We start from the raw sequence: 57671 nt of genomic DNA on the forward strand, positions 1-57671 counted from the left end.
GGCTTCTCCGACACCCGCCAAGCCGCACGCCGCTACTTCAAAAACGACACCCACTCCATCGTCGCCAAAACCCTCCAGTTGCTGGCGGCGAGGGGTGAAGTCGAGGAGGGCGCGCCGTCGTACGCCATTGACCGCTACAAACTGCTCGACGTCAACGCCGGTACCACCGGCGGAGCAGGCGGCGACGCCTGACAACCCGCACTAACGACAGTTGGCGGCAGTGTTCGTGAAGAACACTGCCGCCAACTGTCGTTGTGCTGGTTTCGCCGGACCGGGCTCAGGTGCCCAGGTTCCGCCGGTCGACCACAAAGCCCGTTGCCGCGTTCTCGCGGACTGCGTTGATACCGGCCACCACGGCCTTCAAATTGGGAAACTGCGGCGACACTGCCACAACTGTGCCGTCCTCGGCTGTGAGCCTGAAACGGAATGAATTGGTACCTGCTTTGAGAATCTCGAAACTGCCCGCCATTTTCCCCTGTCCTCACGCGTCGTTGCGTAACCGAGCTGACTTCATAACTCCGTCATCGACCCTAATAGCCAATTCACGGGGCCAACAGCCCTACTCAGCAGTAGTTTGAAACCGATATCGGTAGATCAAATGGAAAGCCACCCAGGAGCTAGAGACCGCATGAACCCCCGCGCGTATGGTGAGGATATGACTCCATCCGGCAGGACACCCACCACCGGTGTCCTGCTCGCCGCCGGCGCCGGCACCCGCCTGGGGCGTGGCCCCAAGGCGCTGCTGCCTTTCCGCGCCCGCACGCTGGTGGAAGTCCTGGCCGACACACTGTTCGACGGCGGCTGCAGCGAGGTAGTGGTGGTCCTCGGCGCCGAGGCCGACCGCGTCCGCGGCGCCACGGAGCTGGGCCCGCATACGGTGGTGGATAACCCCGACTGGGCCAAGGGAATGGCCGGATCCTTCCGCGCCGGCATCGACGCCGCCACCTCCGGCAACAACATCATGGTGGCTCTGGTCGACCAGCCCGGGTTGACCCCGACGGCGGTGAGCAGGTTGCTGGGCAGCCATCGTCCCGGCCGGGTCACCGCAGCCGCCTACCCGGATGCGTCAGGCCACCTGAAACGCAGGCACCCGGTGATTTTCGACGTCGGCCTCCGCTCCGAGGCGGCCGCAGCCGCCCATGGTGACACGGGCGCGCGTTCCTTCCTCAAAGCCCATCCGGGGTTGGTGGACCTGGTGGACTGCAGCGATCTCTGCTCGGGCGAGGACCTGGATACGAAGGACCAGCTGCATCTTCTGGACGGGTAAATTGGTTCCATGATCCGCATCGAACCTGACGATCCCGCACGCCCTGACGTCCATGCCCTCTTGAGCGAGCACCTGGCCGACATGTTCGCCACGTCTCCGGCCGAGAGCGTCCACGCGCTGGATCACTCCGCGTTGTCCCACGAATCGATCACGTTCTGGACGGCCCGCGAGGACGGCGTGCTGTTGGGATGCGGCGCGTTGAAGGCGTTGTCCGCCGGGCACGCCGAGATCAAGTCCATGCGGACAACGGCCCAGGCCCGGGGACGGGGTGTGGCAACCCGGTTGCTTGCACACATCGTGGCCGAGGCCGGGCGCCGGGGCTTTGAACTGCTCAGCCTCGAGACCGGCACGGAGGATTACTTCGCCCCGGCCCGCCGCCTGTATGCACGGCATGGCTTCACCGAATGCCCGCCGTTCGGCGACTACGCCCTGGACCCCCACAGCGTGTTCATGGAACTCCCCGTTTCACCCAAGTAGGGGACAACAATCGTCGTCATGAAGGCTCATACCGACGTTTGCTGTCCCCTGCTTGGGTTGGCGGGTTGCCTGGGTTGGCGAGCTGCCTCGTTAGACGGGCTGCCTCGTTAGACGGGCTGCCTGGTTAGACGGGCGCAGTGGTCCGGTCGCGGAGGGCCAGGTAGATCTTGTCCCGCGCGATGGGCAGCTCACCGAAGCGGACGCCCGTTGCATTGCGGATGGCGTTGGCCAGTGCGGGTGCCACCGGGTTGAACGGGCTCTCACTCATGGACTTGGCACCCAGCGGACCGGTGGAGTCGTTGGTGGCGGCGAAGTACACCTCGCTCCGGGGCACGTCCGCGAACGACGGGATGTGGTACTGCCGCAAAATGTCCGTGGTGACCCGTCCGGCGTCGTCCACTTTCACTTCCTCGTACAGCACCGCGCCGAGCGCCTGCGCGATCCCGCCCTCGATCTGTCCCCGGCATTGCCGCGGATTCACCACCACTCCGGCGTCGGCTGCCTGCACGCTTTGCAGGATCCGCAGCTCCCCCGTTCCCCTGTTCACCGCGACGCGGAAACCATGGACGTTGAACGCCACCGAACGCGGCGTCCCTCCCCAGTTCCCATCCGTGGCGAGCCGAACGCCTTGCAGCCGGGCGGCGTCGACGATGTCCTTCAGCGGCACCGAGCGGTCGCCGCACTCCACGGCTCCGTCCACCAGACGGCAATCGCCCAGGGGCGCACCGGTCAGCGAGGACGCAACTGTTTGGATGCGGGTGGCGAGTTCGAGCGCAGCGCCCAGCGTCGCTTTCCCGGCCACCACCGTTCCGGCTGAACCGAACGCGCCGGTGTCGTGCTCCACCAAGTCGGTATCCGACTGTCGCACCGTCACCTTTGACGCCGAGGTTGCCAGCGCGGTGGCAGCCAGCTGCGCATGGACAGTTGTGGTGCCGTTCCCGAATTCCGCAGTTCCGACGTCGACGGCGAACCTTCCGTCCGCTTCCAGGCTCACCCGGGTGTGGGCGAAGTGGCCACGCGGCGGCACGGTGTCGATCATGGACAACGCCGAGCCTTCCCCGACCATCCATTCCGGCCCGAGGTTGTCCAGCCCTGCCGCACGGTAGCGTTCCTTCCCCCGGTCCAGGGCGTCGCGCACCAACGCCACGCACTGGTCAAGGCCGTAGCTCCCGTAGTGGACGTCTTCTTCCGGCTCGGGCGTAGTGGACAGCATGTGATCGCCGGGCCGGACCATGTTCTTGAGCCGGAACTCCAGGGGATCCATGCCGATGCCCACTGCGAGTTCATCAATGGCCGACTCGATCGCGAAGATCATCTGGCTCAGCCCGTAACCACGGAAAGCCCCGGCAGGAACGGTGTTGGTGTAGACGGCGTGGGCATCCACTTTCTTGTTCACGCACTTGTACACGGCCAACGATTCGCCGCAACCGTGGAACATCACGCCGGGAGCGTGGTTTCCATAGGCGCCGGTGTTCGTGAGGACGTTCAGTTGCAGCGCGGTGAGGTATCCGTCCCTGTTGGCGCCGGCCTTCAGGTGAATCGTGAAGGGGTGGCGCGTAGTGGTTGCGGTGAACTGTTCGGTACGGGTGAACTCCAGCTGGACGGGCCGCTTCAACGTGAGGGCTGCAAGGGCAACGAGGTCCTCGGTGAGCACCTCCTGCTTGCCGCCGAACCCGCCACCAACACGACCGGCCACCACGCGGATGGTCTCCGGCGGCAGGTTGAACAGACGGCTCAGCGTCCGCTTCACCAGGAACGGAACCTGCGTGGAGGAACGGACCATCAGCCGGCCATCGTCATCCAGCCAGGCAATGGAGGCGTGCGTTTCCATGGCCACGTGCTGGACGCGTTGGGTCTGGTAAGTGTGTTCGTGGATGAAATCGGCGGCAGCGAAACCATCAGCCACGCTGCCAAGTTCAGCATGGACCTCGGCCACCACGTTCTGCAGCGGCCGGGAGATGCGTGACGCTTCGCCGTCCTTCTCACCGTGGATGGCCGGCGCGCCGGGGAGGATGGCTTCCTGGGGAGTGAAAACCGGCTCCAGGAGTTCGTACTGCACCTCCAGCGCACGGGCCCCGGCCTCAGCCGCGCCCACGGATTCGGCGACCACAGCGGCCACCCGCTGCCCGATGAACCGCACCACGTCGTCCAGGACTCGGGTGTCGTCGGGATCGTCCGTGAAGTTCTCGTGCTGCGCCGTGGAAAAGAGCTGCTGCGGGGCATCCTCGTGGGTGAAGACAGCCACCACGCCCGGAACCGCCAGCGCGGGGGCCTTGTTGATGGACACGATCCGCGCGTGGGGGTGCGGGGACCTCAGCAGTTTCATGTGCAGCAGGCCCGGCAATTGTTCAGCCGGGACATCCAGGGCGTAGCGGGCAGTGCCTGTCACCACGGCCTGGCCGGCGGGTGCGGGGACGTTGTCCCCGAGCTGGCCGGGCGTGGCGGGAACGGGAGCTGCGGTGGCGGGAACGCCGCCGTGGCCGCAGACCGCGTCCGCGATGGCGCGGTAGCCGGTGCAGCGGCACAGGTTGCCCTTGAGGTTGCGGGGCAGGTTGGCGCGTTGCTCGTCGTCGAACGTGGCTGCCGTCATCATCATCCCGGCGGTGCAGAAACCGCATTGGAAACCCTGCGCCTCCAGGAACTGTTCCTGCACAGGGTGCAGGCCATCGGCCGTGGCCAGGCCCTCGATGGTGGTGACTGCTTTGCCCTCGGCACGGACCGCCGGGTAGATGCAGCTGTGTACGGGCGTGCCGTCGACGTGCACTGTGCAGGCACCGCAGTCACCGCCGTCGCAGCCCTTCTTGACGCCGAAGTTGCCTTGCTCCCGGAGGAACGTGCGAAGGCACTGGCCGGGGCGGGGGGCGTCCTGCGCGGCGGTGCCGTTGATCTCAATTGCCATGGGAGGCCTCCTTGTGGGTGCCTGACGTTTCGGGTTGCGTGGACGGCTGGGGCGAAGTGGCATGCGGCGGCCAGAAATCGCCGGACACCGTCATCGACTCATCCAGCAGCTCGGCCCGGATCTCTTCGGCCAGCTTGAGGGTCATGTCGCGGCGCCATGCCGGGAGCCCGTGGATGTCGTCGTGGTACAGCGGCCAGGGAATGGAACGCCCGACGGCGTGGGCCAGCGCTGCTGCGTCGGGAACCTGGCCGACGGGGAACCTGAGTTGTACGGGCCTTTTGGTGGCTGCGGTGACGGTGATGACCAGGCCAAAAACGGGGTCGAGCCTGCCGATAAGCAGCACTCCGGAGCGCCCCAGGTTGCTCAGGGACAAACGCCGGAAAGCCACCCGGGCGGAGAGCGCTTCGGCGGGGAGGTGGATGCTGCGGAGCAACTCCCCCGGCTCCAGCACTGTCTGCATATCGCCCACCACAACGTCTGCCACCGGAACGGTCCGACTGCTTCCGTCAGGGCTGAGGATGGTTGCCGTACCATCCAGTCCTGCGCAGAGGGACGTCATGGGCCCGGCAGGCAGCCCGGTGCAGATGTTCCCGCCAACCGTGGACATGTTCCAGATCTTGAACGACGCCACGAACGAGTCGCAGCACGGCCGGATCAGTGCCAGTCCCGGCCACTCACGGTCCGCGGTACCGGAGGAAAGCGGCAGGGCATAGAGCTCCGCAACGGTGCAGGTAGCGGCCAGTTCAATCCCGTCATCGGTGACGGTGATGGCCGGCCAGCCGGCTTGGCCAAGGTCCAGCAGCCGCGTGAGTACGGTGCTCCCGTAGGAGAAGAGGACAGTGCCTCCGGCGAGCCAGGCATCGCCTTCACGCCATTGCGCGGGGTCCGTGGTGGGGACCACGGCCTCGATGGTGTTCATGTCCATGGGTCCTCCTGAGTGAGGTGTCGAGGGGCCGGGTGGATCGGACCGGTGCTGTCTTTGAGGGAAGGGAAGCTATCCCTGTGGTGGCTGGTCCCGCGCCCGGCGATGATTTCGGCTGCGATGGAGACGGCTACTTCGGCCGGAGTCACGGCGCCGAGGTCCAGCCCGATGGGCGAATGCAAGCGGTCCAGGTCTTCGGAAGGTGTTCCGGCCTGCAGGAGTGCGTCCACCCGTTGGCGGTGGCTGCGGCGCGAACCCATGGCACCGACGTAGGACAGGTTCAGCCGGAGCGCGGCCTGGATCAAGGGGATGTCGAACTTGGGATCGTGGGTCAGGACGCACACCACGGTGCGGGAATCGAGTCGCCCACCGGCTGCCTCGGACTCGAGGTAACGGTGCGGCCAGTCGGTGACCACCTGGTCTGCACCGGAAAAACGCTGCTGGGAGGCGAAGGCAGGCCGGGCATCACAGAGGGTGACGTTGTAGCCAAGGAGCTGCCCGGCCGGCAACAGGGCTGCGCCGAAGTCGTTGGCTCCGAAGACAATCATCCGTGCCGCCGGCAAGCGGCTTTCCACGAACAACGTGATGGGCTGTGGCTCTCCTTCTTCCCGGGGCGGGGCGGCCAGCCTTTCGGTGGTGACCCATCCGTCGATGCATCCTTCCGGCGGGGCCAGCCGGACCAGACCCGCCCGGCCGCCCTGGAGCAGTGGCTCCACCTGGGCAGCTGCGGCAAAAAGCGTGGAGGGGTGGTCGCCCAGCAGTACGGCAAGTTCCTGCGACTCCATGGCCCGGAACCGCACAGGGTCATCCACCACCATGACTCCGCCCTTGGCATCGAGCCGGCGAATCAAGGCTGCCGGGCGTTGGGGTCCGGCGAACAATGACAGTTCCGGCGCGCCGGCCCCGAAAGGCTGGATGTGGACTTCCAGCTCGCCGCCGCAGGTAAGTCCGACGGCGAACGCGTCCTCGGCACTGAAGCCGTAGGACTCAAGGCGCGGACCGCCGTCGCGCATGGCTTCCAGCGCCGCCTCCACGACGGCGCCTTCAACGCAACCACCGGACAAGCTGCCCAGGATTTCGCCGTTTTCGGAGACCATCATGGAGGTCCCCAAGGGCCGCGGCACGGAACCGCCGCTCCCTACGATCGTGGCCACGGCCAGTCGTTGGCCGGAGACCGCAGGCCGCCAGCTGCCCAGTGAAGGCATCAGATCCAGCATGGCAACACGTCCTTTTTCCAGGTGTCCCGGCCGGGATGGCCCAGCCGGAGCAGTGCGCGATCTTGCCCCATATTCTCATTTTCGGAGGATGTTGAGGGGTAGTCGCGGTTTTTCAGTAAGAGTTCAATCGGTCAGTGTTCATAGGAACGGGGGCAAGGGCTTCATCTCCCTGCCCCCGTTCCCTGACGGAGCGTCGGCGTCCGGCCGCCGCCCGTCGTCGTGCCTGGTGAGAGGGACCACGACGACGGACGCCTATTCATGCGGTGGGTACCGACGGACCGTCGATCGGAGTGCCGGAAGGGACCCGCCGGCGCGGGGTGCGGTCCCGGTCAGACGCCCATCAGGGCGTTGATGGGTCCGCGGGCAAAGTAGATGATGAAGCCAACCGTGACCACCCACATGAGCGGATGGACCTTCTTGGCTTTGCCCGAGGCTGCGCTGATCACCGCGAAGGAGATGAACCCGACCCCGATGCCGTTGGCGATGGAGTACGTCAGCGGCATGGTCACGATGGTGAGGAACGCAGGGAGCGCGATGGAGAACTTGGTGAACTTGATCTCGCGGATCTGCGCCATCATCATCGCGCCCACCACCACCAGTGCCGCAGCAGCCACTTCCAGCGGGACAACCGAGGTAAGCGGTGTGAAGAACATCGAGCCCAGGAACAGCAGGCCGGTGACCACGGAGGCCAGGCCGGTGCGTGCGCCTTCGCCGATGCCGGCTGCGGAGTCGATGTACACGGTGTTGGATGAACCCGAGGTTGCCCCGCCCACCACTGCACCCATGCCTTCAACGATGAAGGCCGACTTCAGCTTGGGGAACGTGCCGTCCTTGTGTGCCACGCCGGCGCTCTTGGCCAGGCCGGTCATGGTGCCCATGGCGTCGAAGAAGTTGGTGAACACCAGGGTGAAGACCAGCATGGTGGCGGCGAGACCGCCAATCCGGGCAAACGAACCGAAGAGGTCGAACTGGCCCACCAGGCTGAGGTCCGGAACGGACACCAGCTGACTGGACAGGATGGGCACGTTGAGGTGCCAACCGCCGGGGTTGTCCGCGGTGCCGGGTCCGATGTGGAAGATGGCCTCGACAACTGCGGCAAGGACCGTGGTGGCGACGATGCCGATCAGCAGGCCGCCCTGGATTTTGCGTGCCACGAGGATGCCCATGGCCAGCAATCCAACAATAAAGACGAGGGTGGGGATGGAGGTGATGGATCCATCATTGCCCAGCTGGACCGGCGGGCCGCCCGCGGTGGGACGGACAAAACCGGAGTCGACAAAGCCGATGAAGGCGATGAACAGGCCGATGCCAACGGTGATGGCGGCCTTGAGTTCCTTGGGGACCGCCTTGAAGATCGCCGTCCGGGCACCTGTGGCACCGAAGAGGACGATCAGGATGCCGTTGATGACCACCAGGCCCATGGCTTCCGGCCACGTGACTTCCTGGATGACTGCTACCGCCAGGAAGGAGTTGATGCCCAGGCCTGCTGCCAGGCCGAACGGCAGGTTGGCGATCAGACCGAAAACAATGGTCATGACCCCTGCGGTCAAGCCGGTGACGGCACCGACCTGGGCGGCCGAAAGCCAACCGCCGGCCACGTCCGTCGGGGCGTTTTCCGCGGAGAAACCGCCCAGGATCAGCGGGTTCAGGATGACGATGTACGCCATGGTGAAGAAGGTGACCAGGCCGCCCCGGAATTCACGGGCCAGCGTGGATCCACGCTTGGAGATCTGGAAAAACTTGTCCAGGAAGGAGTTCGACACCGGGGGCTTGCTGTTGCCGCTGGCCTGTCCGGTTGCCGTGTGCTTTGCGGCTGTGGGCTCTGCGCCTTTGCTTCCCTCGGGGAAGAGCGCAGCCTGCTTTTCAGCTGCTGTCTGCATTTCTGCGTTGTCCAGGATGTTCATGTCAGCCACCGGGCCCTAGTAATCAATCCTGGAATCAAGCGTGTTCCATGTGTTGAACGGCTGGAGGGCCTCCGGAGCCTGGGGGTCGCCCAGTTCCAGCTTGGCTACCGGCATCAGCGCGTCCCGGTTGTCGTTCTCGAAGTACTCGTAGAAGACGGCGTCATCGAAGCCGACGGATGCGGCGTCGTGACGGTCTGCGGCAAAGAACACGCGGTCAACGCGTGCCCAGAGCGCGGAAGCCAGGCACATGGGGCATGGCTCGCAGCTGGTGTAGAGGGTTGCTCCGCTCAGATCGAAGGTTCCCAGTTCGCGGCAGGCATTGCGGATGGCCGTGACTTCTGCGTGTGCGGTGGGATCGTTCGAGGCGGTAACGCGGTTGACGCCTTCAAAGGCTCGTCCGTCCGCGGTGACAATGACGGCCCCGAACGGGCCCCCACTGTTGAGGACATTGGCTGTAGCCAGCTCAATGGATGTGGCCAGGAATTGCTCGGCCGTGACGGTTGTACTCATGTTGCGACTTCCTTAGTGCTGTGGAAGCCGGGTGACCGTTTGGGGGCGCTGCAAAAAGAGCTCCAGTCAGCTCGGTTACCAGGCTTCAGCATGTGCGATGAAGGTTAAGTTGCGCCTGGTAGATAGCTTCCCGAAGTCCGGGTGCCCGCCTTTGGCAGTTAGAGCGTAGCACCACGTTTGTGAGCCGCGCCATAGTTTTTTGAAAACTTAATTTCGTCATACGAAATTACTTAATCCGGGTGGGTGCAGGCCAAATGTGACTGCCCGCGGGCGTTGACTGCCGCCGTCGGGGCTTCTACGCTTTTCTGAACGACGCCCTTGGTGGCGCGTAACCTGGATCAGCAGACAGGGCCTAACTGAGCTGGAACGCGAACACGCCGACCAGACAAGGAACCCCTTATGTCGCAATCCCCCTCCCGGCTGTGGATCAGGAATCCGCTGGGCATCTTCACCGCAAACGACCTCGACGCCGGCGGCGGCCTGGTGGTTTCCGACGGGAAAATCGTGGAGTTGGTGCCCTCGGGCGGCCAACCTTCTTCCCCTACCACCGTCTTTGACGCGTCCGGACACGTGGTCCTTCCAGGCCTCATCAACACTCATCACCACTTCTACCAAACCCTCACGCGCGCCTGGGGTCCCGTGGCCAATGCGCCCTTGTTCCCATGGCTGCAAAATCTCTATCCGGTGTGGGCGCGGCTGACGCCCCGCAGCCTGGAACTCGCGGTGCAGGTCGCGTTGGCGGAGTTGCTGCTCTCCGGCTGCACCACGGCCGCCGACCACCACTACCTCTTCCCTGACGGTATGGAAGACGCCATCGATATCGAGGTCGCGGCCGTCCGTTCCATGGGCATGCGGGCGACACTCACCCGCGGGTCCATGACCCTGGGAGAGGACGACGGCGGGCTTCCGCCCAGAACCACGGTCCAGTCACCTGCGGCGATCCTTGCGGACAGCGAACGACTGATCCGCCAGTACCACGAGACCGGCGATGGAGCCGTGGTGCAGATCGCGCTGGCACCGTGCTCTCCCTTCTCCGTGACCAAGGAAATCATGGCCGAAAGCGCCGCCATGGCCGAACGCTTCGACGTCCGGCTCCATACACACCTCGCGGAAACCATCGATGAGGAGGACTTCTGCCGGTCAATGTTCGGCCTGCGGACCGTGGATTACTTGGAATCAGTGGGCTGGTTGGGATCCCGAACCTGGCTGGGACACGGCATCCACTTCAATGACGAGGAGATCGCCAGGCTGGGAGCCGCCGGAACCGCCGTCGCGCATTGCCCCACCTCCAACATGAGGCTGGCATCCGGGACCGCACGCGTGCTGGAACTCGAGGCGGCGGGTGTGCCGGTGGGGCTGGGCGTGGATGGATCGGCGTCGAACGATGCCTCCAACATGATCCTCGAAGCGCGGCAAGCACTGTACTTGCAGCGTCTGCGCTACGGCGCCTCCGTGCCCGTGGAGCGCGCCCTGGGCTGGGCGACACGGGGATCCGCAGCTGTTCTGGGTCGCTCCGACACCGGGCAGCTGGCTCCCGGGCTCCAGGCCGACCTGGCCTTGTTCAAGCCTGATGAGCTGCGCTTCTCCGGCAGCCACGATCCCGTTGCCGCCTTGCTGCTCTGCGGCGCGGACCGGGCAGACCGCGTGATGGTTGGCGGTCAGTGGCGCGTAGTGGACGGGGCGATACCCGACCTTGACGTGGCCGGGCTGATCGCCGAACACTCGGCTGCGGCGCGGAAGCTCGTAGCCGGATAGCTTTACGGCCTCTCCGGTGGCCCGATTCGTGGCTTCGCTGCGCACTGTGCCGTGCGTGCGGCACAGTGCGCAGTGAGCCAACGAAACGGGTTCACCCGATGTTCCCGCGCGTCATTCTCCAGCGATGACGCGAAGGGCCTTGGCTAGACCGTGATCTTGTAGACGTGGTGCGTGTACTCATTGGCGAAGGAATCCGTGAACTTCCCGCCCTGCACCGCGATGCTCCGGTTCTCGCCCACAACCTCCACCTGCGTGCCGGTGATCCCTGAGGGAAGCGCAAAGGTCCTGGAACCTGTAGTGCCGTCCTCGCCCATGGCAAAGATGTACGCGGATCCATCCTTGACCTTCAGCATCGAATCAATGCCGTCACCGAAGTCCCATACATAGGACTGGGTATTGATCACGGGCGCCAGGGCCTTGATCTGGTTGTTCACCGCACCGGCTGCAGCTACCTGGTCCTTGAGGCATGCGGTGCCCCTGAGCCGTGCGTCCGCGAAGGCGTCACCACTGATGCAGTCATTGATGTTTTGCTGGTCCGGCGACTGGCTGAACCAGACAATGCCCCGGGCCTCATGAATGATCGACGCCCACACCTGGGCCTTGGTCTGCTCCGGAGTGAGCTGCCTGTAACCCCCGGTGGAGCCGCCCGTGGACACCACGGTTGGCAGGGCCCAAATGGGAGCCTGCACATTGCGGGCCGCGTTCACCTCGTTCTGCAGGGAAATAATCTTCCCGTAGCTCGACGCCGTACGGCAGTTCGATGTCACGATCGGGGTCTGTCCCACCGGCGTACGCCAACGGAGCTGGTTGTCGCCCCAGTCGCATTGCGGTACTGCGTAGAAGTACTGGTCCACTGAGTTCACATTGGCCGTGTTGTAATAGTCCGCGCTGAACGCCATGGACCGGTCATAGGTAACGATCCCCGAAGTCCAGTTCGAGTAGGTAAACCGGCCTGTCTTGGCGGGGTCGAACTGGGCGGCCAATGAACGCATGTGCGCCAGGCCCGAGGCGGTGTCGAACCGGCCATCCACTTCATCGTCCAGGAGCGTTCCCACCTGACTGGCCCAATCCGCGGGGGCGTCGTTGGGCGAGAACAACGTGAACATGCCGTTGGCCGTGATGCCCGCGGACGGAGTCGCCGGGTTGCCCTGGGCGTAGGTGTTGATCCCGAGCGCTTTGTCGTACTTCAGCTGCGCGTCGCTTCCGGGCGAGCCGTACCAGACGACGATGGGCAGGAACGCCGGATCATCCCAGCCGGCCGCATCGGCCTTCGGGAACTGCTTCCAGTAATCCGGGCCGCCGTCCCACGGGATCCTGGGCAGGTTGGCGAGGCTGCCGGTGCCCGGGGGCGTGGTGGGGGTTGGGGTTGGGGTTGGGGTTGGCGTTGGGGTTGGCGTCGGCGTGGGCGTGGCCGTCACTGTTGGGGTCGGCGTCGACGTCGGCGTGGGCGTGGCCGTCACTGTTGGGGTCGGCGTTGGGGTTGGTGTTGGGGTTGGGGTGGGTGTTGGCGTCGGCGTGGGCGTGGCCGTCACTGTTGGGGTCGGGGTGGGCGTCGACGTTGGCTCTGACGTGGGCGTGGCCGTCGCAGTTGAGGTGGGCTCCGCCGTCGCAGTTGAGGTGGGTTCCGCCGTCGACGTGACCGTCGGGCTTTCCGTGGGCAGGGGCGTGCCGGGGTCCGTGCAGCCGGCGAGGGCCAACGCGAGCACAGCCCCGAGCGTGATGATAGTGGGTTTCATGACATTGTTTTCCTTTGGGTAGCAGCCGCAACCGGACTGCCGTGGCGCCGGATCCCCACTCCCGGCTTCTCTTTTGTCTCCTGCAGCGCAGGGATTATCGGCCGGGAATCCGTGTCCCGGCTCAGCCCGATGACGAGCGCCTATCCTTGCCCGACCTGCGGCAATGCAACGCGTGCGGACTTCTGTCCGGCGTCATCGAGCCCGCATATGCGGCCCGTCGTGGGGTCGCGACGGCCTTTGAAGAACCCGGAGGGCGGCCGCCAGCCCAGCTTACGTGACGCAGGCCACATCTGAACTGAATGTGACGCACCCACATCCGACCGGTTCGATGCCCCGCCGCACAACGTGCCGCGCGCACGGCACAGGCTGCAGCCGGGCAACGAAACGGGTTTTCCACAGAGGACAACCGGCGACTATTCGTGAAAGCCCTCGCAATCGAGGCTGTTTTGATGACGACGAAATCCCGGCAGTTACCGGAAGGCATGGATTTATGGCGAACCAACGAACTCCACCAGGCCGGCTTCAACGACAGGAGAATTGCTTCCCTGGTGCGGAGCGGGGAGTTGGTGAGGCTTCGCAGGGGGTGCTATCTCAGGGGCAGTACCTGGGCAGCTCAAAAACCTGCCGTAAGGAGCCTGCAGCTGATCGCCGCACACGCCCACGGAACACTAACGACGTCGGCACGCGGCTTCGTCTACAGCCACACTTCGGCGGCGCGACTTCATGGCTTGTTTCTCCTTAACGTTGATGACCGGGTGCACATCACCACCCCAACCACCGCATCTTCCACGTCCCACGGAGCTGACGTCGTGCCGCATACCCGCACCTTGGCGGCGGGCGACGTCCAGACGGTAAGGGGCATGCCCTGCACCTCACTGGAACGAACTGTGGTGGATAGCTGCCTCATACTCAATGACAAGCAATCCCTGGTGCTGATGGACCACGCCCTGCGAAAAGGCGCTGACGCCGGGGAAATCCGGCGAAGGTGCGCCCTCCTCAAGGGACGCCATGGAGTCCTCTCGTTACGCAGAGCCCTGGAGAACGCGGATGCGAGGTCGGAATCTCCCGGCGAAACATTGACGCGTGAGCTCCTGCAACGCCTCGGGATCGAGATGCCTGAGCTGCAGGTCAGGGTCTCATCAGCCGAGGGAGATCATCGCCTGGACTTTGCCTGGCGGAAAAAGCAGGTGGCCTTGGAGTTTGATGGCAAGGTCAAGTACTTCGACTACGCGCCCACGGCCGAGGTGCTGTACAAGGAACGGCTGCGCGAGAAGGCCTTGATGGAGCTCGGCTGGACGTTCATCCGCGTCCGCTGGCGGGACTTGTACCGGGAACAGGAGTTCAAAATGCGGGTCCTTCGTGCGCTGCGGCAACGGAGTTGAACCCGGTTCGGGGGTCCGCTGCACACTCGATGCTGCGCACGGCACACTGTGCAGCGAAGCATCGAAACAGCGGGAGAACCAAGCGCGTCCGGGCACAACAAAGCGGGCGACACCTCCCCAGGTGCCGCCCGCCGTTGGCTCTGTTGCGCAGAGTCCGCGCCCCTGTTGCAGATCAGGGGCGCTGCCGGCCGAACACCGGAAGCGCACGCAGCCAACGGGAGAACCCGCCGGCCTTACGATCACAGTCGGCCGGAATGTAGAAGTCCGGATCTGTCGCACCAAAGGGCAGGTACAGTTCCTGGCCCGGCGCCGGGAATTCCACGACGCTGTTCGTATCCTTCGAGTCCATCTGTTCCTCCTCTATCTCGTGCTCAGTTTCCGCTCTTCGGAAAACTTTTATTGTTATGTGGAAAGTGTAGGCAGCGGGCGAGTCGTCCGTCAAGACCCCCGGAGAAGCCGAATAAAGTTGCCCCGGTCACATTCGGGTAGTTCATAACGATCACCGGGAAGCCATATACACAACCCGAAAACATGCGCTACTCTCGAATCAGTTCGTGGCGTAGGTCACGTAACCTGAGAGCAGCAGGCAGGGTCGTAATGAGCTGGCATCCATGGATGCCGGCTCTTTTTTGTTGGGTCGGCTCCACCAGAAACGCAGTGGAAACACGCGCTTAATTTCATTGATGGAACGTAGGTTCCACCTCACAGAAGTTGGGATATGACCATGAGCAACAACATCGTCCTCGGCGAAAACCAGTACGGCAAAGCAGAAGTCCGCGTCGTCAAGGTCACTCGGGATACGGACCGCCACCACATCGAAGACCTGAACGTCACCTCGCAGCTGCGCGGCGACTTCCAGGCCGCACACCTTCAGGGCGACAACGGCCACGTCGTTGCCACGGACACCCAGAAGAACACTGTCTACGCGTTTGCCCGTGAAGGCATCGGCTCGCCCGAATCCTTCCTCCTGCGCCTCGCGGACCACTTCACCGGGGGATTCGACTGGGTCACCGGCGGCCGTTGGGAAGCCGAGGCCTACAGCTGGGACCGCATCCAGGCACACGGCGAGGGACACGACCACAGCTTCGTCCGCAACGGCCAGGAGGTGCGTACCGCCGTCGTCGTCCGTGATGGCGCAACCACGCACGTGATTTCCGGCCTCAAGGACCTGACCGTCCTCAAGACCACGCAGTCCGGTTTTGTCGGCTACCCGCGCGACAAGTACACCACCCTCCCGGAGACCACCGACCGCATCCTGGCCACCGACGTATCCGCCCGCTGGCGCTACAACACCAACCTGGACGTCGCCGGCACGGACTTCAACAAGAGCTACGACGACATCAAGGCCCTCCTGCTGGAAGGCTTCACCGAGAACTACTCCCACGCCCTGCAGCAGACGCTGTTCGACATGGGCAAGAAGGTCCTGGAAGCACACAGCGAAGTTGATGAAATCAAGTTCTCCATGCCCAACAAGCACCACTTCCTGGTTGACCTGAGCCCGTTCGGCCTGGACAACCCCAACGAGGTCTTCTTCGCCGCCGACCGCCCGTACGGCCTCATCGAAGCAACTGTCCAGCGCGAGAACATCGAGGCTGCACCCGTTGCATGGAGCGGCATCGCCGGCTTCTGCTAAACCGCAACACCCCAGGGACTTGCGTGCAGGTCCGGCCCCGAAGCGCCCCGCAAGGGCCGGGCCTGCACCCAAACCCGACCCCAAAAACCCCGCAACACCAAAGATTTTGTTAGCCAGACACAGTTAGCCAGACGAAGACGTCTGCCATGAACCCAGGAAGTCTGCCATGAACATCAAGAAAAAATCCCGCCCCGCGAATACCACCGCCTCGCACCGTCCTGAACGGCCCGAGGACAAGAGGCTCTCCATCGGAAGCACCTTCGCCTACGGCTTCCAGCACGTCCTCACCATGTACGGCGGAATTATTGCTCCGCCGCTGATCATCGGTGCAGCCGCCGGCATGTCCTCGCAGGACATCGGCCTCCTTATTGCCGCCTGTTTGTTCGTTGGCGGCCTGGCCACCATCCTCCAGACTGTAGGCATCCCGTGGTTCGGCTCGCAGTTGCCGCTGGTACAGGGCGTTTCCTTCGCAGGCGTCTCAACCATGGTGGCGATCGTCCAAGGCGGTGGCGGGATCCAGGCGGTCTTCGGCTCGGTGATCGTGGCATCACTGATTGGCCTGGCGATCACTCCCCTGTTCTCCAAGATCATCAAATTCTTCCCGCCCGTGGTGACGGGCACGGTGATCACCACCATCGGCCTGACGCTGATGCCCGTGGCCGCGAACTGGGCCATGGGTGGCAACGCCAAGGCCGAGAACTACGGCAGCGTCTCCAACATCGGGCTCGCGGCGGCCACCATGGGCATCGTCCTGCTGCTGAGCAAGGTGGGCAACGCCGCCATTTCCCGGCTCTCGATTCTCCTGGCCATGGTGATCGGAACCATCATCGCGCTTATTGCAGGAATGGCTGACTTCTCCAAGGTGGGCCAGGGCGACATCGTGGCATTCCCCACGCCCTTCGCCTTCGGTGCTCCCACCTTCGAAATTGCCGCGATCATCTCCATGCTCATCGTTATCCTGGTGACCCTCACCGAGACCTCGGCAGACATCATCGCAGTGGGCGAAATCGTCGACACCAAGGTTGACTCCCGCCGCATCGGCGACGGCCTCCGCGCCGACATGCTCTCCAGCGCGATCTCCCCGCTGTTCAACTCCTTCACCCAGAGCGCCTTCGCCCAGAACGTGGGACTCGTCGCCATCACCGGCATCAAGAGCCGCTTCGTGGTCAGCGCCGGCGGCCTCATCCTGGTCATCCTCGGTCTCCTGCCGATCCTCGGCCGGGTTGTCGCAGCGGTTCCGACGCCGGTCCTGGGCGGCGCCGGCGTCGTGCTGTTCGGTACGGTGGCAGCCAGCGGTATCCGTACCCTGGCCAAGGTCGAGTACAAGAACAACATGAACCTGATCATCGTTGCCGCTTCCATTGGCTTCGGCATGATCCCCATTGCGGCACCGAAGTTCTACGACCAGTTCCCTTCCTGGTTCTCCACGATCTTCCACTCCGGCATCAGCTCCGCTGCGGTCATGGCGATCATCCTGAACATCCTCTTCAACCACTTCAAGGCCGGCAACTCTGACAACCAGTCGGTGTTCGTCGCGGGCACGGACCGGATCGTCAGCGAAGAGGACATCAAGTGCCTCAGCGAAGGCGACCGCTTCGAAAACGGCAAGCTGATCGACGCGGACGGCAACGAAGTTCCGCTCAAGACATCCAGCGCGTCAGAGCACTAGCTCCGGTCCGCAGATGACAGAAGGCGGCAGTGTTTCCTTGGGGGACACTGCCGCCTTCTTTTCGTCCCGGCGGGACGACAAAAGATGGCAATGTTCCGGCGGAACATTGCCATCAAATGCCAACCGGGCGTTAGTTCTGGTTCAGCTCCGCGGAGATGGCCAGGGCTGCTTCACGCAGCATGGGCACGGCGCGGTCGGCGAAGCTTTGGTCCACGCGGGTGATGGGGCCGGAGACGGAGATCGCCGTGGGCGTGGGAGCGTTGGGAACGGCCATGGCGAAGCAGCGGACACCGAGTTCCTGCTCTTCCTCGTCAATGGAGTAGCCGCGTTCACGGATGAGCTTCAGGTCTGCCAGCAGGGAGTCGATATCGCCGATGCTCTTGGCCGTGGGAGTAGGCATGCCGGTGCGTGCAACGATTCCGCGGACCTGCTCGTCGTCCAGCTGGGCCAGGATGGCTTTGCCGACGCCGGTATCGTGCGTGTGGGCGCGGCGGCCCACCTCGGTGAACATGCGCATGGAGTGCATGGACGGGACCTGCGCCACGTAGATGACCATGTCGGAATCGAGGACTGCCATGTTGGAAGTCTCCCCGAGGCGTTCCACCAGGGTCTTCAACTGCGGACGAGCCACGGCGCCAAGCTGCTTGCTGGCGCCCTCCCCCAGCCGGATCAGCCGCGGGCCCAGGGCGTAACGGCGATTGGGCAGCTGCCGGATGTAGCCCAGCGACACCAGCGTGCGCAGCAGCCGGTGGATGGTGGGCAGGGGCAGGTCAGTGGACGACGAGAGCTCGCTCAGGGTGACATCGCCGCCCGCGTCCGTGATCAGTTCCAACAGTTCAAAGACGCGCTCAACGGACTGCACGCCTCCGGAGGCTTTTTCAGCCATTCCCTTGTCTCCAATGACTCAGATTCCGACAACTCTTATCCGCATCGTGAAAAGAATTGCTTAGAACACCCAAGATACAGCACGAGGCGCACCTCTGCGATGACACCGAACATGACCAAGCAAGGGCTTGTGTTTCCACTTTGTAGATAATAATATCCATAATACGAAAACATTCAGTTTGGAACGGCGGCCCGGGAACGGGCCTTACAGGAGGAATTTCAATGGCGAATCCGAGCCCCGGAAACTCGATCACCCTGCGCGTCGCCGCACCGTCGAGCTTCACCGCTACCAGCGAACTGGCAGCAGCCGTCGGCGCAGCCGGTGCAGCAATCACCGCGCTGGACGTCACGGAATCCCACCACGAGACGATCGTCGTTGACGTCACCTGCAATACCACCGACGACGACCACGCAGCCCGCGTCAAGGACGCCCTGAACGCCCTCGACGGCGTCACCGTCCAGCACGTCTCGGACCGCACCTTCCTCATGCACCTGGGCGGCAAGCTCGAAGTTGTCCCCAAAGTAGCCCTGCGCAACCGCGACGACCTGTCGCGCGCCTACACTCCCGGCGTCGCCCGCGTCTGCATGGCGATCGCGGAAGACCCGGCCGCTGCCCGCAACCTGACGGTCAAGCGCAACACCATCGCCGTCCTCACCGACGGTTCCGCAGTCCTGGGCCTCGGCAACATCGGCCCCGCAGCCGCCCTTCCCGTGATGGAAGGCAAGGCCGCGCTCTTCAAGCAGTTCGCCAACGTGGATGCCTGGCCGGTCTGTCTGGATACACAGGACACCGAAGAGATCATCATGATCGCCAAGGCCATGGCACCGGTATACGGCGGCATCAACCTCGAAGACATCGCCGCGCCGCGCTGCTTCGAAATCGAGAACCGCCTCCGCGAAGAACTCGACATCCCGGTCTTCCACGATGACCAGCACGGCACCGCGATCGTCACGCTCGCTGCCTTGGTCAACGCCCTGCGTGTGGTGGACAAGAAGCTCTCCGAAGTCAAGATCGTGGTCTCGGGCGTCGGCGCTGCCGGCTCGGCCATCATCCAGCTCCTCAAGGCCCAGGGCGCGCAGCACATCATCGCCGCCGGCCGCTCCGGAGCCATCCACTCGGGCGAAAAGTACGACGACGAGCACCGCAGCTGGATCGCCGCGAACACCAACGAAGAAGGCTTCTCCGGAACCCTGCACGACGCCCTCAAGGGAGCGGACGTCTTCATCGGCGTCAGCGCCCCGCACGTGATCGGCGAGGAGCAGGTTGCTTCCATGGCCGAGGACGCGATCGTGTTCGCCATGGCCAACCCGACGCCGGAAATCGATCCCGTGGTTGCTTCCAAGCACGCAGCAGTGGTGGCCACGGGCCGCAGCGACTTCCCGAACCAGATCAACAACGTGCTGGCCTTCCCCGGCTTCTTCCGGGGCCTGCTGGATGCCGGAGCATCGGACATCACGCCGAACATGCTGGTAGCCGCAGCCGAGGCAATCGCCAACCGGGTAGCTGACGAGGAGCTGAACGCGAGTTACATTATCCCCAGCGTCTTCGATCCCCATGTTGCCGCCGATGTAGCGACCGCCGTAGCCAACGCTGCGCACGCCAACGCCGCCAGCGCACTCTAGAAAAAGGAATCCGCTCACATGGCTATCACAGTCACAGATCCCCAGCCGATCGATCGCGCCGAGGAAATCCTCACCCCCAAGGCCTTGGCCTTCATCGAGGAACTGCACCAGCGCTTCGCAGGCACCCGCAACGAACTCCTGGAGGCCCGCAAGGCCAAGCGCCAAAAGGTCGCCGAAACCAGCCGCCTGGACTTCCTTCCGGAGACCCGCGAAATCCGCGACGGCGACTGGAAGGTTGCCGAGGCACCCGCAGCTTTGCAGGACCGCCGCGTTGAGATGACCGGCCCCGCGACCCCGGCCAAGATGGCCATCAACGCCCTCAACTCCGGCGCCAAGGTGTGGTTGGCTGACCTCGAAGATGCCAGCACGCCCACTTGGCCCAACGTCATCGACGCCATCCTCAACCTCCGCGACGCCGCCCAGGGAACCCTGAGCTACACCTCCCCCGAAGGCAAGGAATACCGTCTCCGCACGGACGCTCCCCTGGCCGTTGTGGTGGCCCGCCCCCGCGGCTGGCACATGGAAGAGAGCCACCTGCTGATCGACGGCGAACCCGCCGTAGGTGCGCTGGTGGACTTCGGCCTGCACTTCTTCCACATCGCCAAGCAGCTTCTGCTCAACGGCCACGGCCCGTACTACTACCTGCCCAAGATGGAGAGCCACCTGGAGGCACGCCTCTGGAACGACGTCTTCGTCTTCGCCCAGGACTTCCTCGGCATCCCGCAGGGCAGCGTCCGCGCCACCGTGCTGATCGAGACCATCCCGGCCGCGTTCGAAATGGACGAGATCCTCTACGAACTCCGTGACCACGCCTCTGGCCTGAACGCCGGCCGCTGGGACTACCTCTTCAGCATCATCAAGTACTTCCGTGATGCAGGCGAAGAGTTCGTCCTCCCGGACCGCGCCACCGTTGCCATGACGGCTCCGTTCATGCGCGCCTACACCGAACTCCTGGTCAAGACCTGCCACAAGCGCGGCGCTTTCGCCATGGGTGGCATGGCCGCCGTCATCCCCAACCGCAAGCAGCCCGACGTCACCGCCGCTGCCTTCGACAAGGTCCGCGCCGACAAGACCCGTGAGGCGAACGACGGCTTCGACGGTTCATGGGTTGCCCACCCGGACCTCGTTCCCACCTGCCGCGAAGTCTTCGACTCCGTGCTCGGTGACCGGCCCAACCAGCTGGACAAGCAGCGCCCGGAGGTGAACGTCACCGCTGAGCAGCTGATCGACGTCGCGTCCGCCGGCGGAACCGTCACGGAAGCCGGCCTGCGGCTGAATCTGTACGTCGCCGTCGCCTACACGGGCGTCTGGATCTCCGGCAGCGGCGCGGTAGCCATCCACAACCTCATGGAAGACGCCGCGACCGCGGAAATCTCCCGCTCGCAGGTGTGGCAGCAGATCCGCAACAAGTCCGTCCTCGCCGACACGGGCAACACCGTGACCCGCGAACTGGTCACCCGCATCCTGGGCGAAGAAACCGAGCGCCTGCGGATCGAGTTCGGCGACGAGAACTTCACCAAGTACTACGAGCCGGCGTCCAAGCTGATCGAGGACATCTGTCTCTCCGACGATTACACGGACTTCCTCACCACGCCCGCGTATGAGCTGGTGGGCTGAGATGGGTTCATTCTCTGCATCCGACCTGGCACACATTGAGTCGCAGCTGGAGGCAACGGACCAGTTGCTTGACCGCAACTACCCCGGCGACGACGGCTCACGCCAGCCCATCCACACCGTCTACATCCCCGCCGACCGCTTCACGCCCACCTTCGTGGCAGATTGGGGCGCCCAGGCACTCGCGACGGCGGAAGCCCACGGTGGCCTCGAAAAGCTCGGTCAGCTGTTGGGCCAGGAACCGCACCTGGCTGCCGCTGTTGCCGAGCGCGTCGCCGCGAAGCTCGCTTCCGAGCCGATCGAGGACCTCCGTCTGGACTTCGAGGACGGCTACGGCGACCGCGGCGATGAGGCAGAAGACGCCGACGCCGTTGCTGCCGCCAACGCAGTTGCCGCAGCAGTTGCCGCCGGAACGGCCCCGCCGTTCATCGGCATCCGCTTCAAGTGCTTCGAAGCACCGACGCGTGCCCGCGGCCTGAAGACCCTGGACCTGTTCGTCTCCACCCTGGCCCAGGCCGGGGAACTCCCTGCCGGGCTGATCCTCACCCTGCCCAAGGTCACCACGGTGGCACAGGTGCAGGCCATGGACTTCGCAGTGTCGCGGTTGGAAGAAGTGCACGGACTCCCCGCAGGCCGGCTCCGCTTCGAGGTGCAGGTGGAAACGCCGCAGCTCATCATCGGTGCCGACGGGACCTCCCCGGTAGCCCAGCTCCCCCACGTTGTTCCGGGCCGTATCAGCGCCCTGCACTACGGGACTTACGACTACAGCGCCTCGCTGGGTATCTCCGCCGAATACCAGTCCATGGAGCACCCCGTGGCCGACTTCGCCAAGGAAGTCATGCAGCTCGCTGTTGCCGGCACGGGAATCCGTCTCTCCGACGGTTCCACCAACATCATCCCCGTCGGTGACGCCGTGGAAGATGCCTGGAAGCTGCACGGCCGGCTGGTCCGCCGTTCCCTGGAGAACGGCTACTACCAAGGCTGGGATCTCCACGCCGCCCAGCTGCCCAGCCGCTTCTCGGCGTCGTATGCGTTCTACCGCGAAGGCCTTCCCGCCGCGGCACTGCGCCTGCGCAACTACGTGGAACGCACCGAAGGCGGCGTCATGGACGAGCCGGCCACGGCCCGTGCCCTCGCAGGCTTCGTCCTCCGCGGCGTCCAGTGCGGCGCAGTGGGGACCGACGAGGTCAAGGCGCTTGCCGGCGTCGAACTTTCACAGCTGACCGCGCTTGCGCACCCGCGGCTCGCACAACCGACTTCCCACTGATAGGAGCTTCCCGCATGGGCAACTACTACTACCCGCAGGGCGGACTGCCGCCCCAGACACATCTGACCACGGAACGGGCGATCGTCACCGAGGCTTACACGGTGATCCCCAAGGGCGTGATGACGGACATCGTCACCAGCAACCTCCCGGGCTTCTCCAACACGCGTTCCTGGATCATCGCGCGGCCGATTTCCGGCTTCGCCACCACGTTCTCCCAGCTGATCGTCGAGATCGCACCGGGCGGCGGGGCACCCAAGGCAGAGTTCGAGGCCGGCGTTGAAGGCGTCATCTTCGTGACCAAGGGCCAGGTCAACCTGACGCTCGACGGCGAACTGCACCACCTCGAGGAGGGCGGCTACGCCTACCTTGCCGCCGGCGCGGAGTGGGGCCTGGAAAACGTCTCGGACGACATCGTCTCCTTCCACTGGATCCGCAAAGCCTACGAGCGACTTGAAGGCTTCGAGGCCAAGTCCTTCGTCACCAACGAGAAGGACGTGGAGCCCACCTCCATGCCGGACACCAACGACGTCTGGAAGACCACTCGCTTCACGGACTCCAGCGACCTCGCCCACGATATGCAGGTCAACATCGTGACCTTCCAGCCCGGCGGCGTGATCCCATTCCCGGAAACCCACGTCATGGAGCACGGCTTGTACGTGCTGGAAGGCAAGGCCATGTACTTGCTCAACAACGACTGGGTTGAGGTGGAAGCTGGCGACTTCATGTGGCTGCGCGCGTTCTGCCCGCAGGCTTGCTACGCCGGTGGACCGGGCGAGTTCCGCTACCTGCTGTACAAGGACATGAACCGCCAGGTGAGGCTCACCTAGTCTTCTGCTTGCGCCGAGATCGCCGAAAAGCTGCCAGTTCGCTGGAGCTCTCCGGCGATTTCGCGTTTCTGCGGCGTTTTCGCGTTCCCGCGGCGAAGTCAGCGGCGAACTTGGCGGCGGCCGATGGCTAGCCCGGCGCAGAACGCGAGGACCAGCAGGCCGGCCCCCGTTACAGCCAGTCCCAGCTGGCTTCCGCGGCTGACAAAGCTCCCCCCGCTCGGTTGGAAGACGTTGTCGCTCAGCGGCGCGTAGGCGAACCAACCAATCGGTTCGTTGGTTCCGTTCCACGCCACGATCAGCCCCACGATCACGGCAACCAGGCCCAGCAAGGGCACGACGACGACCGCCAGTTTCCGGGCGGGCTGCGGTGAGTGGTGTTCCCCAGGCGTGTTGTTGTCCCCCATGCGGCCGAGTCTAGCCTGCGCCGACCCCTGCGATCCTGTACGACTCCTGCAGCAGTTCGTCGAGCTCGTCCACGTCGATCCCCTCCAGTCGGATCAGGAGCAGCTTCGGGGACTGGTCGTGATGAGGTGTCCAGAAATAGGTGTCCGGTTCCATGGCTGCGAGCGCTTCACGTTCATCGGTCTTGACCGTGACAACCCCGTCTTCCCAGATACGTGCCATGAGCGTCTTGGCGAACCAGGCGGGTTGACCCCAGCTCAAGCGTTCGCTGACACCCGGCATCTCCAGGCAGATCCTCCTGACGTCCTCTTCGGTGGCCATGGTTTCACTGTGGCATTGGCGCTCCTCCAAGGACAAGACATCCCGGGCAACCCGTAGCTAGGCAGGCCGGCTGCGTAGCCCCGGCGTCGAGCGTCTATTTGCCCATCCCGAGCGTGAGTCCCTCGGTGAGCCGCCGGCCCAGCCACACGTAGATGACCAGCATGGGCAGCACCACCATCACCAAGCCTGCGAACAGTCCACCCCAGTCAGCGCCGGAGTAGGTCTGCTGTTGGACGAACGAAATCAGCGCTACCGGGAGCGTGTACTTCTCAGTGGATTGCAGCAGGGTCAAGGCCAGAAGGGTCTCGTTCCAGTGCGAGATGACCTGGAGGATGAAGGCAGTGAGGATGCCTCCCTTGGCCAAAGGCAGGGTGATGCGCCAGAAGGTTCCGAAGGCCGTGGTCCCGTCGAGGGCTGCGGCTTCCTCCATTTCCAGGGGGAGGGAACGGAAGAAGGCGGTCAGCAGGAAGACCGTGAACGGCATGGAAACCCCGATGTAGACGAGGTTCAATCCGATGATGCTGTCCGTGAGGTACACCTTGTTCAGCATCACGAACAGCGGAATCAGGATGACCTGCGCCGGAATTCCGAGGCCCAGGATGAAGTACAGGCTCAGGCCGCGGGTGAGCCTGTTGTCCACCCGGCTCAGGTAGTAAGCGCACGGCGCGGCGATGGCGACGGTAAGGACCGACGACACCACTGTGGTCAGCAGGCTGTTCCACGTGGCCACCGCGAAGTCTCCCACGGTCCAGGCCCGAACGAAGTTGCCGAAGTCCAGGGAGGTCGGCACGCCCCAGGGGTCGTCCAGAATGGCCCGCGTATCCCTGAAGGCCTGCGCCACCATCCACACCAGCGCCGCGATGCTGATCGCGACCACCAGCCACAGCAACCCCACACCGATGCCCCGGACTACGCTGCGTTCACCGCGCAGGGCGGGACTTACACCGCGGCGTCCCCGCCTGCGGGCGGTCAAGGGAGCCAGCAGTTTGTATTCGCTCATGTCATTTCCTTTAGAACTCGACGGCGTCGCGACGCATGGCGCGGCGCAGCAGGACAACCAGGACGGAGATCAGGGCCAGCGACAACACAGCGGACGCCGTTGCGGCTCCATAGGCGGGCGTGGACTGTCCGGAGAAGGCGTTGACGTAGGTGTAGACGGCTGCCGTCCAGCTTTGGGTGGGAGGCACCCCTGCCCCGGAGCTACCGCCGAATACCCACACGATCTCGAAGATCTTCACCGACGAGATGGTCCACAGCACGGCACAGGTACCGAAGACATCCCAGGTCAGCGGGAGGATGACGTACCGCAGCCGCTGGAACGCGGAGGCTCCTGCCAGGGCACAGTCCTCGTAGTAGTAGGGCGGGATGCGGTCGACGCCGGCCATCAGGATGGTGGTGAAGTAACCGGTGGTTGTGCAGACCAGGGTGACCATGATGAGCAGGAAGATGTTGTCCTGTGCCAGCCACTTTGGCGGATCCGTCACCCCAAGGGGTGCCAAGAGGCTGTTGACCATTCCGCCGGGGTTGAAGATGAAGCCGGCCAGGACACCGAACACGAGCGCGTTGATGAGGTGGGGGAAGAAGATGACGTTACGAACCACCTTCTTTCCTGCCATGTCCCGGAGGACGAGCGTCATGGCGAAAGCGAGAATGAAGATTGCGGCTCCCACCACGAACAGCAGCAGCAGGGTGTTGCCGAACGATGACAGGAACAGCGGGTCCCGGAAGATCCGGCCGTAGTTGTCCAGGCCCACGAATTTCATGGGTCCGGAGCCAGCCCATTTGTGGAGGCTGATCCACACTGCACCAAGGGCGGGAACGATGAACAGGACCGTGTACAGGACGAACGCCGGACCGACGAAGGGAACCAGCAGCTTCTTGCGCTGCACATCGATGGAGCTTCCAGGTTGGCGGCCCTGAGCTGAGGCCTTCCTGGTCACCGGTTTCCGGGACTCGGGATTCTGCAGTGCCGCTTTACCGGCGCGGGGTTCTTTCAGGCCGATGGACATCAGCCGTTGTCCTTCCAGTACTGGATCTGGGCTTCCTTCATCTTGGCCACGAACTCTGCGGCTGTGGTCTTTCCAAGGAACAGTTCATCGTCCCTGGGGAAGAAGACTTTCTCTGTGTAGCCGGGGAACGTCACGCCGTCGTTCTGCAGGTGCGTGGCCGGAGCGGCGTCGATGGCGGCTTTGACGCTTGCGACGGCGGGATCCACCGGTGCGTCCTGCCTCACCGGCAGCACCTTGGCGTCCGTTCCGAGGGCGTCCTGGTACTTGGCGCCCAGCAGGTACGCCGCAAGCCGCTGGGCAGGAACCTGGTTCTTGGATTTTGCCGGAACAGCGAAGCCGATGAAGTCCACGCGGGCGCTGGCCGGCTTGTCGCCGATGGCCGGGAACTGGAACGAGGAGTATTCGAAGCCCGGGGCGGCGTATGAACCGGTTTCTGTGGGCGTCCACGAGCCGTTGAGGATCAGGGCAGCGTCGCCGTTTGCCCAGAGCTGCTGTTGGGCGGGGAACTTGCTGGCGTTGTAGCCACTGTTGAGGTATCCGCCCTTGACCAGGGTTTCCACCTTTTGTGCTGCTTCAAGGACGGCAGGGTCATCCCATCCTGCGCCTGATTTGTCTTCTGCGAGGGCTTTGAAGCTGCCTGCGCCTTTGAGCCGGAGCAGCGAGGTAACGAACCAGGTGGAGTTATAGCCTGCGATATCACCGTCGGCGGCAATGGGGGCTGTTCCGCCGGCCTTCAGCTTGTCCAGGACTGCAATGAATTCATCCCAGGTGGCCGGCGGCTTTGCTTTGAGCTCCGGGTGCTTGGCGGCATCGAACCAGATGCCGTCCGAGCTGATGCTGTAGGGCACCATCCAAGGCTGTCCGTCCTCTCCCTTGAAGACGCCGTTGCTGGTGAACTTCTCCGGAATCACTGAACTGACGGTCTTCCCGTCCAGCTCGTACGCGTAGACGGACGTCAGGGGGCTTGCCTGCCCGGTTTCGCCGATCACCGGAGCGAGCTTGGCGAGCGTTCCGTCCACCAGGTCCGGGACGTTGTTGGTGTTCAGCGCAGGGACGAGCTTTTCGGTGTTGCTGCGTCCCTGCCATTGGACGCTGACTTTGGCGCCGGTTTCTTTTTCGAAGTCCGCGATGGCAGTGGCGATGACCTTTTGCTGAGGTTCGCCGTCCTTCCACATCGACCAATAGTTGATGGTCTGGCCGGAAATGGACCCGGAAATATCCACGGCTTCGGCGGCCGGGGAGGCATCGGTGGCTCCGCCGCAGGCAGTGGTGGACAAGGCAAGCGCTGCACCCAACAGGGCGGCCAGCGGGCGAAGATGACGGGCTGTTTTGCCCATGGGAATCACCTTTCGAGTGAGGGGGAACCAGCCGGATGCGGTTCAGTGAGACGACTCTCACAGCCCCCGAAAGCAGGATTCAATGAGTATTTTGGAAAGTTTCTCCACCTGCCTGGCAGCCCGTGGGCGGTGGGACCCAATTAGGCATTTATTCCTCTTTTCCGGCTGCCCAACAATCGAGGAGACCTGCGCGGCGTTCCGATCGAACGAGCCCGCGCTCCGGCTCCGAGCTAAAGAGGGAAATTGATACGACTTGGAATCATTGGCGCGGGCGCCGTGGCACATTTCCATGCAGCATCCGCAGCGCGGATCAGCAACGTGGAGTTGGCCGCCGTCTGCGACCTGCGGCCTGAAGCCGCAGAGAGGGTCGCATCGCCATGGGGGGCTTCCGTCTTTGGGGACTACCTGGCCATGTACCGTGAGGCCGGCTTGAACGCCGTCATCATCAATACCCCGCACGCCCTGCACCTGGAGATGGTGCTGGCCGCAGCCGACCACGGATTGCACGTGCTGGTGGAAAAGCCCATGGCCACCACCGTGGCCGACTGCGATCGCATGATTCAAGCGTGCCGGAAGGCCGGGGTGTCCTTGGTCATCGGGCAAATCCAGCACTTCCTCCCGGAGAAGCTGGCAGCCGAGGACGTGCTGGCGAGCGGCGAGCTCGGCCGGGTCCTGATGATCCGCGACTACCGGACCACCGATTACCGTCCGGGAACGCGGCCGGATTGGTTCTTCAGCGAGGCCATGGCAGGCGGGGGTGCACTGATGAACATCGGCGGCCATTGCCTTGACCGGTCCATCTGGTTCGGTGGCGCACCCGTTGAATCCGTGAGTGCCTCTACCCTCAAGCGCTTCGGCGTTCCCGTGGAAACCGACGGTGCCATTGCGTTGACCCTCAGGAACGGGGTGCATGTCAGCATCTCCGTGGTGTCCGACGCTGCCCAACGCCTGGACGAGATCCTCATCGTGGGTGAGTTCGGCACCCTGTCCTGCAGCCCGCACCATGGAACCTTGGTCCGGCGCGACGGCGTGACACGCACGGTATGGGAACCGCGGCCCGAGGACATCCAGGAGGGTTTCTTCCTGCAATTGCAGGATTTCATCACAGTGCTCGACGGCGGTGTCCCCAAAGTCAGTGTTGAGCACGCCCGCCACATCGTGGAGGTAGTCCTGGCCTCCTACGAGGCTGCCGGAAGCGGCCAGGCCGTGGTTCTCCTGGACAGTACCCAGGAGCTCAGTACCCAGGAGCTCAGTGCCGGACTCGCCCTCACGGACGCCGGTTAGGAAGACCCTCCGGCTGCGTCCGTGCCATCCCAGTTGGGTGGGGTGAAAGCCCCCAGGGGATCACCCAGCACGGACGCAGTCTGGCCCGCCCCCGCCACGGGAAGCCAACTCCCGTCGAGGTCAGGGACGGCGTGCAGCTGGAACCATTCCTGAAGCCGGGAACGCATGGCGGACACCCGTGCAGCGTGCGCCGGCTCGTTCACAAGGTTGACTCGCTCGTCCGGGTCGGCCAGGAGATCGTAGAGTTCATGCGGACCGTGCGGATAGCGGTGCACGTACTTCCAGTCGGTGCTGCGGATCATCCGGACGGGACCGTATTCGTCAAAGACCACGACGGCGCGGTCCCCGGCCGCCGGTGGCAGCCCGCCTAAAAGCTCCGCGAAAGACTGTCCCGGCCCGTCTTCGAAGGGGCAGTGGTTTACCCCCGCCAGCTCCAGGATGGTGGCCGCCACGTCGTAGGCGGACAACAGTTCCGTCACTACCGCGCCCTGCCGGATCCTGCCCGGGAGCGCGAAGATCGCCGGCACTTTGACGGAGGAATCGTAAACGTTCTGCGGAAACGTCCCGTTGCCCTTCCCCCAAATGCCGTGGTGGCCGCAATTGAAACCGTTGTCGCTGCTGAAGACCACCAAGGTGTTGTCTTGGATGCCGAGTTCCTCCAGCCGGCTGAGGACCGTCCCGATCCCGGCGTCCATGGCACTGACGGCGGCAAAGTACCCCACCAGCGCAGCGTGGACGTCCGCCTCGCCGCCTATCGGCACCCCGTCCACGGTGGGAGTCCACGGGTGCATGGCTTCCTGCGGGCAGCTGGAAAACCCACAGTCGCTGTAGAGATCCTCAAATTCCGGCGGATGTTGCCCCTTCCACGGCTTGTGGGGAGCTGTGTAGTTGAGGGCCAGGAAGAAGGGTTCGGGCTCTTGCGAGGCATCGTTGATGAAGTCCAGGGCATCGCCGGTGATCGCGTCCGTCAAGTACTCGGTGACCGTTTCCCGGTGGCTGGTGCCGCCGTCGAACCTGTACATCACCGAGCTGTCATACGGGCTGCCGCCGCCTTCCAGGGCGAACCAGTGGCTGAAGCCCTTCCGGGGAGCATCGTTGGCGCCAAGGTGCCATTTGCCGGACAGGCCCAGGCGGTAGCCGGCATCGGCGAGGTCATCCGTGAACAACCGCTGCCCCTGCAGGTAGTCGATGGCCTGGGGTCCGGTTTCGACGCCCGCCAGGTAATCGTGGACGCCGTGGCGCGACGGGATGTCCCCGGTCATCAGGCTGGCGCGCGCCGGGGAGCAGACCGGTGAGGCGCAGAAGAAGTTCTCCAGCCGCGTGCCGCGGGCAGCGAGGCCGTCCAGATTTGGCGTGTGGATTTCGGGGTTTCCGGCGCAACCCAGCGCCCAAGCGCCTTGGTCGTCGCTGAGGATGAAAAGGATGTTCGGCTTCTTGTTGGACACCCTCCCATTGCTACTGAGCCTCAAGGCAAGGAATCAATGAGCATTCCCGGTTGGCGTGAAAATACTCCCGGGATCTGACAATTACTCCTCAAATACTCTCTAAATCGTGGTGCATGATGAGAGAAATCGTCTGTCCACAGCTGGAGATGGATCATGCCAAAGAGGAAACAGGAACCGGACTCCGGTGGCGCACCCCTTCGCGACACTGCAAAGGCCAACTTGAAGTTCCAGGACTTGAGCGACGACCTCCGCAGGGACATCCTCGCCGGGACGTGGGCCGTGGGGACCAAGCTCCCCACCGAGCAACAACTCGCGGCAGAGACCGGCCTTTCCCTGACCACGGTGCGGAGGGCCTTCGAGGACCTTGTAGGCAAAGGGCTGGTGGTCAGGCGGCAGGGCGCCGGCAGCTTCGTCGCTGCACCCCAGCGCACGCAGAAACGCTCGAGGTTCGTCATCGGCGTCCTGCTCCCGGACACGCAGCTGTACTACCCGCGCGTCCTCCAGGGGATCGAGGAACACCTCTCGGCTCGGGGCGCGAGCCTGCAACTGTCCACGTACCACTACGACTTCACGCGCGAGAACGCCGGCATCCAGTTCCTTCTGGATGCCGGAGTGGACGGCCTCATCCTGGTGCCGACGCTGACCGGCTTGGCCGATCCCCAGCAGCGCGTCGCCGAGCTCATGGCCCTTCCAGTGCCGGTTGTCCTCCTGGAGCGGAGCCTGGACGATCTGGGGCCCGGCGACCGCACGGAACACGTCTGCTCGGATCACCAAGGCGGAGCGTACGACGCCGTCATGCACCTCCACCGCTTGGGTCACCGAAAGATCGGGCTGCTCACCCGGGCAAACGAGGCCGCTCGCAGCAGCAATCCCACGCAGGCTGCGGTCATCGCAGGGTATACGGCTGCCATCACGGCGTTGGGGTTGGAGACCGACGGGCACATGGCGTTCAGCGCAACCAAGCCGGAGTGGGAAGCCGACCAGGCCGAGCACATGTTCGGGCTGCTGGCTGGCAGTGGTGCCACGGCGGCGTTGGTCTTCGGAGACCGGGAAGCCGCTCTGCTGGAAGGCGCCGCGTCCAGGCACGGGGTTCGGGTTCCCGAGGACCTCGCCCTCGTCTCCTATGACGACGAAATGGCTGACCTCGCCCGGATACCGCTCACGGCGGTTTCGCCCGCCAAGCACAGGCTGGGCGTCATGGCCGCCGATGTCCTGCTGCGTCGGCTCACCGAGGGCGACGCGTGTCCGCTCTACCAGATCCGGTTGCGGCCACGCATTGTTGTCCGTGACTCCTGCGGGGCGAAGCGTTGTGAGGCCCGCTCTGCGGTCTCCGGGGGCTAAATGGCGCGCAGAGCGGGCCCCACAACGAGGCTCTAGCGGCGGAGCTTGATGAGCTTTGTCTGGCCGCTGAGCCCAGTGGTGTCAAGCGTCAGGGTGCTCCGCCCGTCGGCGTCCGTCCCCAGGGTGCCCGCGCCCTCCAGGACGCTGGACCACGTACCCTCCGGCAAGGTCAGCGTGAGGCCGGCGGCCTTCTGCGTCGGCTCGCTGACGGCCAGGCTCAGCTCATTCCCATGCCTGGAGAACACCACGCACGCAGGACCCGATGCGCCAAGATCCCCCGCCATTCCGGGCTTCCAGAACGTTGCGGCCGTGGTCTTCGCGGTCTTGAACTCCACGGACTGGGCCGTAGCATCGTTGCGGATCACGCTGTACTTGTTTCCCTGCAACAGCTTCCGGGTCAGGTCCACCGATGCTCCCGGCGCCACCATGTACGCATAACTGCCGGCGACAGGCCGGACCCCGTGGTCCACGTAGAGGGTGGCGAAATTGCGCTGCTGCACCGTGGCGCTGCCGTTGATGTTGACCCCGGACCAGCTGCCGGACCGGGTTTCCCGCAGCACGTGGAGCGGGGAATCATCGAGCATCGCGTACCCGCCGAATCCCTCCAGGTGCACCCAGCGCCCATCGCCCAGCACCTCAACGTTGCCTGCCGTTCCAGCGATGGTGCCCGCCGCCGTCGTGAGTGTGTTGCTGCCTTGGTGGAGGTTGCGGTGGTCGACGATGGTTTCCACCCTGGCGCCCGAAGCAGTGCTGATGTCCGCGCCGAGGCAAACGGTGACGTCGCCGCTGACAAACCAGGACTTCCGCGCGGTAAGGCCCGTGCGGCCCGGCCCCACCAGATGCTGTCCGACGGCGGCAACCTCGCCCAGCGTTGTGGCCCCGCTCCACTCATTCGCGGGGACGGCAGCGCCCCACTCCCCCTCCACCTTGTCCGGCAAGGGGGTTGTGTCCACTGTGGTGCCGGGGAGACGGTTGTAGTTGGCCGTGGCCCAGAAAGCGTCGTCGTACTGGCCGAGGTCGGACGTGTAGAAGTAGGTCATGCCGGAGCCGGTGTGATAGCCGCGGTTGTTCTCGCCGTTGCCGCATTCGTACCAGGCAATGCGGTTGCTGGACAGGGCGAGCGACAATGCCCAGCCGGGTCCGCGGTGCATGGTGCGGTCCATCGCGGGGAAGAGCTTGTGGCCGGTAGCTTCTGCCACGGGGGCAACACGAGTAGCTTGGAGCTCCTTGACCAGTGCCGTCCTGGGCACGCTCGCACTGTTGAGGATCGGTCGATAGGTATTGCGCGCAATCCAGCCAGCGCACAAACCCCGCCATCGGGCCGCCGTCGCTGGATCCATGGCCCGTGCCAGGAGCAGGATGGCCTCGATCGCCGACGCCCCCAGGTCATAGCCGGTGTTGGCCTCACGGCTGATGCTCCTGCCGCGGACGGCATCGGCCATGGCCCCGTTGATCATGACGGGCGCAAACGAGCCCTCCACGGCGTCGAAGAAGATGCTGCGCGTTGGGTCGGAAACCTCGAACGCCGTACCTCCCAGCAAGGAGAACAATTTGGACAGCCCGGTGAGCAGGACAACACCGTAGGAACCGGTGTACGGAGTAGTGCTGTGTTGGATGAACGAGCCGTCGCGGAAAATGCCGTCTCCGCTGGTGACGTACTGCCACACCTGGCTGAGTCCGGCCACAGCATGGTTGAGTCTGGCCGGGTCCTCTCCTGCCAGGGAACGGATGATGATGCCCTGGCACAGGTCCACGCGGTTGGCACCAACTGAGGTGATCTTGCCGCGCTTGGGCGGGAACTGCAGCCACGGGTCGGGCACGAAATGGTCGATGGCCGCGCAGTAGGCAGTGCGTTCCGCGGCCGACAATTCGGCATGCAGGAGCACCATGGCGTCGGCGAGTGCCCGGGGTACGCCGATCTCCCAGGACCACCAGTTTCCTACCTCTTCCTTTCTGTCGTTGTAGCAAAGGGTGTTGGCATCAGCCAGGCCGGCCTTGATGGCGGCAAGGACCGCGGCGTCCCCGAACACGGCCGCTGTCGGGGTGGCCCAGGCCGTGGCCAGTTGGGACAGGCGGGTGTAGGTGGTGACCATTTCTGCGTCCTTGGCCAAGGACAGGTCCGTGAACACCGAGGTTCGACCCGACGACGTGTTGAGCTTGGCCAGAGAGTCTGCGGCTTTGTTGTTCAGTGCGGTGATGGCTTTGGCGAAGTCGGGGTCGCCGGCCTGGATGACGTTGCGGCCCGTGATCTGGTCCACCGAACGGTTTCGCAGCGCTGCGAACTCCGCGGCGCCCGGTTCTGCCTCGGCCCAGGCGTTCTGCGCGAACATCGAGCTGACCACTGCCGCCAGGGAAAGTGCGCCGGCACCCTGGAGCAGGGTCCTGCGGGGGAATTGAAGTGACAAGGAGTTGCTCCTAACACTCGTGGCGGGACGGGGTCCGGCGTCCTTCGCCGGGTCCGCCACTGGCTTGGGTTGAAGTCAACGCGATGCCGAAGAGAGGAATAAAGCAGTACCTGGTCACGTCCACGTCGCCGGAAACGTGCGGGACCGCCGTCGAGACCTCCCGGGCCCCGGCTGCGGCGAACAGTTGGGCTTTCTGCACTGCTTTGCCTACGGAGCGTCGCTTAGGAGACTGTACGGGCGGCTGATTCCCGGTACGACTAACGTGGCACCAGGTGTTGGGAGATTTCGGCGGCAGAATCCCGCAGTTCGATGGTGCCGCTGGCGACACCGACGACAAGCTTGAAGCCCTTATCTGTGGTGAAGTCATGCTGATATCCGTTGACCCAAAGCAGCAGCACCATGAGTGTCCATGCGGTTCGCTTGTTGCCATCAATGAGTGGGTAGAACCGGGCGACGGACTCCAACAGCGCAGCCGCCTTCAGTGCAAGGTCGGGATAGGCATCTGTGCCCAAGACGCTTGTAGCCGGCCTGGCCAAAGCCGAGGCGAGCAGGCCGACATCGCGGATATGGAAGCCGTACCGATCAACGACTTGAAGGGCATCCTCGATGTCCAGGTATGCTGTCACGCGTCTTCAAGGCGCGTCAGGAGCTCAGCATCATGACTCATGACGAAATCAAGGCCCTCGCTGATTTCGCGTCGGCGCGCATGGCGCTGCAGAACCAGCTCTGCCCCCTGTAGCAGGAGCGCGGACTTGGATGTGTGTTCCTCGGCGGCCAACTTCTCCAGCCGTCGATCCAGGTCTTCAGGTACGCGCAGGTTCATGGCCATGCATCAATGGTACCAGAATGGTACTGATGAAGAGAGCTTCGTCCCGACTGTCGCGGAGTGCCCCGGGTTCGCGGCGATCTCGCTGCAGCACCCCTTCGGTAGAGTGCTCACCATGGATGACAAAGCAACGTTGCTCAACTATCTCCGTACCCGCCGGCAGGACCTGCTGGACAAACTGGACGGCCTCGGCGAATACGATGTCCGCAGGCCCATGACCCCCACCGGAACCAACCTGCTGGGCCTTGTGAAACACGTTGCCGGTGTGGAGCTGGGATACTTCGGCGAAACGTTCGGGCGACCGAACGGACGGGAACTCCCCTGGTACGAGGCCACCGCCGAACCCGACGCCGACATGTGGGTGCCTGCCACCCAGAGCCGCGAAGAGATCATCGAGTTGCACCACTTCTCCGCCAAGCACAGCGACGAAACCATCGAGTCCCTCCCCTTGGACGCGCCGGGCGTAGTGCCGTGGTGGTCCGAAGAGAAAAAGAACGTCACCCTGCACCAGATCCTGGTCCACATGTGCGTCGAAACGGCCCGCCACGCAGGCCATGCGGACATCATCCGGGAACTTATCGACGGCCAAGCCGGCCAGCGCGCGAATGATCCCAACATCCCTCAACGGACCGCAGAAGAACTGGCCGCACACCGCCGGCGCATAGAACAGGCAGCGTTGGAAGCCGACGGGCGCTGACTTTCACAGCCACGGGGAGACCTTCACAGCCGTCGCATATGCGAGGCAAACCTCAGGCGTAGCCTGCCTCCGTAGAAATGAGGCATGACTCCTCCACAGACCGAAAACCGCAAAGGCCGCCGGACACGGCGAGCGATCGTCTCCGCCGTCCTGGCGGTCACTCTCTCTGCCGGGGGTGCAACAGCCTGGGCCCTGGACCGCTTCGTCATTCCGCACGCCGAAATCACCAACGTCTCGGAATACGAAGCCAGCCAGGCCGGCACCACCGAAACCACGACGACGGACAGCAGCGCCGCTGATTCCTCCGCGAGCGCCGTGGTCACTGATACTGGCTACACCTCGGGTGACACCGGTATCAGCATCAGCAAGGTAACTACCGGCAGCGGCGACAGCACCGTCACGTACTACGTTGCCGACGTCGTGCTTGATGCGGCCACCACGCTGAAGTCGGCATTCGCGGAGGACACGTACGGCGGCAACATCACTGAAAACACCTCCGCGATCGCCCAGGACCACAACGCGATCTTCGCCATCAACGGCGACTACTACGGTTTCCGGGACACCGGCATCGTGATCCGCAACGGTGTGGTGTATCGGGATGAGGGCGCACGGCAGGGCCTGGCCTTCTACAAGGACGGCACCGTCAAGGTGTACGACGAGACCACCACCACCGCTGACCAACTCATCGCGGATGGCGTTTGGAACACCCTCTCGTTTGGCCCGTCGCTGCTGGACAACGGCGAGATTGCCTCGGGCATCGAGGACGTGGAAGTTGATACCAATTTCGGCAACCACTCCATCCAAGGCGAACAGCCGCGCACGGCGGTGGGCGTCATCGACCAGAACCATCTGGTGTTCGTGGTGGTGGACGGGCGCAGCCCCGGCTACTCCGCCGGCGTCACCATGACGGGCCTGGCGCAGATCATGAAGGACCTCGGCGCCACCACCGCGTACAACATCGACGGCGGCGGCTCCTCCACCATGTACTTCAACGGATCCCTGGTGAACAACCCGCTCGGCGAGAACAAAGAGCGCGGCACCTCGGACATCCTCTACATCGCCCGGTCATGATCATCCTGATACCGGCCTACGAGCCGGACCACCAGCTCATCACCCTTGTCCGAAACCTCCAGGAAGCAGAGCCGTGGATCAGCATCGTGGTGGTGGACGACGGTTCCGGCCCCGAGTACAAGGACACGTTCGACGCCGCCGCCCAGCTTGGGTGCCATGTGCTTGGTTACGCCGTGAACGGCGGGAAAGGTCACGCCCTCAAGAGCGGCTTCGCCTTCATCGCTGAGCGTTTTCCGGGACATGACGTGGTGTGCGCCGACAGCGATGGGCAGCATGGCGTGGCGGATATCCTGGCCGTCGCCGACCGGGTCCGGCACGTCACGGCGGCCATGGTCCTGGGCTCCCGGAACTTCACCGGGAATGTCCCAGCCCGGAGCCGGTTCGGCAACACCGTGACCCGCGGCCTGTTCAGGCTAGCGACGGGCCAGCGGATCACGGACACCCAGACGGGCCTGCGGGGCTACAAAGCGGACATGCTCCCTTGGTTGCTGACGGTCCGCGGACAGCGGTACGAGTACGAACTGAACCTGCTGCTCGAAGCGAAGCATGCGGGCTACGGCATCAGCAGCGTGGGGATCGCCACCGTGTATCTGAACGGCAACGCAGGCTCGCACTTCCGGCCTGTCGCGGACTCGATCAGGATCTACGCCCCCCTGCTGAAGTTCCTGGGCTCGTCCCTGTCCGCTTTCGTGGTGGACATGGTGATGTTCCTGGTGCTCATCGGTGTCACGGACTCCCTGCTCATTGCCGTGCTGGGTGCCCGGCTGGTCAGCGCCACAGTGAACTTCCTGGTCAATCGGCGCCTGGTGTTCGAGCACGGCAAAGACCGGCCACTGCGGGTGGCCGCGGCCGGCTATGTGGCCCTGGTGCTGGTGTTGCTGGCGGCCAACTACGCCTCGATCCTGGCGCTGACGTCCGTTTCCGTTCCGGACCTACCCGCAAAGATCCTCACGGAGGCCGCGCTGCTGGGCATCAGTTTCGTAGTGCAGCACCGTTTCCTGTTCACCCGCAAAGGCCGTGCCGCGGAGAAGGAAACGCATACCCCACCCTTGGTCCCGGCACAGTTCCAGCACAGCGTGGCCCTGAAAAGTGGACATCAATTCCCCCAGAGATTCCGGAGTAACCGATGAACACCCTCATCCTCATAGCGGCAGACCTCGCTGCCATTTCCATCCTCACGCTGGCCCTGTACCTCCGCCGCCACAGGCGCCGTGACCTGGTGGTGTCCTACCTCGGCATGAACGTGGGAGTCCTCGCAGTCGCCACCGCACTGTCCGGTTCTGCTGCCGGCGTTGGTTTGGGCCTGGGGCTGTTCGGTGTGCTTTCGATCATCCGGCTCCGCTCCACCGAACTTGCCCAGCACGAGGTTGCCTACTACTTCTCGGCACTGGCGCTGGGCCTGATCTCGGGCATCGGCGTCGAGCCTCTGTGGTTGACGTTGTCCCTCATGTCGTTGGTCCTGCTGGTGATGTTCATTGGTGACAACCCGAAGGTCCTGCCCTCCTACCGCCACCAGACGGTGGTGCTGGACCGGGCCATCAACGACGAAGCCGAACTCTACGTCCGGCTGGAGGAAGTCCTCAACGGTACCGTCCACTCGGCCACCATCCAGGAGCTGGACCTTGTGAATGACAAGACGATCGTGGATGTCCGCTACGCGGTCCGCCCCGCCCGGCTCACCGTCAACCATCCAGCGGGCGCGCTGACAGAGGCGCCGCAGGAACTGCCTGCCCAGCCGTCGCCCCAGCCGTCCATGCCCACCTCTGCGGGTGTCGCATGAGCTGGCCCGAAGCTCCAGGGGTCATGCCCCACCTGGGCCGGCTTCCCGCCGTCGGGCTTGAAGAACTCACTGCTGAAGCCGCGCTGCTGACCCGTGTTGACCGCAAGTACCTGGTTCCCTCGGCAGCAGCCCGACGCGTCCTCTCCACTTTCACCACCCACGCCCGTGTCCTGGAAATGGTCGGGGCCCGGACCTTCGCCTACGACTCCGTGTACTTCGACACCCCGGCACTGGACAGCTACATGCTGGCAGCCCACGGGCGGCGCCGGCGCTTCAAGATCCGCACCCGGACCTACGTGGACAGCGCCGTCAGCTTCCTTGAAGTCAAGACCGAAGGAGCACGTGAAGCCACCGTCAAGGAACGCATCCCGTACGAACTTTGCGACCGCGACCGGCTGACCGACGAAGGCCTTCTCTATGTAAACGAGACCCTTTCCGCGGCCATCGGGGACGTCACGTTCGGCCCCTTGTCCCCCGTCCTGTCCACGCAGTACAACCGCACCACGCTGTTCCTGCCTGAGTCGAGAAGCCGCGCCACCATCGATTCCGACGTCACCTGGCAGCGGCCGGACGGGCAGCCCTGGGTCCTGGACGACGCGGTGGTGGTGGAGACCAAGTCCGGCTCCGCCCCGGGCCCCTTGGACCGGCACCTCTGGGCCAACGGCGTCCGGCCGTGCCGCATCTCCAAGTTCGCCACCGGCATGGCCGCACTCCACCCGGAACTGCCCGCAAACCGGTGGAATCAAACCCTTCGGCGCAGGATGCCGCTGCGCCCCCTCAACCAACTCCCCCAAAGCTAAGGAATCAACCATGCGCTCCTTCCGCACCTCCCTGTCCGTTGCCGCCGTCGCGCTGGCGATCTCCCTGGCCGGCTGCTCCGCCCCAACCACCGGTTCCACCTCCTCAGGCGCCTCCGGCACGGCCACGACGACCACCACCCAGCAGGCAGTCACCGCCGCCACCATCGAAGAAGACACCCACTACGACGGCGACGACCTCAGCTGGGACGCCTCAACGGAAGTGGCCATCAGCCTGGCCGACGGCGGCAGCAAAGTGACGTCGTCGTCCTCCACCGGCGTGGCGGTGGACGGCAATACCGTCACCATCAGTGCCGCCGGAACCTACCGCCTCAGCGGCTCGCTGACTGACGGAAAGATCATGGTGGCCGCGGGCGATTCAGACACAGTGAGGATCATCCTGGACGGGGTGCAGCTTGGTAACTCCAGCGGTTCCCCGTTCGTGGTGCAAAGTGCCGATGAAGCGATCCTGTACCTGGAGGACGGCAGCACCAACACCGTAACGGATGCCGCAAGCTACGCGGACCAAGGCTCCGACGCACCCAACGCAGCCCTCTTCTCCATGGCGGACCTGACCATTGCCGGGCCCGGTTCCTTGAACGTCACCGGAAAGTACAACGACGGCATCGTCTCCAAGGACGGCCTGGTCCTGGCATCGGGCAAAGTCACCGTCGAGGCAGCAGACGACGGCATCCGGGGGAAGGACTACACCGTGCTCCTGGACGGCGCCTACCAGGTGACCGCGGGCGGCGACGGGGTGAAGGCCGACAACGGGACGGACGAGGGGCGGGGCTGGCTGCTGGTCAGCGGTGGTTCCCTCTCCGTGACCGCGGGAGATGACGGCATGAAGGCTTTCAACACCCTGACTGTTTCCGGCGGCACAGTGAACGTAACCAAGTCCGAAGAAGGGCTGGAGGCGCAGCACATCGCCATCTCCGGCGGGGACGTGACAGTCACTTCCAACGATGACGGCGTGAACGCCTCGGGCGGAGCCTCCTCCAGCACTGCCGACGGCGGCGGGATGGGTGGCGGGATGGGCGGCGGCATGGGTGGGGGCATGGGTGGCGGCGAGACCGTCGGCGATTACAGCGTTGACGTCTCCGGCGGGACACTGACCATCAATGCGCAGGGTGACGGTTTGGACTCGAACGGAAACGCCAGCATTTCCGGCGGGACCGTCGTGGTCAACGGGCCCACCAACGACGGCAACGGAGCACTTGATGTCAACGGCGAGCTTGCCGTTTCCGGAGGCACCGTGGCTGCTGCGGGAAGCGCCGGGATGGCCGTAACCCCCGGGACCTCCTCCTCACAGTCCGGCGTGCAGATCACGTTCAGCTCCTCCGTACCTGCGGGCACCCCGGTTCATATCGTCGACTCGTCGGGAGCCGTGGTGGCGACGTTCGTGACCACCAAGACCATTGCGTCCCTGGTGTTCTCCTCGGCCGCCATTACCGACGGTGCCACGTACACGGTGTACACGGGCGGCACCGCCGATGCCACAGCCGGCCTCACGACGGGATCCAGCGACGGCGCCAAGCAACAGGGCACCGTGACGGCAGGCCAGTACACACAGGCCCAGGGTCCCGGCGGCGGTGGTGGCGGACGCCGCTGAGCTTCGTGGCAGGTGCAATTCTGCTGGATCATTCGTCCTCGCCCCGACGCTGTCCCCGGTAATCCGGGGATCTTCAGAGGGAACAAGCGAATGATCCAGCAGAAAACGGGACGTACTGAGTCGGGCTGCTGGTCCGCGATGGCATACAACGCTGTGATCGGTCCTCGGATCAGGACAGCCCCTTGGTGAGCCTGAGTAGCGTCAGAAGTGAGCCTTACTGCTCTCTTTCGACCGCTGAAGGTCCCTAAATCAACCCTTTTTGGATGAATTTGATGTGCGGGTCATCCAACGGGGGTCAATGGTCCACCACATCAAAGCCCGCGCTGAGGATCCGGTCACATTCTGTTTACAGGCAGCTATGGCCTTCTGGTATCCCAAAGTGTAATCTCCATCACATTCCTTCATGCGATATTCGCATTCCGTATGACGGAACCCCTTCAGAGCTCAGTAAGGAGCGCACTGTGGAAAAAGACCTTGCCCAGGAGACTGCAACACCGCGGACCGGATCCCTGGCACAACAAATCGAAGGCGCGCATCAGCGGATCGGGGTGACCGGCGCGCACCGCCAGATCGTCTTCATGATCCTGCTGGGTGTCTTCTTCGACGCCCTTGAACAAAATGCCGTAGGCATCACCGGCCCCATCCTTCGCCAGTCCTGGGGATTGGGCGCCACCGAAATCGGCTTGCTGAACACAATGACGTTTACGGCAACCGCACTCGGACGGCTGGCGACGGGCCTGATCGTCGACAAATACGGCCGGCGCCACATGCTGGTTATCAACCTCATCATCTTCGCCGGAGGCTCGTTGCTCTGCGCTGTGGCCCCCAACTATCCCATCCTGGCGGTCGGACGCTTCATCGTCGGCTTCGGATTGGGCGGCGAAATCGCGGTAGCCGTGATCATGATGGCGGAGTTCTTCGCTGCCAAACACCGTGGCACGGCGGTTGGCCTGATCAACGTCACCGCTGCAGGCTTAGGCAACATGCTGGCACCGGCCTTCGGCATCCTCGTCTTCACCCTCTTCGACGGCCCGGACAAGTGGCGCTGGGTGTTCGGCCTTCTGTTCATCCCCGCACTGCTGGTGATGTTCTTCCGTCGCTACGTTCCGGAAACGCCCCGCTTCCTGGCCTCGCAAGGAAAGATCGACGAAGCGAACCTGGTCATCACCCGGCTGGCACGCAACAAGCTCTCCGGCCCCGTCACCGATCCCGAAACCTATATCACCGCAGTCCCCGACCCCGTGGTGGTGAAGACGTCCGGCCATTGGAAGGACGCACTCCGCGGCAAGCTCCTCAAGCGTACGGTCCTGCTGTGCGTCGCCGTCTGCATGTCCTACGCCGCCCAGATCTCCATGCTGACGCTCATGCCAACCATCCTGGTATCCCGGGGTTACGCCGTGAACACCAGCCTGTGGTTCACGCTGATCATGCAATCAGGTTCCTTGCTGGGCGCCTGCACTGCCGCATACCTCGCCAGCCGGCTGCCCCGAAAAAAGGTCCTGACATCGGCTGCGATCCTGGGCTGCCTGTCCGGGCTGTCCATGGCTTTCCTGGCCAGCGACATCGTGCTCATTGTGATCTTCGGGGTGCTCTTCAACTTCTCCGTGATCATCCTGAACACCACTATTTGGCTGTTCGCTCCGGAGCTCTACCCCACCCGCACCCGCGGGTTCGGAACGTCCATCATCCTGGCCGCGGGTTCCCTTTCCGGCGGCTTGTTCCCGCTCATTTCAGGGGCTGTCTTCGATTCGGCCGGACTGCCGGGGATGTTCACCACACTGGCAGTGTTGTTCATTGTCCTGGCCGTCGTGGTCCAGTTCCCACCGGAAACCTTCGGCAAGCCCTTGGAAGAAGACGCCGAACCGAACGAGGACGAGGAGCCTGCCATCTATGGGCACTGACAGTCACGCACCGAGGGACAAAACAGTCCTGCTGATCAATCCGAACACCAACAGCAACACCACCGCCATGATGGTGGACCTCGCCGCGGAGACTCTCGCGTCACACGGCCTCCGGGTCACTGGAATCACCGCAGCCGCCGGCCCCTCCATGATCGTGGACCCGGAGAGTCTGGCCGAGTCCGCGGAACACGTCAGGGAAGCAGCCCACGGCTACCTTTCAGGACCCGACGGCGGCAGGGTCGCCGCAGTGATCGTGGCGGCAATCGGCGATCCCGGGCGTGAGCAACTGGACCGGGAGCTGGAGATTCCCGTGGTCGGGATCGGGCAGGGTTCCCTCCATGCCGCCGCCCACCACCCCGACGGGCACCTTCGCCGTTTCGCCATGGCAACGAGCACCCCGTTGCTGGTGGAGGCACTGGGCAAACTGGTGGCAGCCCACGGGTTCCAAGAGTCCTTTGCCGGTGTTCGCTTGACGGAGTCCGAGCCCCTGGTCCTGGCGGCCGACCCCGAAAGGCAGTACCGGGAACTGGCCCATGCTGTGTCTGCGGCATCGGAGATGGATGGTGCGGACGCAGTGATCATCGCCGGTGGCCCGCTCAGTGCCACCGCCCGGCGACTTGCCGAGTCCACCTCCGTCGCCATCATCCAACCGGTTCCCAGCGCCTGCCGGCTGTTGCTCACCTTGCTGGCGAAGGACAGCTGACCACACGCCAGTCGCAACCCGACGGCGGTCCGCAAGGGCCGCCGTCGGGCCTCACTGCACGAGGCGCGTCCCTGCCGCTAGCCTCACCCGCAAACTTGATGCGAACTTGAGCCAATCGAAAAGGTTCCTTGATGTAGCGGCGCCACGCTGGAATCAGCCGGAATACCAATACAAAGGCATTCCGACAACGAATTTCCGGTATGAAGCACAACGACGTGGGGGAACCAATGGAACAGTCAGCAGCAGTCGACGAGGTGGTGGCCGTGAAGGGCATCATCCAGGACCAGAACCCCGTGGATTTCTACGCGTTGGGTGTCGCAGGGTGCATCGACCGCCTTGCCGCGCCGCTTCGCCGCGCCGGTGTCACGGTCCACTGGCATACTCCCCACCACGGCATCGAGATCTCATCCTCCGCCGCAGGGCTCCTGTACCACGTGGCGCAGGAAGCGTTCAGCAACACGTTGAACTACGCGAACGCCAGTGAACTCACCATCCGCCTCAACGCTGTCTACCATGGCATCCAGCTCACCATCACGGACGACGGCGACGGCTTCGAGATCCACGCTGCGCCCAGCGGCCGCAGGCATGGTTTTGGATTGCTGTTGATGTCGATCGCCGTTCACGACGCCGGCGGGACAGTCGACATCGACTCCGCGGTTGGGCGGGGCACCAGTGTCCGGGTGACACTGCCGCTGGATTGAGTCCGATTTGGGACCTTTATTGGGTACCTGAGCCATGGAACAACTGACGTTCCGGACGTATTCTGTAGCTACTTTTCAGCCTGGCATCCCTACGGATTGGCACGAAAATGGCGCGGAACAACAGAGGACCACTGGGTCTGGGCAAGGTCCTGTTAAGGATCTTCGGGTTCTTCTTCGTGAGCCTGCTCTGCGGGGTGTTGATCTCCGGCTTCGTGGTCCCGGTGGTTGCCCTCACCAGCACAACCGTGGGTGGGTCCATAGGTTTCTACGAGAGTCTTCCCAGCCAGCTCGACGTGGAGTCACCTTCCCTTTCCAGCAAGGTGGTCACCGCTGACGGCCAACTCATCGCCACGTTTTTCGCCGAGAACAGGGTCAAGGTTCCTCTCGAGGACATGTCGCCGTTCATCCGCGAAGCAATCGTGGCGATCGAAGACAGCCGTTTCTACGAGCATCCGGGTGTGGATGCGCACGGAATCATGCGGGCGCTGACCTCCAACCTGACCAAAGGAACCAAGCAGGGGGCCTCCACGCTGACGCAGCAGTACGTCACCAACGTACTTAACGAGTCCCGGCTTTCACAGGGCCGCCCCGAGGACGTAGTACTCAGCGGCGAGAAAACAGTGGGAGACAAGCTGCGCGAGATCAAGCTCGCCCTGGAACTGGAGAAACGCTTCAGCAAGGACCAGATCCTTGAGGGATACCTGAACATCGTGTTCTTCAACAGGAATGCCTACGGCATCGAGGCTGCGTCCCGCTACTTCTTCAGCACCTCCGCCGCGGAGCTGACACTGCCCCAGGCGGCGCTGTTGGCAGGCCTGGTGAATGGTCCCAGCATCTACGACCCCACGGTCGACCCGGCGGCAGCACTGGCCAGGCGCAACCTGGTGCTGGACCGGATGCTCGAACAGGGGAAGATCACCCCCGTGGACCATGGCGTGGCTGTGGCAACACCGGTGGAATTGAACATCACTCCATCCCTTCAAGGATGTGCCGGTGCTGCCATTGCCACGTATTTCTGCGATTACATCTCGCACCTCATCCTTAACAACGAGGCCTACGGTGACACGGTGCAGGATCGTGAACGGCTCCTGTATCGCGGCGGCCTCACCATCACCACCACACTGGACAGCAGGCTCCAGGCCATCGCCCAGCAACAGGTGGACGCATCCGCCGGTGATAACCCGGACAAATGGGGTGCTGCCATGACCACCGTGCAGCCCGGTACCGGTAAGGTCCTGGCGATGGCCCAGAACACGGTGTTCGTTCCACAAGAGGGGGAGTTCGACACCCAGCTGAACTTCAACGTGGATGCAAAAGACGAGAACGGCTACGACCTGAACGGCGCCGGAGGTTTCCAGCCCGGTTCCACCATGAAGCCCTTCATCTATGCGGAGTGGCTCAACGAAGGCAAGAACCCTACCGCCGTGGTGGACGCATCACGGCGGGTATACCCCGTGGGCTTCCCTTGGCGTTCCAGTTGCGGCAAGGTGCTGGGCGGCTACAGTACGGCACAGAAGGCACAAAACCTTGGCGCGGATGACGACCTGCAGAACAACGACCCTGGCTACTACCGCCCCATGCCCATCAACTACGGCCTCTACAACTCCATCAATACGGCCACTTTCGCCACGGCGGCACAGCTGGACTTCTGCGGAATCCAGCGGATGGTGGACACTGTTGGCCTGCACAGCGGGCTGGACAATGCCCCAATCAACATGCACCAGATCGGCAATCTACTGGGCTCCATCGGCGTCGCGCCTCTTGTGTTGGCGAGCGCCTACGCCACCTTCGCCAATGACGGCACCTACTGCAAGCCCATCGCCATCACGGAGATCAGCGACGCCCAGGGCAGGGAATACGAAGCACAGACGCCGGAATGCCGTGAAGCCGTCAAGCCGGCTGTGGCACGGGGCGTAAATGCCGTACTCCAGGATGTGCTCAAGATGGGATCCGGCGTCTACATCGAACCCAAGGTCCAAAGCAGGGTCCCGGTAGCCGCCAAGACCGGAACGTCCAACAACAACGGCGCCACCTGGGTGGCCGGTTACACGACGGCGCTCGCCACGGCGTCGTTCTTTGGGGACACGACGGCGGGACAACAGCGGGCGGGCCAGAACGTCACCATCAACGGCAAGTTCTACAAATCCTTGGACGGCTACATGATCGCCGGTCCGCAATGGGCGAACTACATGATGGAAGCCACGGCGCTCTACCCGAGCGGACCCTTTGTAGCTCCTGCTCCCTCACCCGCCCAACAGCCCAGCACCAGTCCGGCAGCGCCGCAACGGTAGCCGTGCCACAGGTGACGTTGACGTCCCCGGGGGGGCTTCCGACGTCGGACGTCGCGTTGCGGGGCCCGCTCTGCGTGGCATTCCCCGCGCTCAGCACGCAAAGCGGGCCTCACAACGGGAGGGGCTAGCGGGCGTAGCGCTCCGTGAAATTCCTGAGCACGCGCATGGGCTCTGTCACGGACGATTTCCGGGCTGTCTCGATGAGTTCATCGGCTTCGTGGGGCGGGAAATATCCGGCGTTCTTGTAGATGTTGATCCGCGTGATGAGTCCGTCGGCGTCCAGCTCGGGGTGGAACTGGGTTGCGTAGAGGTTGTTCTTGATGCGGAACATGTGCACGGGGCAAGCCTCCGAGCTGGCCAGCAATACTGCGTTCGGGGGCAGCTGGCTGCACGCTTCCTTGTGGCCGACGAAGGCCTCGAACCGGTGCGGGAGACCCTGCAGCAGCGGATCCCGGTCCCCTTCCGTCGTCAGGGTGATCTCCGTAGCTCCCACCGGCTCTCCGAAGCGCCGGTCAATGACTGCGCCCTGGTGCACTCCCAGCGTGCCGACACCGTAGCAGGCACCCAGGAAGGGGAAGTCGTCCGCCACGATCCTGTCCAGGAGGGATGAGAGTTCCGTCTCAACCCGGACCTGGTCTGCGCTCTTCTCCTCCACAGGATCGCTTGAGGTGTAGGGACTTCCACCCACGATCACCCCGGAGTAGTCCGACAGTTCAAGGGGCGGCAAAGGCCCGGATTCCAGCCGGATCCGGATCAATTCGTCCGGTTTCAGTCCGCAGTAGCGTAGGTAAGCCTGGTACTCGTCATCTGCTGCGGCGTCTTCGGCGCGGGTAGCCAGCAATAGGAAGGGCTTCACAGGCCAAGTCTGCGTGAGGAATGGCCGGGAGACAAAGTGTGTTGCTGCAAGGGGGTGTCTGACAGGGACTCCCTCACACCGCCGTGGCTGCATACCGTTGTACGGACCCCCATGAAACAGCACCCCGAGCTTGACCCATCCCTGAGGAGCAATCTTTGACGCAGGACCCTTCGGTCGTCGAAACACCATCGCCCACGGCGTCACCCGCTGAAAGGCAGCAGCCCAGGAAGATCCCCTGGGGCGGACTGCTTGTGCTGGCAGCGGCCGGGTTTACTGCGGTAACCACCGAGCTTCTTCCTTCCGGCTTGCTTCCGCAAATCAGCCGCGACCTCGGTGTCGACGAGTCGGCAGTTGGTTCGCTGACCGCCGTGTATGCGGCGATCATCGTCTTCACGGCGCTCCCCCTATCCCGGTTCCTGGCCGGCAGGGTTCCCCGCAAGACGCTGCTGATCGCCACCGTGCTGGCTTTTGCGCTCAGCAATGTCCTGCTGGCGTTGAGCCCCGAGCTGGGGTGGGCGATCGGGGCCAGGCTACTCGGCGGCATCGCGCACGGGATGCTGTGGTCCAGCATGGCACCCTACGTGGCACGAATCGTTCCGGCACACTCCGTGGGTAAATCCATGGCCGTGGTGTTCAGCGGCAACAGCATCGCACTTGCAGTGGGGGCTCCCATCGGCACACTCATGGGTTCACTGATGACCTGGCGCGCTTCCTTCCTGGTTCTCGCGGGCGTGGGCGTGCTGTTGGCCGTGTTGGCTTTCTGGCTCCTTCCCGGCGCTCACGACAACGCCAGCCAGAAGGCTCCGTCCATGCGTGCTGCCATGAAACTGCCTGGCGTCATCGCCGTGGCCATCGCCTGGCCCCTCCTGCTCCTGGCCCACTTCACCCTGTTCACCTACGTGGCGCCCTTCCTGCTGGCATCCGGGCTGCCGGAATCGGCCACCAGCATCTCCCTGTCCGTGGTGGGAATCGCCAGCCTGGTGGGGATTTGGATTGCCGGCATGACCGCCGACTCCCGTCCACGTGCCTCGGTGATTGCCGCCGTCGGACTCCTGACTCTTGCGTTCGCCCTGCTGCCGGCACTGGGCGGCACCTGGGTGGGGGCGTTCGGGCTGATGACGCTGTGGGGTATCGCGTTCGGCGCCGTGGGTATCTACAACCAGGCAGCGATTCTCCGGGCCGGCGGCGAGCACAAGGACGCTGCCAACGGCCTCACCGTGGTGACCATCCAACTGGGGATCGCCGTCGGGGCTGTCTATGGCGCGTTCGCCCTCACCACGGTGGGCGCCCAGCTGGTGCCCCTGGCCGCGGCGGTTCCGACAGCGATAGCGCTGGTCATCATCATCGCCAGCAGGCGCGGCGGCTACCCGGCCGGACCCCGGGAGAAGCGCCGTTAACATCCCCGAAACATGCCAGTGACCTGATCTTCACGAACGGGAGATTTCTGTAACTTACCTGCAACTTAGCTCTTCTGAGTCGGAAACATAGCTCACCGAATATTGATCGGGGGGCTTTACGGGAGCCGGATAAATCACGGCTCGTTTCGGACAGGCTTGAAAGAAGGGAACGCAGGTGGAGATCTCTGCGCAGAACGTCTGGATGATGTTGTCGGCGGCAATGGTGCTCTTCATGACCCCCGGCCTCGGCCTGTTCTACGGCGGCATGACCCGCGCCAAGGCAGCACTGAACATGATCATGATGAGCTTCATCTCCGCGGGGATCGTGGGTGTTGTCTGGGTCCTTTGGGGCTACTCGATGACTACCGGTGACGGCTTCCTGGGCCTGTTCGGCAACCCCTTTGCACACTTCGGCCTGCAGGATCTGGTGGGCACGCCCGACCTCATCAAGGCCACCTTCGCAGCGACCTTCGCCATCATCACCGTTGCCCTCATCAGCGGCGCCATAGCCGACCGGGCCAAGTTCGGCGCCTGGGCACTGTTCGTGCCGATCTGGATCACAGTTGTCTACTGCCCGCTGGCATACATGGTGTGGGGCGGCGGCCTGATGAGCGCCGGCGGGGCCGTGACTGAAGTCTTCGGCCAGGTCATCGACTTCGCCGGCGGCGCGGTAGTTGAGGTCAGCTCGGGAACTGCCGCTTTCGTCCTCGCATTGATCGTGGGAAAGCGCCATGGATTCGCCAAGGACCCCAACCACCGCCCGCACAACGTCCCCTTCATCATGATCGGCGCAGCAATCCTGTGGTTCGGCTGGTTCGGTTTCAACGGCGGCGCTGCCACCACTGCCGAGCAGGCCGGCCTGATCTGGGTCAACACCCTGGTAACTCCGGCAGCGGCCATGCTGAGCTGGCTTGTGGTCGAGAAGGTCCGCCACGGACACCCCACCTCCCTGGGTGCAGCGTCCGGCGTCGTGGCCGGCCTGGTTGCGATCACCCCTTCCTGCGCCGACATCAGTCCGCTGGCCGCCCTGGGTCTGGGTTTGGTGGCCGGTGCTGCCTGCGCGGTGTTCGTTGACCTGAAGTACAAGTTCGGTTTCGACGATTCCCTCGACGTTGTTGGCGTGCACTTCGGCGCCGGTGTCATCGGCACCCTGTCCCTGGGCTTCATCGCCTTCCCCCAGGACGGTGTGGCCGGCGGCCTCTTCTACGGTGGCGGCCCCCAGCAGCTCGTTGCGCAGCTCGTGGCTGTCGTGATCACCATCGCGCTCTCCGGTGTGGGCACCTTGGTCATTGGCCGGATCATCAACAAGACCATCGGCTTCCGGGTCCCGCACGAGCACGAAATCACCGGCGTCGACCTCACCCAGCATGCCGAGTCCGCTTACGAGTTCGGCCTCACTGCGCACGGCCACTTCCGCCAGCAGCAGGCGCACCTGTCCGCGCTGCTCAAGGGAAAGCCCGCCGCGGCCAGTCCGGAAGCCAAGGAAGACAGCTTCGCCTAACGGCACCACCGTCAAACAGCAGCCGACGGCGGGACCCTGGTTCCGCCGTCGGCTGCTGTTGTGTGAGCAGCGCCCAAGTGGGCAGCGTCCGGATTAGCCCGAGCCGTTCCAGAGGCGCTGCCAAAAGCTTCGTTTGCCCGGTGCCTGCGGTTCCGGCTCCGGCGGAGAGGCGGCAGCACGCCGCTGCCGCCACCGTTCGAGTTCGGCATCCACATCCCTGAGTTTCGTGATGACCGGCGGCCCGCCTTGGAGCTGCCTCCGGGCCTCGATCACGCGCTTATTGAAGTCCTCGAGGATGTCCCGGACTTGTTTCTCGCTGTATTGCTGATCCAGCTTCGCGTCCAGTTCGGCGTCTTCAATGCGCAGCAGGATGGCAGGAGGGCCGATCCCACTCAGCCGTTCGCGCTGGATGAGTCCCTTGACCCACCAGTCGGGATCGTAGTGCTCGCCGAGCCCGGGGATCGGTTTGCCCGCGTACTTGAGGTTGTCGAACTTCCCTTGGTTCATGGCGTCCCGGATCAGGTATTCGACGCGGGCCGCGTCATCCACCTTTCGGCGCTTCTCGCGTTCTTCCGCGTCCGCAGCCTCAAGCTCGGCGTCCTCCTGGGCGTTGCCGCCCCAGCCGCGTACGGCCCGCAGTTCGGCCCCGCGCTCCAGCTTCCGCCTGAAAGCGTTGTTCCCGGCACTCATCGTGTCCGCCACCTCCTCGAACGGCAGCCCTCGTCTGCCGGAATTCGTGGTTCTCCGTCCAGTATTCCCCACCTTGCAGTGCTTAATCCGTACCCGGCGCGCCGTCGTCGAAACCGACAGGCTGTACCTCCACCACCCACGCTGAACGTGAAACTGCCCCGACACGCCGCGGGTACGGAGTGTCGGGGCAGTATGGGATCGAAAGTAGGTGGTGGCGGTGCACCGCCAAGGCTTAGCGGACGGCCATGCTCGGATCCAACTGCTCGATACCCTCCGGGGTTACCAGGACCACCCTCGCCGTGCAGATGTCGTAGAACAGACCGGTCGCCTGCACTGTGCCGGAGGCCAACGCCGGACCGGTGACGGGATGCTCGGCCAGCTTGCCCAACTGCATTGCCACGTTCACCATGCTGAGTTGATCCAAGCGGCCGAAACCTTCTGCTTCAGCGGCGCGGGCCACGGGATGTCCCGCCAGGAGTGCCTGGTAGCTGGGGCGGGCATGTTCAAGCCAGGCATCGAACCCACGTCCCAGGCCCGCGGCTGATCCTTCCGCATCGGCGATCACGGCTTTCATGGCTCCGCAGTTGGAGTGGCCGCAGACAACGATCGAGTCCACGGACAAGGCCTTCACTGCAAAAGCCAGCGTGGAGTCAATCGACGCGTCATGATCGTCGCTGCACACCACGTTGCCGATGTTCCTCAGGGTGAGGAGATCACCGGGACCACTGCTGGTGATCAGGTTCGGATTCACCCGCGAATCAACGCAGGCCACGAACAGGGTGTCGGGGTTCTGGCCTTCGGTGAGGTCCTGGACCAGGGGCCGGACTTTGTCTGCGTGGCGGCGGTGGTATTTGTCGATGCCCAGGAGGATGGAGCGCAGCGGCGGGTGGGGGTCGCCGTCGTCGTTCCTTTGGCCGGCGGCATCGACCGGCTGCCATGACGTACGCGGCGGCAGCGGAAATTCGCGCGGTTCCTGGCGCTGCGGCGAGTTGTCCTCGGCATCGCTGAATGCGGTAGTGCCGTGCTCCTCCACCACCACGGCTGCTCCGCCGTTCCTCTGCTGTTTCTCCCACGCCACCAGTGCTTCGCGGAAGGCATGATCCAGGTAGTCGGCGTTGAGTTCCACTACGGCGTCCTGGCCTTCGGGCACGGAGTGCAGGACGCCGTTGAGCCGGGGCAGCGCGAAGAAGCTGCACGAGCCGGCGATCGTTACGCGCCAGGGCAGCCCGGTTCCTGCCGGGGCGTGCGCCTGGATCTGGGCACGAAGGACCCGCCACAGCACGCACAGGGCGGCGAGTGCCAGACCTATGATGACGCCCTCCAGGAGGTTCAGCGCGACGACGCACACCAGCGTGACGGCATAGACCAGGAGGTCGCCCGTGCGAAGGCTGGTGCGGATGTCGGCCACTTTGACGAGCTTCGCGCCGATCACCAACAGCAGACCGGCAAGGACAGAAAGCGGGATCAGCTGGATGAGGCCGGCGAACAAGGCCGAGAAGACCAGGACCCAAACGCCATGCAGGATGGCGGACGTCCGGCTTTTCGCGCCGGCTTCGACATTGGTGGCGCTGCGGACGATGACCCCGGTGACCGGCAATCCACCGAGCATGCCGGAGACCATGTTCGCCGAGCCTTGACCGACGAGTTCGCGGTTGAGGTTGGTCCGGATTCCGCCGTGCATCTTGTCCACAGCGACGGCGGACAGCAGCGATTCGATGCTGGCAATCAGGGCCACCGTGATGACGGCCATGGCGGCGGCGCGCCAGTTGCCGTCGGGCAGGCTGGGGAGTGCGACGGCGTCGAAAATCGAACCCGTGAAGCTGATCCGCTCCACGCCCGGCGCCACCGCTACGGACAGCGCGGTGACGGCAACGACGGCGGCCAGGGGTCCCGGCACTTTACGCACCGCAGCGGGGAGGAACTTCCACGTCAGCAGAATCGCGACGACGGCCAGTCCCAGCAGTGCCGAGTGCAACTCAACGTTGGTGACTGCGGCTGGCAGTGCGGTGAGGTTTTCGACGGCGGAGCCCGCAGCCTGCCCGCCGAGGAGGACATGGAGCTGCTGCAGGATGATCGTGATTCCGATGCCCGCGAGCATCGCCTTGACCACCACTGGCGACACTGCCAGTGCGGCCCGGCCTATGCGGCTGACGCCCATGAGCAGCTGTACGACGCCGGCTGCAGCGGTGATCGCGCACGTCACCTCCCAGCCGAATTCGGCGACCAGACCGGCGACGACGACGGTCAGTCCCGCGGCGGGGCCGCTCACCTGCAGCGGGGAGCCGCCAAGGCTGCCCGCGACGATCCCGCCAACGGCTGCGGCAATGAGCCCGGCCATGATCGGAGCACCGGAGGCTGCGGCGATTCCAAGGGAAAGCGGAAGGGCTACGAGGAAGACCACGAGTGAGGCAGGGAGATCTGCACCGAGGTTGCTGAGGAAACTTGGCTTCTTTGTTCCCGGTCCCGGCGGGCTGTGGGAGTCGGTGGGGACGGTGGCGGATTCGTTGGGCTGAGGCATTGGTTCTCCTGGCTCGGAATGTGCTGACCCTTCCAAGCTACGGAATCTGTCACTGTCAGTGACAAGTACATGTGACACGCATGACAAAAGTTGTGAAGATATGGCGTCATGCGGGGACTCGGGGGAACTTTTGCACGGTGTGGGCTCGTTGGAGGCAACTGGCCCTTGAGCGCCCGCGAGAAACAATGCGTCCCCGATCACATTTTCCTGATAGTTGGCTGTAAGCTTCGCTGGTTGAAGCGATAGTCGCGCACCGGATTTTTGGGGGGGTTGAGCATTGGCTGCTCAGGGTACATTGATGACTTTTGCTGGGGGCACCGGGAGGCGTCTTGCTGCCGGATTCCTAGCCTTGATCACGATGGCGACGGTCCTCGTGGGCGTCGCAGCCGAGCCAGCCCAGGCAGACATGCTCACGGATCAAAAATTCGCAGGCAGCCGCCCTGCGGACGAAGCATTGAACTCCACGACCAACAAAGTCTACGTCGCCAATTACTTTGGTAAATCAGTGATGATTATTGACGGATATACCATGACGTCCAAATCAATTGCCGTTGCTGCATATCCCAAAGAAATTGCTCTCAATGAAGTGACTAACCAGGTATACGTCGCTCATGACGGCAACAACCTGATTACGGTTATCGACGGCTCGTCCGAATCGACAACTACGATCCCCATCACCTCGCTCGCGTCGGCCATTGCTGTCAACAAGAAGACCAACACAATCTTCGTTAGCCACCGGACCGGCGGAATCTCTGTTATTGACGGAGCCACTCGGACGGGAAGCTATCTGCCCGCCCCCCTGATTCCAGAATCGATGGTTGTCGATGAGTCAACAAACAGGGTCTTTATAACGGACTGGTCCAGCAAACAGATTGGGGTCTTCGACGGCGCCGACCACGCCTTCAGCACTGTCGAAGTCGGTTGTGTGGCACAGTCTGCGGTAGTGAACGACATCACGCAGCAGGCCTTTTTCGCTTGCCCGTCCACAAAGGCAATTGCGGTCCTCAGTGGACGAGCAAACAGCGTGACGATCGTAGGAACCGAAACAGGCGCCCGCCCCAGCGTCATGGCGATTAATCGCAGAACCAACATGGTCTATGCATCAGATGAGGGTGAGCAGTACCTGACGGCAATCGACGGGACCACGCTGAAAGTAACTAACACGCCGACCACCCAAACCTTTTATCACAGCATTACAGTCAATGAAACCACTAACAAAGTCTATGCATCCGACTTTTACGGTTACCGGGTGACGGTTTATGATTCACAGGCGAAACTCCTGGGTGACGTCCAAGGTTTCAACAACCCGGCGGGCCTGGAGGTGAACCAAGCCACGAACAAGATCTACGTCCTCGACGCAGGTGCCGCCGAAATCCGGATTATTGACGGCAAAAACGTTGCACCGGTTTTCACGTCCCCGATCCCTCCCACCGCAGGCACTGTCGGAGTCCTCTACCAACACCTCTTCACGGCGAGCGGCTCGTTCGTGCCCCAGTTCAGGGTTGCCAGCGGAGCACTGCCGCCGGGGCTGACACTGCAATCAGCCGGAGGATTGTCGGGCGTTCCCAGCACCCCGGGAACGTACACCTTCCGCATCGCTGCCAGCAATGGTTATGGTCCGGATGGTGTCAGCCCACAAATAAGCATCACGATCAAAACCGCAAAGGTCGGGCACGACTTTAACGGCGACCTGAAGCCCGATGTTCTTTCCCGCGATGGAAATGGAAATCTGTGGCTCTACCCCGGCCAGGGGAACGGTGGCTGGTTTCCGCGGATTCAGGTTGGGCAAGGCTGGAACGTGATGACGTCCATCGTGGCCCCCGGGGACTTCAATGGAGACGGCAATGCCGACCTACTGGCACGTGATGGCAGCGGCGCACTCTGGCTCTATCCGGGCAACGGCCGAGGCGGCTGGTTCGCTCGAGTCCAAGTGGGGCAGGGTTGGAGTGACTTCAGCATGATTGTCGCCGCGGGGGACCTCGACATGAACGGCACCGCAGACGTCGTAGCCCGCAACCCAGAAGGGCGACTGTTGCATTATTTCGGCCTCGGGAGTGGAGGACTGATCATGTCATCATTTCTTGGAACAGGGTGGCACGTCCTGACATCGATGGTCAGCCCGGGAGACTTTGACAAAAACGGAATGGTGGACATGTTGGCCACCGATGCAGCGGGAACTCTACGCCTGTATTCCGGTTACAAAACGGGATATATGGGCCCCGACACGGTCGGCTACGGCTGGAACGCCATGACCGCGATCGTCGGCCCCGGCGACTTCAACGGCGACGGCAACGTGGATCTCCTGGCCCGCGACGCAGGCGGTGCCTTGTGGCTCTACCCCAGCAACGGCCAAGGAGGCTGGCTCCCCCGCGGCCTGGTCGGATCCGGCTGGAACGCCATGAACCTGATCATCTAGCACCCGAAAACAAAGCAATGCGAACGACGGCGGGAGCCTCTCCCGCCGTCGTTCCTTTTCCGCCCGCAGCTAAACTAAGGGTCCTTAGAATAGGCTGGGTCCATGAGCGCACCCGACCCCCAGCCCGTACGCATCAGCTCCGTACCAGTACAGCTCCAAGCCCTGGAGCCGGCCCTGGAAAAAATCAAGGCTGCCGTGGGCGACGTCCCGGCCCTGCTCGCCATTGCCCAGGAAATCGGCCAGACGGCCCCCATGCCCGGGGAGGGCAGCACAGCAAAGCTCTGGGAACTCCTGGCTTCAGTGACGGCCGTGGATGTCGCTGCCGGGCGAGTGCTGGAGCCCCACTTGGACGCCCTCGCGATCCTCGCCCAGGCCGGAAGCGAAACCACCACGGCAGGCGCCTGGGGAGTGTTCGCGGCGGAGGGACCCGGCATGAAGCTCGAAGCCAAACGCACCGCGAACGGCAGCTACGTCCTGCACGGATCCAAGCCGTGGTGCTCCCTGGCCCAACAGCTGGACGGCGCGGTGATCACCGCGCATCTTCCCGACGACGGCGGCAGGGCCGCCTTCGCGGTTAACCTGAAGGACCCCGGGGTGAGCGCGGAAACCCCGGTATGGACGACACGCGGACTGCAGGAAATCCCGAGCGGCACGGTCCACTTCGCCAACGTCCCGGCCACACCGGTCGGCGGGGAGGGCTGGTACTTCTCCCGGCCCGGATTCGCGTGGGGCGGAATGGGAGTCGCTGCATGCTGGCTGGGCGGGGCGGTGGCCGTGGCCCGGGACTACGCCACCGCGCTGAGCAAGGCTTCCGGCAATGGCCGTGAACCCGACCAGATCGCACTGGCCACCTTGGGTGAAATCGACCGCACCATCAGCACGGTTACCGGCTACCTCGCCCAGACCGCGGAACGCATCGACGCCGGCGAGCTGGAGGACGCGGATTCCGAAGGTCAAAGCCCCTGGAGCGATGCCTTGCGTGTCCGCGGAACGGTAGCCGCCGCCGTCGAGCGCATCCAAACCCTGGTGACGCAGAACCTCGGCCCCGCCCCGCTGGCATTCGACGAAGCATATGCAAAGCGCATGGCGGACCTGTCCCTGTACATCAGGCAGCACCACGCCATGCGGGACGATGCCCAGTTGGGCGCCCTGGCGTTGAAAGGGGATCGCAGTTGGTGACGTTCACGCATGCAGATACCGGCACGGCGGAGTCTGACTGGCTGGCCAGCGGCCTGGCCGCCTTGCCCGAACTCCCCCTGGACAAGGACGAACTCGCGGGCACGACCTTCGTGGTGCTCGCTGCGCACCCGGATGACGAATCCCTGGGCGCCGGCGGATTCCTCGCAAAACTTCACGCAGCAGGCGCAGACATCAAGGTCCTGCTCTGCACCGCCGGTGAAGCCTCCCACCCGGAATCGCCAACGACGACGCCGGAACAGCTTGCCGCTGTCAGGCTCACTGAGTTCGACGCGGCTGTGTCCGGGCTGGCTCCCGGCGCGAGCTGGCAGTTCCTGGAACTGCCCGACGGCAGACTGGCAGCCAACGCAGACCGGATCGCGGACGCTGCGCGGGAGGCCGTGGCATCATCAGGGCGTCCGCCGGAAAACGTGACGATCGTTGCCCCGTTCCGTTCCGACGGGCACACCGACCACGACGTCCTGGGCGCCACGGCCGCGCAGCTCGCCGAAAACGGTGGCCACGGTTTGTTGGAATACCCCATCTGGTACTGGCTGTGGGCAGGGCCGGACCACGAAACCTGGCGGACGTGGGTGCGGGTCCCGCT

The 57671-nt window shown here is 63.9% G+C and carries 50 protein-coding genes (1 of these 50 running past the window's edge); 28 read left to right on the forward strand and 22 right to left on the reverse strand.

Annotation, left to right across the window (positions count from 1 at the left end; all coding sequences use genetic code 11):
* The coding region (locus tag PV760_RS06825; protein ID WP_144652923.1) for a hypothetical protein at positions 1-192 on the forward strand (192 nt) is incomplete at its 5' end.
* Positions 193-277: 85 nt separating this feature from the next.
* Here PV760_RS06825 and PV760_RS06830 read toward each other — a convergent pair.
* Entirely contained in the window at positions 278-469 is a 192-nt protein-coding gene (locus PV760_RS06830; protein ID WP_044569301.1) for a YegP family protein, read from the reverse strand.
* 159 nt (positions 470-628) lie between these two features.
* Here PV760_RS06830 and nboR point away from each other — a divergent pair, with 159 nt between their 5' ends.
* Together nboR and PV760_RS06840 are read left to right on the forward strand one after the other, a co-directional pair.
* On the forward strand, positions 629-1267 hold the full coding sequence (gene nboR, locus PV760_RS06835) for a nicotine blue oxidoreductase (protein WP_354627398.1): 639 nt from the start codon (positions 629-631) through the stop codon (positions 1265-1267).
* Between the two features lie 9 nt (positions 1268-1276).
* Positions 1277-1744 (forward strand): GNAT family N-acetyltransferase, encoded by a 468-nt coding sequence (locus PV760_RS06840; RefSeq protein ID WP_354627400.1) that lies wholly within the window; start codon positions 1277-1279, stop codon positions 1742-1744.
* A gap of 124 nt (positions 1745-1868) precedes the next feature.
* Here the strand turns inward: PV760_RS06840 and PV760_RS06845 are convergent, their stop codons facing one another.
* The 5 genes from PV760_RS06845 to PV760_RS06865 all read right to left on the reverse strand — a co-directional run bounded on the left by PV760_RS06845 (position 1869) and on the right by PV760_RS06865 (position 9196).
* Positions 1869-4643: a molybdopterin-dependent oxidoreductase gene (locus tag PV760_RS06845; protein ID WP_354627401.1), complete on the reverse strand. Its 2775-nt coding sequence runs from the start codon at positions 4641-4643 to the stop codon at positions 1869-1871.
* Entirely contained in the window at positions 4633-5568 is a 936-nt protein-coding gene (locus PV760_RS06850; protein ID WP_354627402.1) for an FAD binding domain-containing protein, read from the reverse strand. The genes PV760_RS06845 and PV760_RS06850 overlap by 11 nt, the downstream gene beginning before the upstream one ends.
* Positions 5559-6782 carry an XdhC family protein gene (locus PV760_RS06855; RefSeq protein ID WP_354627403.1) on the reverse strand — a complete coding sequence of 408 codons (1224 nt, stop codon included), beginning with the start codon at positions 6780-6782 and terminating at the stop codon, positions 5559-5561. Before PV760_RS06855 ends, PV760_RS06850 begins: the two co-directional genes overlap by 10 nt.
* 329 nt (positions 6783-7111) lie before the next feature.
* Positions 7112-8695, reverse strand: coding sequence for an NCS2 family permease (locus PV760_RS06860; RefSeq protein ID WP_018778861.1), 1584 nt, complete (start codon positions 8693-8695; stop codon positions 7112-7114).
* Between the two features lie 6 nt (positions 8696-8701).
* Positions 8702-9196, reverse strand: coding sequence for a nucleoside deaminase (locus PV760_RS06865; protein ID WP_018778860.1), 495 nt, complete (start codon positions 9194-9196; stop codon positions 8702-8704).
* Between the two features lie 399 nt (positions 9197-9595).
* Between PV760_RS06865 and PV760_RS06870 the strand changes: the two genes are divergently transcribed.
* Positions 9596-10951, forward strand: coding sequence for an 8-oxoguanine deaminase (locus PV760_RS06870; RefSeq protein ID WP_354627404.1), 1356 nt, complete (start codon positions 9596-9598; stop codon positions 10949-10951).
* A 143-nt stretch (positions 10952-11094) separates the two neighbouring features.
* Here the strand turns inward: PV760_RS06870 and PV760_RS06875 are convergent, their stop codons facing one another.
* Positions 11095-12687, reverse strand: a complete 1593-nt coding sequence (locus tag PV760_RS06875) for a hypothetical protein (protein WP_354627405.1) — start codon at positions 12685-12687, stop codon at positions 11095-11097.
* Positions 12688-13136: 449 nt separating this feature from the next.
* On the opposite strand from PV760_RS06875, the gene PV760_RS06880 reads away from it, so the two are divergent.
* Positions 13137-14069, forward strand: a complete 933-nt coding sequence (locus tag PV760_RS06880) for a type IV toxin-antitoxin system AbiEi family antitoxin domain-containing protein (RefSeq protein WP_354627406.1) — start codon at positions 13137-13139, stop codon at positions 14067-14069.
* A gap of 172 nt (positions 14070-14241) precedes the next feature.
* Here PV760_RS06880 and PV760_RS06885 read toward each other — a convergent pair whose 3' ends face one another.
* Positions 14242-14418 carry a hypothetical protein gene (locus PV760_RS06885; protein ID WP_018778855.1) on the reverse strand — a complete coding sequence of 59 codons (177 nt, stop codon included), beginning with the start codon at positions 14416-14418 and terminating at the stop codon, positions 14242-14244.
* A 369-nt stretch (positions 14419-14787) separates the two neighbouring features.
* On the opposite strand from PV760_RS06885, the gene pucL reads away from it, so the two are divergent.
* Positions 14788-15702 (forward strand): factor-independent urate hydroxylase, encoded by a 915-nt coding sequence (gene pucL / locus PV760_RS06890; protein ID WP_018778854.1) that lies wholly within the window; start codon positions 14788-14790, stop codon positions 15700-15702.
* Positions 15703-15868: 166 nt separating this feature from the next.
* Complete coding sequence (locus PV760_RS06895) at positions 15869-17371, forward strand: nucleobase:cation symporter-2 family protein (protein ID WP_079582059.1); 1503 nt, start codon at positions 15869-15871, stop codon at positions 17369-17371.
* A gap of 130 nt (positions 17372-17501) precedes the next feature.
* Here PV760_RS06895 and PV760_RS06900 read toward each other — a convergent pair whose 3' ends face one another.
* Entirely contained in the window at positions 17502-18257 is a 756-nt protein-coding gene (locus PV760_RS06900) for an IclR family transcriptional regulator (protein WP_224088895.1), read from the reverse strand.
* Between the two features lie 221 nt (positions 18258-18478).
* Between PV760_RS06900 and PV760_RS06905 the strand changes: the two genes are divergently transcribed.
* From PV760_RS06905 to PV760_RS06920, 4 genes are read left to right on the forward strand one after another with little or no spacing between them, the layout of a single operon-like run.
* Positions 18479-19879 (forward strand): NAD-dependent malic enzyme, encoded by a 1401-nt coding sequence (locus PV760_RS06905; RefSeq protein WP_306878294.1) that lies wholly within the window; start codon positions 18479-18481, stop codon positions 19877-19879.
* 18 nt (positions 19880-19897) lie between these two features.
* Positions 19898-21496, forward strand: a complete 1599-nt coding sequence (gene aceB / locus PV760_RS06910) for a malate synthase A (RefSeq protein ID WP_193589993.1) — start codon at positions 19898-19900, stop codon at positions 21494-21496.
* Position 21497: 1 nt separating this feature from the next.
* Positions 21498-22760: a DUF6986 family protein gene (locus tag PV760_RS06915; protein WP_018778849.1), complete on the forward strand. Its 1263-nt coding sequence runs from the start codon at positions 21498-21500 to the stop codon at positions 22758-22760.
* Positions 22761-22774: 14 nt separating this feature from the next.
* The gene (locus PV760_RS06920; protein ID WP_354627407.1) at positions 22775-23587 is read left to right on the forward strand and encodes a bifunctional allantoicase/(S)-ureidoglycine aminohydrolase; all 813 of its coding nucleotides are present in this window, start codon (positions 22775-22777) and stop codon (positions 23585-23587) included.
* 98 nt (positions 23588-23685) lie between these two features.
* Here the strand turns inward: PV760_RS06920 and PV760_RS06925 are convergent, their stop codons facing one another.
* The 5 genes from PV760_RS06925 to PV760_RS06945 all read right to left on the reverse strand — a co-directional run bounded on the left by PV760_RS06925 (position 23686) and on the right by PV760_RS06945 (position 27656).
* Positions 23686-23991: a hypothetical protein gene (locus tag PV760_RS06925; RefSeq protein WP_354627408.1), complete on the reverse strand. Its 306-nt coding sequence runs from the start codon at positions 23989-23991 to the stop codon at positions 23686-23688.
* Positions 23992-24001: 10 nt separating this feature from the next.
* The gene (locus PV760_RS06930) at positions 24002-24310 is read right to left on the reverse strand and encodes an MmcQ/YjbR family DNA-binding protein (protein WP_354627409.1); all 309 of its coding nucleotides are present in this window, start codon (positions 24308-24310) and stop codon (positions 24002-24004) included.
* Positions 24311-24404: 94 nt separating this feature from the next.
* Complete coding sequence (locus PV760_RS06935; protein ID WP_354627410.1) at positions 24405-25310, reverse strand: carbohydrate ABC transporter permease; 906 nt, start codon at positions 25308-25310, stop codon at positions 24405-24407.
* 10 nt (positions 25311-25320) lie between these two features.
* Positions 25321-26319: a carbohydrate ABC transporter permease gene (locus PV760_RS06940; protein WP_354627411.1), complete on the reverse strand. Its 999-nt coding sequence runs from the start codon at positions 26317-26319 to the stop codon at positions 25321-25323.
* Positions 26319-27656, reverse strand: coding sequence for a sugar ABC transporter substrate-binding protein (locus tag PV760_RS06945; RefSeq protein WP_064722781.1), 1338 nt, complete (start codon positions 27654-27656; stop codon positions 26319-26321). The genes PV760_RS06940 and PV760_RS06945 overlap by 1 nt, the downstream gene beginning before the upstream one ends.
* Before the next feature lie 243 nt (positions 27657-27899).
* Between PV760_RS06945 and PV760_RS06950 the strand changes: the two genes are divergently transcribed.
* Positions 27900-28940 (forward strand): Gfo/Idh/MocA family protein, encoded by a 1041-nt coding sequence (locus tag PV760_RS06950; protein ID WP_354627412.1) that lies wholly within the window; start codon positions 27900-27902, stop codon positions 28938-28940.
* On the opposite strand, the gene PV760_RS06955 is transcribed toward PV760_RS06950, so the two are convergent.
* Positions 28937-30385 (reverse strand): sulfatase family protein, encoded by a 1449-nt coding sequence (locus PV760_RS06955; protein ID WP_354627413.1) that lies wholly within the window; start codon positions 30383-30385, stop codon positions 28937-28939. The two genes, PV760_RS06950 and PV760_RS06955, sit on opposite strands and share 4 nt — an antisense overlap.
* Positions 30386-30538: 153 nt before the next feature.
* Between PV760_RS06955 and PV760_RS06960 the strand changes: the two genes are divergently transcribed.
* The gene (locus PV760_RS06960) at positions 30539-31726 is read left to right on the forward strand and encodes a GntR family transcriptional regulator (protein WP_189076632.1); all 1188 of its coding nucleotides are present in this window, start codon (positions 30539-30541) and stop codon (positions 31724-31726) included.
* A 32-nt stretch (positions 31727-31758) separates the two neighbouring features.
* On the opposite strand, the gene PV760_RS06965 is transcribed toward PV760_RS06960, so the two are convergent.
* From PV760_RS06965 to PV760_RS06980, 4 genes are read right to left on the reverse strand one after another with little or no spacing between them, the layout of a single operon-like run.
* A complete protein-coding gene (locus PV760_RS06965; protein WP_354627414.1) occupies positions 31759-34131 on the reverse strand; it encodes a polysaccharide lyase 8 family protein in 2373 nt (790 codons plus the stop codon).
* 10 nt (positions 34132-34141) lie between these two features.
* A complete protein-coding gene (locus tag PV760_RS06970; RefSeq protein ID WP_144027665.1) occupies positions 34142-34330 on the reverse strand; it encodes a hypothetical protein in 189 nt (62 codons plus the stop codon).
* 58 nt (positions 34331-34388) lie between these two features.
* Positions 34389-34757, reverse strand: coding sequence for a type II toxin-antitoxin system death-on-curing family toxin (locus tag PV760_RS06975; RefSeq protein ID WP_354627416.1), 369 nt, complete (start codon positions 34755-34757; stop codon positions 34389-34391).
* On the reverse strand, positions 34754-34960 hold the full coding sequence (locus tag PV760_RS06980) for a ribbon-helix-helix protein, CopG family (RefSeq protein WP_223941739.1): 207 nt from the start codon (positions 34958-34960) through the stop codon (positions 34754-34756). Before PV760_RS06980 ends, PV760_RS06975 begins: the two co-directional genes overlap by 4 nt.
* A 112-nt stretch (positions 34961-35072) precedes the next feature.
* Between PV760_RS06980 and PV760_RS06985 the strand changes: the two genes are divergently transcribed.
* The 10 genes from PV760_RS06985 to PV760_RS07030 all read left to right on the forward strand — a co-directional run bounded on the left by PV760_RS06985 (position 35073) and on the right by PV760_RS07030 (position 46510).
* The gene (locus PV760_RS06985; protein ID WP_039242981.1) at positions 35073-35654 is read left to right on the forward strand and encodes a DinB family protein; all 582 of its coding nucleotides are present in this window, start codon (positions 35073-35075) and stop codon (positions 35652-35654) included.
* 84 nt (positions 35655-35738) lie between these two features.
* A complete protein-coding gene (locus PV760_RS06990) occupies positions 35739-36725 on the forward strand; it encodes a phosphodiester glycosidase family protein (protein WP_079582069.1) in 987 nt (328 codons plus the stop codon).
* Entirely contained in the window at positions 36722-37855 is a 1134-nt protein-coding gene (locus PV760_RS06995) for a GtrA family protein (protein ID WP_354627418.1), read from the forward strand. The genes PV760_RS06990 and PV760_RS06995 overlap by 4 nt, the downstream gene beginning before the upstream one ends.
* Complete coding sequence (locus PV760_RS07000; protein WP_055972406.1) at positions 37852-38505, forward strand: DUF4956 domain-containing protein; 654 nt, start codon at positions 37852-37854, stop codon at positions 38503-38505. The genes PV760_RS06995 and PV760_RS07000 overlap by 4 nt, the downstream gene beginning before the upstream one ends.
* Entirely contained in the window at positions 38502-39305 is an 804-nt protein-coding gene (locus PV760_RS07005) for a polyphosphate polymerase domain-containing protein (RefSeq protein ID WP_354627419.1), read from the forward strand. Before PV760_RS07000 ends, PV760_RS07005 begins: the two co-directional genes overlap by 4 nt.
* 10 nt (positions 39306-39315) lie before the next feature.
* Positions 39316-40914, forward strand: coding sequence for a carbohydrate-binding domain-containing protein (locus tag PV760_RS07010; RefSeq protein ID WP_354627420.1), 1599 nt, complete (start codon positions 39316-39318; stop codon positions 40912-40914).
* A 461-nt stretch (positions 40915-41375) separates the two neighbouring features.
* On the forward strand, positions 41376-42815 hold the full coding sequence (locus PV760_RS07015) for an MFS transporter (RefSeq protein WP_354627421.1): 1440 nt from the start codon (positions 41376-41378) through the stop codon (positions 42813-42815).
* The gene (locus PV760_RS07020) at positions 42805-43518 is read left to right on the forward strand and encodes an aspartate/glutamate racemase family protein (RefSeq protein WP_039242893.1); all 714 of its coding nucleotides are present in this window, start codon (positions 42805-42807) and stop codon (positions 43516-43518) included. The genes PV760_RS07015 and PV760_RS07020 overlap by 11 nt, the downstream gene beginning before the upstream one ends.
* A gap of 200 nt (positions 43519-43718) precedes the next feature.
* On the forward strand, positions 43719-44219 hold the full coding sequence (locus PV760_RS07025; RefSeq protein WP_110505613.1) for a sensor histidine kinase: 501 nt from the start codon (positions 43719-43721) through the stop codon (positions 44217-44219).
* A gap of 107 nt (positions 44220-44326) precedes the next feature.
* Positions 44327-46510, forward strand: a complete 2184-nt coding sequence (locus PV760_RS07030) for a transglycosylase domain-containing protein (RefSeq protein ID WP_354627422.1) — start codon at positions 44327-44329, stop codon at positions 46508-46510.
* Between the two features lie 124 nt (positions 46511-46634).
* Here the strand turns inward: PV760_RS07030 and PV760_RS07035 are convergent, their stop codons facing one another.
* On the reverse strand, positions 46635-47366 hold the full coding sequence (locus PV760_RS07035; RefSeq protein WP_026267307.1) for a glutamine amidotransferase: 732 nt from the start codon (positions 47364-47366) through the stop codon (positions 46635-46637).
* A gap of 155 nt (positions 47367-47521) precedes the next feature.
* Between PV760_RS07035 and PV760_RS07040 the strand changes: the two genes are divergently transcribed.
* Together PV760_RS07040 and PV760_RS07045 are read left to right on the forward strand one after the other, a co-directional pair.
* The gene (locus PV760_RS07040; protein WP_354627423.1) at positions 47522-48763 is read left to right on the forward strand and encodes an MFS transporter; all 1242 of its coding nucleotides are present in this window, start codon (positions 47522-47524) and stop codon (positions 48761-48763) included.
* A gap of 175 nt (positions 48764-48938) precedes the next feature.
* Positions 48939-50264 carry an ammonium transporter gene (locus PV760_RS07045; RefSeq protein ID WP_354627424.1) on the forward strand — a complete coding sequence of 442 codons (1326 nt, stop codon included), beginning with the start codon at positions 48939-48941 and terminating at the stop codon, positions 50262-50264.
* A gap of 93 nt (positions 50265-50357) precedes the next feature.
* On the opposite strand, the gene PV760_RS07050 is transcribed toward PV760_RS07045, so the two are convergent.
* Entirely contained in the window at positions 50358-50954 is a 597-nt protein-coding gene (locus tag PV760_RS07050) for a DnaJ family domain-containing protein (RefSeq protein WP_189076643.1), read from the reverse strand.
* Positions 50955-51186: 232 nt separating this feature from the next.
* Positions 51187-53472, reverse strand: a complete 2286-nt coding sequence (locus PV760_RS07055) for a SulP family inorganic anion transporter (protein WP_354627425.1) — start codon at positions 53470-53472, stop codon at positions 51187-51189.
* Between the two features lie 298 nt (positions 53473-53770).
* Here PV760_RS07055 and PV760_RS07060 point away from each other — a divergent pair, with 298 nt between their 5' ends.
* From PV760_RS07060 to PV760_RS07070, 3 genes are all read left to right on the forward strand, one after another.
* On the forward strand, positions 53771-55888 hold the full coding sequence (locus PV760_RS07060; RefSeq protein ID WP_354627426.1) for an FG-GAP-like repeat-containing protein: 2118 nt from the start codon (positions 53771-53773) through the stop codon (positions 55886-55888).
* Between the two features lie 102 nt (positions 55889-55990).
* Positions 55991-57067: an acyl-CoA dehydrogenase family protein gene (locus PV760_RS07065; protein WP_354627427.1), complete on the forward strand. Its 1077-nt coding sequence runs from the start codon at positions 55991-55993 to the stop codon at positions 57065-57067.
* A protein-coding gene (locus PV760_RS07070) for a PIG-L family deacetylase (RefSeq protein WP_354627428.1) crosses the window boundary here: on the forward strand, positions 57061-57671 show its start. The gene runs 754 nt beyond the window's last position; only the first 611 of its 1365 coding nucleotides appear in the window; it begins with the start codon at positions 57061-57063; its stop codon lies beyond the right edge, outside the window. The genes PV760_RS07065 and PV760_RS07070 overlap by 7 nt, the downstream gene beginning before the upstream one ends.

The organism is Paenarthrobacter sp. CC6 (assembly GCF_040560085.1).
Lineage (GTDB): Bacteria > Actinomycetota > Actinomycetes > Actinomycetales > Micrococcaceae > Arthrobacter > Arthrobacter nicotinovorans.

Coding starts and splice junctions, on each gene's coding strand:
- PV760_RS06830 (WP_044569301.1), bottom strand. CDS start 469: ATGGCGGGCAGTTTCGAGATTCTCAAAGCAGGTACCAATTCATTCCGT.
- nboR (WP_354627398.1), top strand. CDS start 629: ATGAACCCCCGCGCGTATGGTGAGGATATGACTCCATCCGGCAGGACA.
- PV760_RS06840 (WP_354627400.1), top strand. CDS start 1,277: ATGATCCGCATCGAACCTGACGATCCCGCACGCCCTGACGTCCATGCC.
- PV760_RS06845 (WP_354627401.1), bottom strand. CDS start 4,643: ATGGCAATTGAGATCAACGGCACCGCCGCGCAGGACGCCCCCCGCCCC.
- PV760_RS06850 (WP_354627402.1), bottom strand. CDS start 5,568: ATGGACATGAACACCATCGAGGCCGTGGTCCCCACCACGGACCCCGCG.
- PV760_RS06855 (WP_354627403.1), bottom strand. CDS start 6,782: ATGCTGGATCTGATGCCTTCACTGGGCAGCTGGCGGCCTGCGGTCTCC.
- PV760_RS06865 (WP_018778860.1), bottom strand. CDS start 9,196: ATGAGTACAACCGTCACGGCCGAGCAATTCCTGGCCACATCCATTGAG.
- PV760_RS06870 (WP_354627404.1), top strand. CDS start 9,596: ATGTCGCAATCCCCCTCCCGGCTGTGGATCAGGAATCCGCTGGGCATC.
- PV760_RS06875 (WP_354627405.1), bottom strand. CDS start 12,687: ATGAAACCCACTATCATCACGCTCGGGGCTGTGCTCGCGTTGGCCCTC.
- PV760_RS06880 (WP_354627406.1), top strand. CDS start 13,137: ATGACGACGAAATCCCGGCAGTTACCGGAAGGCATGGATTTATGGCGA.
- PV760_RS06885 (WP_018778855.1), bottom strand. CDS start 14,418: ATGGACTCGAAGGATACGAACAGCGTCGTGGAATTCCCGGCGCCGGGC.
- pucL (WP_018778854.1), top strand. CDS start 14,788: ATGACCATGAGCAACAACATCGTCCTCGGCGAAAACCAGTACGGCAAA.
- PV760_RS06895 (WP_079582059.1), top strand. CDS start 15,869: ATGAACATCAAGAAAAAATCCCGCCCCGCGAATACCACCGCCTCGCAC.
- PV760_RS06900 (WP_224088895.1), bottom strand. CDS start 18,257: ATGGCTGAAAAAGCCTCCGGAGGCGTGCAGTCCGTTGAGCGCGTCTTT.
- PV760_RS06905 (WP_306878294.1), top strand. CDS start 18,479: ATGGCGAATCCGAGCCCCGGAAACTCGATCACCCTGCGCGTCGCCGCA.
- aceB (WP_193589993.1), top strand. CDS start 19,898: ATGGCTATCACAGTCACAGATCCCCAGCCGATCGATCGCGCCGAGGAA.
- PV760_RS06915 (WP_018778849.1), top strand. CDS start 21,498: ATGGGTTCATTCTCTGCATCCGACCTGGCACACATTGAGTCGCAGCTG.
- PV760_RS06920 (WP_354627407.1), top strand. CDS start 22,775: ATGGGCAACTACTACTACCCGCAGGGCGGACTGCCGCCCCAGACACAT.
- PV760_RS06925 (WP_354627408.1), bottom strand. CDS start 23,991: ATGGGGGACAACAACACGCCTGGGGAACACCACTCACCGCAGCCCGCC.
- PV760_RS06930 (WP_354627409.1), bottom strand. CDS start 24,310: ATGGCCACCGAAGAGGACGTCAGGAGGATCTGCCTGGAGATGCCGGGT.
- PV760_RS06935 (WP_354627410.1), bottom strand. CDS start 25,310: ATGAGCGAATACAAACTGCTGGCTCCCTTGACCGCCCGCAGGCGGGGA.
- PV760_RS06940 (WP_354627411.1), bottom strand. CDS start 26,319: ATGTCCATCGGCCTGAAAGAACCCCGCGCCGGTAAAGCGGCACTGCAG.
- PV760_RS06945 (WP_064722781.1), bottom strand. CDS start 27,656: ATGGGCAAAACAGCCCGTCATCTTCGCCCGCTGGCCGCCCTGTTGGGT.
- PV760_RS06960 (WP_189076632.1), top strand. CDS start 30,539: ATGCCAAAGAGGAAACAGGAACCGGACTCCGGTGGCGCACCCCTTCGC.
- PV760_RS06980 (WP_223941739.1), bottom strand. CDS start 34,960: ATGGCCATGAACCTGCGCGTACCTGAAGACCTGGATCGACGGCTGGAG.
- PV760_RS06985 (WP_039242981.1), top strand. CDS start 35,073: ATGGATGACAAAGCAACGTTGCTCAACTATCTCCGTACCCGCCGGCAG.
- PV760_RS06990 (WP_079582069.1), top strand. CDS start 35,739: ATGACTCCTCCACAGACCGAAAACCGCAAAGGCCGCCGGACACGGCGA.
- PV760_RS06995 (WP_354627418.1), top strand. CDS start 36,722: ATGATCATCCTGATACCGGCCTACGAGCCGGACCACCAGCTCATCACC.
- PV760_RS07000 (WP_055972406.1), top strand. CDS start 37,852: ATGAACACCCTCATCCTCATAGCGGCAGACCTCGCTGCCATTTCCATC.
- PV760_RS07005 (WP_354627419.1), top strand. CDS start 38,502: ATGAGCTGGCCCGAAGCTCCAGGGGTCATGCCCCACCTGGGCCGGCTT.
- PV760_RS07010 (WP_354627420.1), top strand. CDS start 39,316: ATGCGCTCCTTCCGCACCTCCCTGTCCGTTGCCGCCGTCGCGCTGGCG.
- PV760_RS07020 (WP_039242893.1), top strand. CDS start 42,805: ATGGGCACTGACAGTCACGCACCGAGGGACAAAACAGTCCTGCTGATC.
- PV760_RS07025 (WP_110505613.1), top strand. CDS start 43,719: ATGAAGCACAACGACGTGGGGGAACCAATGGAACAGTCAGCAGCAGTC.
- PV760_RS07030 (WP_354627422.1), top strand. CDS start 44,327: ATGGCGCGGAACAACAGAGGACCACTGGGTCTGGGCAAGGTCCTGTTA.
- PV760_RS07050 (WP_189076643.1), bottom strand. CDS start 50,954: ATGAGTGCCGGGAACAACGCTTTCAGGCGGAAGCTGGAGCGCGGGGCC.
- PV760_RS07055 (WP_354627425.1), bottom strand. CDS start 53,472: ATGCCTCAGCCCAACGAATCCGCCACCGTCCCCACCGACTCCCACAGC.
- PV760_RS07060 (WP_354627426.1), top strand. CDS start 53,771: ATGACTTTTGCTGGGGGCACCGGGAGGCGTCTTGCTGCCGGATTCCTA.
- PV760_RS07065 (WP_354627427.1), top strand. CDS start 55,991: ATGAGCGCACCCGACCCCCAGCCCGTACGCATCAGCTCCGTACCAGTA.